Source organism: Pseudomonas sp. FG29, from assembly GCF_057809355.1.
Genome location: NZ_JBMDJU010000031.1, coordinates 1 through 47438 on the forward strand (window position 1 = coordinate 1; position 47438 = coordinate 47438).

Annotated in this window: 39 protein-coding genes and 1 pseudogene; 16 read left to right on the top strand and 24 right to left on the bottom strand. The window is 63.3% G+C overall.

Features of this window, described 5'->3' with window-relative positions:
* Window positions 1-255 precede the first annotated feature (255 nt).
* The 4 genes from ACODS1_RS21655 to ACODS1_RS21670 form a co-directional block, all read right to left on the bottom strand.
* Window positions 256-1020: an amino acid ABC transporter ATP-binding protein gene (locus tag ACODS1_RS21655; protein WP_322982040.1), complete on the bottom strand. Its 765-nt coding sequence runs from the start codon at window positions 1018-1020 to the stop codon at window positions 256-258.
* Between the two features lie 10 nt (window positions 1021-1030).
* Window positions 1031-2131 (bottom strand): amino acid ABC transporter permease, encoded by a 1101-nt coding sequence (locus ACODS1_RS21660; RefSeq protein ID WP_322982039.1) that lies wholly within the window; start codon window positions 2129-2131, stop codon window positions 1031-1033.
* A 10-nt stretch (window positions 2132-2141) separates the two neighbouring features.
* Window positions 2142-3320, bottom strand: a complete 1179-nt coding sequence (locus ACODS1_RS21665; RefSeq protein ID WP_489087276.1) for an amino acid ABC transporter permease — start codon at window positions 3318-3320, stop codon at window positions 2142-2144.
* A 69-nt stretch (window positions 3321-3389) separates the two neighbouring features.
* Entirely contained in the window at window positions 3390-4418 is a 1029-nt protein-coding gene (locus tag ACODS1_RS21670; RefSeq protein WP_322982037.1) for an amino acid ABC transporter substrate-binding protein, read from the bottom strand.
* A gap of 473 nt (window positions 4419-4891) precedes the next feature.
* On the opposite strand from ACODS1_RS21670, the gene ACODS1_RS21675 reads away from it, so the two are divergent.
* The 5 genes from ACODS1_RS21675 (at window position 4892) to rhlB (ending at window position 11380) form a co-directional block, all read left to right on the top strand.
* Window positions 4892-5551 carry an alpha/beta hydrolase gene (locus tag ACODS1_RS21675; protein ID WP_489087277.1) on the top strand — a complete coding sequence of 220 codons (660 nt, stop codon included), beginning with the start codon at window positions 4892-4894 and terminating at the stop codon, window positions 5549-5551.
* 23 nt (window positions 5552-5574) lie between these two features.
* Entirely contained in the window at window positions 5575-7476 is a 1902-nt protein-coding gene (locus tag ACODS1_RS21680; protein WP_489087278.1) for an acyl-CoA synthetase, read from the top strand.
* Window positions 7477-7669: 193 nt separating this feature from the next.
* On the top strand, window positions 7670-8608 hold the full coding sequence (locus tag ACODS1_RS21685; RefSeq protein ID WP_322982034.1) for a GGDEF domain-containing protein: 939 nt from the start codon (window positions 7670-7672) through the stop codon (window positions 8606-8608).
* A 61-nt stretch (window positions 8609-8669) separates the two neighbouring features.
* On the top strand, window positions 8670-9833 hold the full coding sequence (locus tag ACODS1_RS21690; protein WP_489087279.1) for a dipeptidase: 1164 nt from the start codon (window positions 8670-8672) through the stop codon (window positions 9831-9833).
* Window positions 9834-9943: 110 nt separating this feature from the next.
* Window positions 9944-11380 carry an ATP-dependent RNA helicase RhlB gene (rhlB, locus tag ACODS1_RS21695; RefSeq protein ID WP_322982032.1) on the top strand — a complete coding sequence of 479 codons (1437 nt, stop codon included), beginning with the start codon at window positions 9944-9946 and terminating at the stop codon, window positions 11378-11380.
* Between the two features lie 104 nt (window positions 11381-11484).
* Here rhlB and ACODS1_RS21700 read toward each other — a convergent pair whose 3' ends face one another.
* From ACODS1_RS21700 to ACODS1_RS21720, 5 genes are all read right to left on the bottom strand, one after another.
* A complete protein-coding gene (locus ACODS1_RS21700) occupies window positions 11485-12336 on the bottom strand; it encodes an SMP-30/gluconolactonase/LRE family protein (RefSeq protein ID WP_489087280.1) in 852 nt (283 codons plus the stop codon).
* Window positions 12337-12338: 2 nt separating this feature from the next.
* Complete coding sequence (gene mntP / locus ACODS1_RS21705; RefSeq protein WP_489087281.1) at window positions 12339-12908, bottom strand: manganese efflux pump MntP; 570 nt, start codon at window positions 12906-12908, stop codon at window positions 12339-12341.
* A gap of 253 nt (window positions 12909-13161) precedes the next feature.
* Window positions 13162-13458, bottom strand: a complete 297-nt coding sequence (locus ACODS1_RS21710; protein WP_489087282.1) for a hypothetical protein — start codon at window positions 13456-13458, stop codon at window positions 13162-13164.
* A gap of 63 nt (window positions 13459-13521) precedes the next feature.
* Window positions 13522-14511, bottom strand: a complete 990-nt coding sequence (locus tag ACODS1_RS21715; protein WP_489087283.1) for a TerC family protein — start codon at window positions 14509-14511, stop codon at window positions 13522-13524.
* Window positions 14512-14697: 186 nt separating this feature from the next.
* Complete coding sequence (locus ACODS1_RS21720; RefSeq protein WP_489087284.1) at window positions 14698-17061, bottom strand: DNA polymerase II; 2364 nt, start codon at window positions 17059-17061, stop codon at window positions 14698-14700.
* A gap of 214 nt (window positions 17062-17275) precedes the next feature.
* On the opposite strand from ACODS1_RS21720, the gene ACODS1_RS21725 reads away from it, so the two are divergent.
* From ACODS1_RS21725 to ACODS1_RS21735, 3 genes are read left to right on the top strand one after another with little or no spacing between them, the layout of a single operon-like run.
* Window positions 17276-17704 (top strand): group II truncated hemoglobin, encoded by a 429-nt coding sequence (locus ACODS1_RS21725; RefSeq protein WP_489087285.1) that lies wholly within the window; start codon window positions 17276-17278, stop codon window positions 17702-17704.
* A 1-nt stretch (window position 17705) separates the two neighbouring features.
* Window positions 17706-18044, top strand: coding sequence for an FKBP-type peptidyl-prolyl cis-trans isomerase (locus tag ACODS1_RS21730; RefSeq protein ID WP_489087286.1), 339 nt, complete (start codon window positions 17706-17708; stop codon window positions 18042-18044).
* A complete protein-coding gene (locus ACODS1_RS21735) occupies window positions 18037-18963 on the top strand; it encodes a class I SAM-dependent methyltransferase (protein ID WP_489087287.1) in 927 nt (308 codons plus the stop codon). The genes ACODS1_RS21730 and ACODS1_RS21735 overlap by 8 nt, the downstream gene beginning before the upstream one ends.
* Window positions 18964-19090: 127 nt before the next feature.
* Here ACODS1_RS21735 and norR read toward each other — a convergent pair whose 3' ends face one another.
* Window positions 19091-20641, bottom strand: a complete 1551-nt coding sequence (gene norR / locus ACODS1_RS21740; RefSeq protein ID WP_489087288.1) for a nitric oxide reductase transcriptional regulator NorR — start codon at window positions 20639-20641, stop codon at window positions 19091-19093.
* Between the two features lie 192 nt (window positions 20642-20833).
* On the opposite strand from norR, the gene hmpA reads away from it, so the two are divergent.
* Together hmpA and ACODS1_RS21750 are read left to right on the top strand one after the other, a co-directional pair.
* A complete protein-coding gene (hmpA, locus tag ACODS1_RS21745) occupies window positions 20834-22015 on the top strand; it encodes an NO-inducible flavohemoprotein (protein WP_489087289.1) in 1182 nt (393 codons plus the stop codon).
* Between the two features lie 18 nt (window positions 22016-22033).
* Window positions 22034-23209: an NnrS family protein gene (locus ACODS1_RS21750; protein WP_489087290.1), complete on the top strand. Its 1176-nt coding sequence runs from the start codon at window positions 22034-22036 to the stop codon at window positions 23207-23209.
* A 99-nt stretch (window positions 23210-23308) separates the two neighbouring features.
* Here ACODS1_RS21750 and rimI read toward each other — a convergent pair whose 3' ends face one another.
* From rimI to ACODS1_RS21765, 3 genes are all read right to left on the bottom strand, one after another.
* The gene (rimI, locus tag ACODS1_RS21755; RefSeq protein ID WP_489087291.1) at window positions 23309-23761 is read right to left on the bottom strand and encodes a ribosomal protein S18-alanine N-acetyltransferase; all 453 of its coding nucleotides are present in this window, start codon (window positions 23759-23761) and stop codon (window positions 23309-23311) included.
* Between the two features lie 186 nt (window positions 23762-23947).
* Complete coding sequence (locus tag ACODS1_RS21760; RefSeq protein WP_489087292.1) at window positions 23948-24730, bottom strand: energy transducer TonB; 783 nt, start codon at window positions 24728-24730, stop codon at window positions 23948-23950.
* Window positions 24731-24750: 20 nt separating this feature from the next.
* Window positions 24751-25689, bottom strand: coding sequence for a LysR family transcriptional regulator (locus tag ACODS1_RS21765; protein ID WP_322982019.1), 939 nt, complete (start codon window positions 25687-25689; stop codon window positions 24751-24753).
* Between the two features lie 110 nt (window positions 25690-25799).
* Between ACODS1_RS21765 and ACODS1_RS21770 the strand changes: the two genes are divergently transcribed.
* From ACODS1_RS21770 to ACODS1_RS21780, 3 genes are read left to right on the top strand one after another with little or no spacing between them, the layout of a single operon-like run.
* Window positions 25800-27149: an acyclic terpene utilization AtuA family protein gene (locus tag ACODS1_RS21770; RefSeq protein WP_489087293.1), complete on the top strand. Its 1350-nt coding sequence runs from the start codon at window positions 25800-25802 to the stop codon at window positions 27147-27149.
* Window positions 27149-27472, top strand: a complete 324-nt coding sequence (locus ACODS1_RS21775; protein ID WP_082768105.1) for an AtuA-related protein — start codon at window positions 27149-27151, stop codon at window positions 27470-27472. Before ACODS1_RS21770 ends, ACODS1_RS21775 begins: the two co-directional genes overlap by 1 nt.
* A gap of 55 nt (window positions 27473-27527) precedes the next feature.
* On the top strand, window positions 27528-28829 hold the full coding sequence (locus tag ACODS1_RS21780) for a CitMHS family transporter (RefSeq protein ID WP_489087294.1): 1302 nt from the start codon (window positions 27528-27530) through the stop codon (window positions 28827-28829).
* A 64-nt stretch (window positions 28830-28893) separates the two neighbouring features.
* On the opposite strand, the gene ACODS1_RS21785 is transcribed toward ACODS1_RS21780, so the two are convergent.
* The 6 genes from ACODS1_RS21785 to ACODS1_RS21810 form a co-directional block, all read right to left on the bottom strand.
* Window positions 28894-30138 carry a saccharopine dehydrogenase family protein gene (locus tag ACODS1_RS21785; RefSeq protein ID WP_489087295.1) on the bottom strand — a complete coding sequence of 415 codons (1245 nt, stop codon included), beginning with the start codon at window positions 30136-30138 and terminating at the stop codon, window positions 28894-28896.
* A gap of 143 nt (window positions 30139-30281) precedes the next feature.
* Window positions 30282-31379, bottom strand: a complete 1098-nt coding sequence (locus tag ACODS1_RS21790; protein WP_322982042.1) for a carboxynorspermidine decarboxylase — start codon at window positions 31377-31379, stop codon at window positions 30282-30284.
* A 249-nt stretch (window positions 31380-31628) separates the two neighbouring features.
* Window positions 31629-33950 (bottom strand): DUF6160 family protein, encoded by a 2322-nt coding sequence (locus ACODS1_RS21795; protein ID WP_489087296.1) that lies wholly within the window; start codon window positions 33948-33950, stop codon window positions 31629-31631.
* Window positions 33951-33961: 11 nt separating this feature from the next.
* A complete protein-coding gene (locus tag ACODS1_RS21800; protein WP_489087297.1) occupies window positions 33962-34552 on the bottom strand; it encodes a DUF6160 family protein in 591 nt (196 codons plus the stop codon).
* Window positions 34539-35609: a hypothetical protein gene (locus tag ACODS1_RS21805; RefSeq protein WP_489087298.1), complete on the bottom strand. Its 1071-nt coding sequence runs from the start codon at window positions 35607-35609 to the stop codon at window positions 34539-34541. Before ACODS1_RS21805 ends, ACODS1_RS21800 begins: the two co-directional genes overlap by 14 nt.
* Complete coding sequence (locus ACODS1_RS21810) at window positions 35603-36613, bottom strand: DUF6160 family protein (RefSeq protein WP_489087305.1); 1011 nt, start codon at window positions 36611-36613, stop codon at window positions 35603-35605. The genes ACODS1_RS21805 and ACODS1_RS21810 overlap by 7 nt, the downstream gene beginning before the upstream one ends.
* A 275-nt stretch (window positions 36614-36888) precedes the next feature.
* Between ACODS1_RS21810 and mksB the strand changes: the two genes are divergently transcribed.
* The 3 genes from mksB (at window position 36889) to mksF (ending at window position 41770) form a co-directional block, all read left to right on the top strand.
* A complete protein-coding gene (gene mksB, locus ACODS1_RS21815; RefSeq protein WP_489087299.1) occupies window positions 36889-38130 on the top strand; it encodes an Mks condensin complex protein MksB in 1242 nt (413 codons plus the stop codon).
* A gap of 119 nt (window positions 38131-38249) precedes the next feature.
* Complete coding sequence (gene mksE, locus ACODS1_RS21820) at window positions 38250-38942, top strand: Mks condensin complex protein MksE (protein WP_489087300.1); 693 nt, start codon at window positions 38250-38252, stop codon at window positions 38940-38942.
* Window positions 38939-41770 (top strand): Mks condensin complex protein MksF, encoded by a 2832-nt coding sequence (mksF, locus tag ACODS1_RS21825; RefSeq protein ID WP_489087301.1) that lies wholly within the window; start codon window positions 38939-38941, stop codon window positions 41768-41770. The genes mksE and mksF overlap by 4 nt, the downstream gene beginning before the upstream one ends.
* A 126-nt stretch (window positions 41771-41896) precedes the next feature.
* Here the strand turns inward: mksF and ACODS1_RS21830 are convergent, their stop codons facing one another.
* The 5 genes and pseudogenes from ACODS1_RS21830 to ACODS1_RS21850 form a co-directional block, all read right to left on the bottom strand.
* Window positions 41897-44200, bottom strand: a complete 2304-nt coding sequence (locus tag ACODS1_RS21830; protein ID WP_489087302.1) for a PqiB family protein — start codon at window positions 44198-44200, stop codon at window positions 41897-41899.
* On the bottom strand, window positions 44193-44810 hold the full coding sequence (locus tag ACODS1_RS21835) for a paraquat-inducible protein A (protein ID WP_489087303.1): 618 nt from the start codon (window positions 44808-44810) through the stop codon (window positions 44193-44195). The genes ACODS1_RS21830 and ACODS1_RS21835 overlap by 8 nt, the downstream gene beginning before the upstream one ends.
* On the bottom strand, window positions 44797-45456 hold the full coding sequence (locus ACODS1_RS21840; RefSeq protein WP_489087304.1) for a paraquat-inducible protein A: 660 nt from the start codon (window positions 45454-45456) through the stop codon (window positions 44797-44799). Before ACODS1_RS21840 ends, ACODS1_RS21835 begins: the two co-directional genes overlap by 14 nt.
* Window positions 45457-45560: 104 nt before the next feature.
* On the bottom strand, window positions 45561-46403 hold the full coding sequence (locus ACODS1_RS21845) for a methyl-accepting chemotaxis protein (protein WP_416340232.1): 843 nt from the start codon (window positions 46401-46403) through the stop codon (window positions 45561-45563).
* 12 nt (window positions 46404-46415) lie between these two features.
* A pseudogene (locus ACODS1_RS21850) lies at window positions 46416-47237 on the bottom strand (cache domain-containing protein); the annotation flags it as partial.
* Window positions 47238-47438 lie beyond the last annotated feature (201 nt).

Below are 47438 nucleotides of genomic sequence, written 5' to 3' on the forward strand. Positions count from 1 at the left end.
CGAAGCCGGGGCCGGATGATGGGGTGCGCTTTCTTTTGCTTACTTTTCTTTGCGCTGGGCGGCAATCCGAGTTCAAAGAAAAGTGAGTCGCCCGAGGGGGCGAAACCCGGAATATCTGAAAACACCCCAAGCTGCGTCCAGAACACCAGCGCAAGACGACAAAATCAAACAAACTTGCCAGTCCAGTCTCATCAAGCCGTTCCCAGCAAGATGAAAAAAGGAGCCCGCAGGCTCCCCTTTTCACGACAGACAGAATCAATGAATGATCTGACTGAGGAACAGCTTGGTGCGCTCGTTCTGCGGGTTGGTGAAGAAGGTGTCAGGCTCGGCCTGCTCAACGATCTCGCCCTTGTCCATGAAGATCACCCGGTTGGCCACGGTGCGGGCGAAGCCCATCTCGTGGGTCACGCAGAGCATGGTCATGCCGTCTTCGGCCAGGCCGATCATGGTATCGAGCACCTCTTTCACCATCTCCGGGTCGAGCGCCGAGGTCGGTTCGTCGAACAGCATGATCTTCGGTTTCATGCACAGCGCGCGGGCAATCGCCACACGCTGCTGCTGACCACCGGAGAGCTGCCCCGGGTACTTGTGCGCCTGCTCGGGGATGCGCACACGCTCCAGGTAATGCATGGCGATTTCTTCGGCCTGACGCTTGGGCATCTTGCGCACCCACATCGGGGCGAGGATGCAGTTCTGCAGCACGGTCAGGTGCGGGAACAGGTTGAAGTGCTGGAACACCATGCCCACTTCGCGGCGCACGGTTTCGATGTTCTTCAGGTCGCGGGTCAGCTCGGTGCCATCGACCACGATACGCCCTTCCTGGTGCTCTTCCAGGCGGTTGATGCAGCGGATGGTAGTCGACTTGCCCGAGCCCGAAGGCCCGCAGAGCACGATGCGCTCGCCCTGGGTGACGTTCAGGTTGATGTCCTTGAGTACGTGGAACTGACCGTACCACTTGTTCACACCGGTAAGCTGGATGATGCCTTCACCCGCGCCGGAGGCTTTGATTGCTTCTTTCATGTAGGGGTCCTCAACGCTTGTGACCGGTATCCAGCTTGCGCTCCAGGCTCATGGAGTAGCGGGACATGCCGAAACAGAAAATCCAGAAAATCAGGGCAGCGAACACATAGCCCTCGGTTGCCATGCCCAGCCACGCCGGATCTGCAGCCGCCTGCTTGACGCTGTTGAGCAGGTCGAACAGGCCGATGATGATCACCAGGCTGGTGTCTTTGAACAGGGCGATGAAGGTGTTGACGATGCCCGGGATCACCAGCTTAAGCGCCTGCGGCAGGATCACCAGGCCCATCATGCGCCAGTAACCCAGGCCCATCGCGCCGGCCGCTTCGTATTGGCCCTTGGGAATCGCCTGCAGACCACCGCGTACCACCTCTGCAATGTAGGCCGACTGGAACAGAATCACCCCGATCAGCGCGCGCATCAGCTTGTCGAAGCTCATGCCTTCGGGCAGGAACAACGGCAGCATCACCGAGGACATGAACAGCACGGTGATCAGCGGCACACCACGCCAGAATTCGATGAAGGTCACGCAGACCACCTTCACTGCCGGCATGTTGGAGCGCCGGCCCAGTGCCAGCAGGATACCCAGCGGCAGCGCACCGGCGATGCCGACAGCGGCGATCACCAGGGTCAGCATCAGACCGCCCCAACGGCTGGTCGCCACGTTCTGCAGGCCGAGGAAGCCGCCATGCAGCAGCCAGAAGGCCACGACCGGGTAGATCAGCAAGAAGGCGATACCGTAGTGCGCCTTGCGCGGGAAGCGGCTGATGAACAGCGGCGCGGCACCGATGATGGCCAGGAATCCGGCCAGATCGACCCGCCAGCGCAGCTCGCTCGGGTAGAACCCGTACATGAACTGGCTGAAACGGGTCTGGATGAACACCCAGCAGGCGCCTTCTTTCGTGCAGTCGGCGCGAGTCGTACCGACCCAGTTGGCATCGATGAACGCCCACTGCAGAACCGGCGGAATGGTCAGCCAGATCAGGTAGAGCGCGAAGAGCGTCAGCAGGGCGTTCCACCAGTTGGAGAACAGGTTGTCGCGCATCCAGGCGACGGGGCCGACGCTGGTGCTCGGTGGTGGCAGATCCGGTTTGAAAGTATGTGTAGTGCTCATGCGCAGGCCCTCACCGCTCGATCAGCGCAATGCGCTTGTTGTACCAGTTCATCAGCAGGGAAATGCTGATGCTGATGGCCAGATAGACGCTCATGGTAATGGCGATGACCTCGATGGCCTGTCCGGTCTGGTTCAGCACCGTACCGGCGAACAGCGACACCATGTCCGGATAGCCGATACCGGCCGCCAGCGACGAGTTCTTCGCCAGGTTCAGGTACTGGCTGGTCAGCGGCGGAATGATCACGCGCATCGACTGCGGGATGATCACCTTGCGCAACGTGACGCTGGTGCTGAGCCCCAGAGAACGCGCCGCCTCGGTCTGGCCATGGCTGACGGCCTTGATCCCGGAACGCACGTTCTCGGCGATGAAGGCTGCGGTGTAAACCGTCAGGGCGATGGTCAGCGCCAGCAATTCGGGGATCAGTACCCAGCCACCCACATAGTTGAAGCCCCTGAGCTCGGGGAGCGTCCAGTGCACCGGGCTGCCGAACGCCAGCGCGATCAGGCTAGGAATGACCAGGATCATGGCCAGGCCGACCCAGAACTTGTGGAAGGGCACGCCGGTGCTCTCGAAGCGGCGGTTGGCCCAGCGCACCATCAGGACGATGGCCACAAGGGTGAGAACCAGGCCGATCACGAACGGCCAGAACCCCTCGGCAACATTGGCTGCCGGCATGTTCAGGCCACGGTTGCTGAGAAAGAAGGTGTCATTGAGGCTGATACTGCTGCGCGGCCCAGGCAAAGGCAGCAGCACGGCGAAATACCAGAAAAGAATTTGCAGCAGCGGCGGGATATTGCGGAACACCTCGATATAGACGGTGGCCAGCTTGCTCAGCATCCAGTTCGGCGACAGCCGCGCGATGCCGATGAGAAAACCCAGAATGGTCGCCAGAATGATGCCGATGAAGGAGACCAAAAGCGTGTTGAGCAACCCGATGACGAAGACGCGCGCGTAGCTGTCTGCCTCCGTATAACTGATCAGGTGCTGAGCGATGCCGAAGCCGGCACTGCGCTCGAGAAAGTCGAAACCGGACGTGATACCGCGATGCTGCAGGTTGGTCTGCGTGTTGTAGAACAGGAACCAGCCCAGAGACACGACGGCCACGACGGTGATGATCTGGAATAGCCAAGCACGCACACGTGGATCGCTAAGGGAAAACCCCTGCGGTGCGCCAATCTTTTTCTGCATGGGAATAATGCCCCAGGTATATCGGAACGAAATCGCCCGGCAGAGGCTGCCGGGCGACAAGTCGGTCAATCAGCGCACGGGCGGTGCGTAATGCAGACCACCTTTGTTCCACAGCGCATTGAGGCCGCGCTCGATCTTCAGCTCGCTACCGGCACCGACGTTGCGGTCGAAGACCTCACCGTAGTTACCAACCTGCTTGACCACCTGTACCAGCCAGTCTTTCGGCAGCTTGAGGTCTTTGCCGTACTCGCCGTCAGCACCCAGCATACGGGCGATGTCCGGGTTCTTGGTTTCCTTGGCCATGGCCTCGACGTTCTTCGAGGTCACACCCAGTTCTTCGGCGTTGAGCATGCCGAACAGCGTCCACTTGACGATGGTGAACCACTCTTCATCACCACGGCGAACCACCGGGCCCAGAGGCTCCTTGGAGATCACTTCCGGCAGAACGACCCACTGATCCGGCGAGGCCAGCTTGATGCGCTGGGCATACAGCTGCGACTGGTCGGAGGTCAGCACGTCGCAACGACCGGCTTCCAGCGACTTGGCGCTTTCGTCGGAGGTGTCGAAGGTGATGGGGGTGTACTTCAGGCCATTGGCGCGGAAGTAGTCGGAGACGTTCAGCTCGGTGGTGGTGCCTGCCTGGATGCAGATGGTGGCGCCATCGAGTTCCTTGGCACTGGCAACGCCCAGCTTCTTGTTCACCAGGAAGCCGATGCCGTCGTAGTAGGTCACGCCGGTGAACACCAGGCCCATGCCGCCATCGCGGGAGCTGGTCCAGGTGGTGTTACGCGACAGCATGTCGACTTCGCCGGACTGGATCGCCGTGAAGCGCTCCTTGGCCGTCAGCGGGCTGTACTTGACCTTGCTCGCATCGCCGAACACGGCAGCAGCCACTGCGCGGCAGACGTCGACGTCGATGCCTTGATAGTTACCTTTTTCGTCCGGCACCGAGAAACCCGGCAGACCGTCACTCACACCGCACTGCACGAAGCCTTTCTTCTGGACGGCGTCCAGGGTGGCGCCTGCATGGGCAAAACCGCTGACACCGAGTACGACTGCGGTGGTCACGGCGGCCAGGGTGGATTTCACCATCTTCATCAAAACCTCCAGTGCTCTTGTTGTGTTGGCGTCTCCGTCCGGTTTCTCCGCCCTTGTGAGGCATGCGATACGCTGGCGACAGCGTGATCGACGAGAAGCCCGAACCACGGTTGGAGCATAGTCGGTGATGCCCTCTGCTGACCGACTGTCTCCATCCGGCCCATCGGTTAATGGGCCCAAGACGTACTTTTTAACTTCCGTGTGGGGCGCTAGCCCTTCACGTTGCTCAAGGCCCCCAGGTAGCAGGCCCCTGCCTGTTGCACGATAGGTAATGGCACAGTGTTACCGTTACCGCATCGCGTCGTCAGTTCGGTTTAGCTGTAGCAAGCGCCGTACCAGCCACTGGCAAAATGCCGGTTCGGCAGGGTTCAAGAGCAAAACTTTCACCTGTGCGACAACTTATTCACAGATTAGCCAAGCGCAAAAAAGCAGTCGCACCAAAATAAAGCAGCCGCACCACACTGGAGCTACCAATGACCACACCCATGATTGTGCAACCCTCGCAAAGTGCCGATGCCAGCGTGATCTGGCTACACGGCCTGGGCGCCGACCGCTATGACTTCCTGCCGGTCGCCGAAATGCTGCAGGAACGCCTGCCCAGCACCCGCTTCATCCTGCCGCAAGCCCCCACGCGCCCTGTGACCATCAACGGTGGCTGGAGCATGCCGAGCTGGTACGACATTCTCGCCATGAGCCCGGCACGCGCCATCGACCAGGCGCAGCTAGACGAGTCTGCCGACCAGGTGCTGGCACTGATAGCGGCCGAACGTGCAAGCGGGATCGCCGCCGACCGCATCATCCTGGCCGGTTTTTCGCAGGGTGGAGCCGTGGTGCTGCACACCGCCTTCCTGCGCCATGACGAGGCACTGGGTGGCGTGCTGGCGTTGTCCACCTACGCCCCGACCTTCAGTGACGACATGCTGCTGTCGGATACAAAAAGACAACTGCCGGTGCTGTGCTTGCATGGCAGATTCGACGACGTCGTGATCCCCGACATGGGGCGCGCGGCATTCGACCACCTGCACGCTCGATCCGTACAGGCACAGTGGCGCGACTACCCGATGGCTCACGAGGTCATCCCGGAAGAGATTCGCGACATCGCCGACTGGCTGAGCGAGCGGCTGGCCCGCTGAACGCATGGAGATTTCTACGAGAGATGAGCACAGCGCCCCTGATCCGCACCCTGCAGGATATCCAAGCGATCGAGCGTACGCCGCTCGCTGAACGCAACCTGCCAACGAGCACCTATGAGCTGATCCGGCGCACGGCGTACGCCCACCCCGATGCCCAGGCGCTGTCCTTCCTTCTTCAGGGCAATGGTGAAGAGAGTCCGCTGCGCCTGAACTATGCCGAACTGCTCGGCAAGATCACCCAGACCGCCAACGCCTTTCACCGCCTGGGCCTGCGCCCGGGCAAGGCGGTCTCCTTCCTGCTGCCCAACCTGCCGCAAACCCACTACACCATCTGGGGCGGCGAGGCGGCCGGCATCGTCAACGCGATCAATCCGTTGCTTGAGCCCGAGCACATCGCCGAACTGATCCACGCCTCGGACTCCGAGTTGCTGGTGACCCTGGCGCCCTTCCCCGGCACCGATCTGTGGGACAAGGTCAACTCGCTGCGCGATCACCTGCCGGAGCTCAAGGCAATCCTCTGCGTGGACATGGCCAACCTCCTGCCCGAGCCCCAGCGCAGCGCGATCAAGGCCCAGCGCGGCCCATTGCCCGAAGGCGTGCTGGATTTCGACGAGACCATCGCCGCCTGCCCGGCGGATCATCTGGAAAGTGGCCGCGTCATCAGCACCGATGACATCGCCAGCTACTTTCACACCGGCGGCACCACCGGCACCCCGAAACTGGCCCCGCACAGCCACGGCAACGAAGTGGCGATGGCCTACAGCATGAACCTGGTCACCCGCTTCGGCGTCGGCGATGTAACGCTCTGCGGCCTGCCACTGTTTCACGTCAACGGAGTGATCGTCACCGGCCTGGCGGCCTTCATCGGCGGCGCCGAAGTGCTGCTGGCTACCCCGCAGGGCTATCGCAACACCACCCTGATCGGCAACTTCTGGAAGGTGATAGCACGCCACAAGGTCAGTTTCTTCAGTGGCGTACCGACCATCTATGCCGGCCTGCTGCAGGTACCCAGCGAAGGCTACGACCTGTCCTCGCTGAAATATGCCTTATGCGGCGCCGCGCCGATGCCGGTTGAGCTGATCCGCCAATTCGAGGCCAAGACCGGCCTGACCCTGATCGAAGGCTACGGCCTGACCGAAGGCACCTGCGGCAGTTGCGCCAATCCACCAGCCGGCGAGCGTCGTCCGGGCTCCATCGGCCTACCGATGCCCTATTGCGAGGTCAGCATCAAGATCGTCGACGAGCAGGGGCAGTACCTGCGCGATGCGGCGCCTAACGAAATCGGTAACCTGTGCATCCGTGGCGCCACGGTGTTCAAGGGCTACCTGCAGGCCAGCAAGAATGCCGGCATCTGGGTCGATGGCGACTGGTTCAACACCGGCGACCTCGGCCGCGTCGATGCCGACGGCTATATCTGGCTGACCGGGCGCAGCAAGGATCTGATCATCCGCGGCGGCCACAACATCGACCCGCAGATGATCGAGGAAGCACTGCACAAGCACCCGGCCGTGGCCATGGCCGCTGCCGTGGGCAAGCCCGACGAGAAGGCCGGCGAGCTGCCGGTGGTCTACGTGCAACTCAAGCCGGGGATGCAGGCCAACGAGGCCGAGCTGCTGGAGCATGCCGCCGCACACATTCCCGAACGCGCCGCGGTGCCCAAGGATGCCTGGATCATCGACGCCATTCCGCTGACCGCCGTGGGCAAGACCTTCAAGCCGGCACTGCGTTTCGATGCGATCAGCCGCGTCTACCGGGCGGCACTGCATGAGCTCGATAGCGCGATCCAGGTCGAGGTGCAGAGCGACGACAAGGCCGGGCAACTGGCCCATGTGCATCTGCCACGCCGCGATGACGCGCTGAGCGAAGCCATCGCCCAACGCCTCTCGGGGTTTGCCGTCGGCCACCGGATTCACCTGCCTGAGTGAGCCGGCAAGGCGCAGGGACGCGCGCCAGTTAACAGCTTGAAAACAACGTACAACCACTGGTCGGCCCGCCGTCCGGTGAGCATTGTCAGGACTCGAGGCCGGGAATACTGTCGGGGGCGACATGTAAACGAGAACAGGGAGCGTTACCCAGCCGTCGGGCTGCGGCACTCCCGTCAGATCCCAAGACGAGTCGATGAAGCTGGCGCACTGGCAGGCCGACCTGCATCAGATCAAGCAACTGCGGTTGTTCAACCAGGTTGCCCTGGACAACCTGGATCAGTTGCTCAAGGAGTTTCGCGCCTACGACCTGGAGGCCAGCGAGGTATTGCTGTCACCCTTCAACCGCAACCAGCACCTTTATCTAGTGATCCGCGGGCGCCTGCGCGTGTACCTGGGCTCGCTGGACAACCAGGCGGTCAGCACGCTGGAAGTCGGCGACTGTGCCGGCGAAATCAGCTTCATCGACAATGAACATCCCTCGGCCTACGTCGTCGCCGAGCAACCCTCGACGGTGCTGCGCCTGCACCGCGAATCACTGCTCGAGCTGTTCCGCCAATCCCCGCAAATGATGCAGAACCTGCTGGAGCTGCTCTGCGACCGCGTGCGCAAGGGCAACCGGCAGATTCTCGACAGCGAACAGAACGCCAATGTCGACACCCTGACCAACTGCTTCAACCGGCGCTGGCTGGAGCATGTATTCGAACGCGAGAGCACCCGTTGCGCACTGAATGAGCAGCCACTGTCGCTGCTGATGCTGGATGTCGATCACTTCAAAGCCTACAACGACCGGCATGGCCATCTACCCGGCGACTATGCCCTGTGCCTGGTCGCCCATACCCTGCGCAACCAGTTGCGGCCCAAAGACAGCCTGGTGCGTTTCGGCGGCGAGGAGTTCGTCATCCTCCTGCCGGAACTGGCAGCCAGCGATGCTCGCGCCATCGGCGAACGCCTGCGCAAAAGCCTGGAACAGATCACCTCCTTCTATTCGCCGGTCGGTGTCTTGCCGGGCGTGACCATTTCCCTCGGCCTGGCCGAGATGCAGACGGCGGACAGCCTGCAGGGCCTGATCGCCCGCGCCGATGCTGCGCTGTACCAGGCCAAGCAGCAGGGGCGCAACTGCCTCTGCGGCTGAGCGCCAGCGTCACCAGAGACTGCTAGAGTGCCAGGCATGACAACACGCCTGGATGGCTCACATGCGCAAACTGCTGATTGCCGTACTCCTGCTCGCTCCCCTCTCCGCCCTGGCGTTCTTCGGCCTGCCAGAGGTGCTCGACGCGCGGATGAACAGCGTCGCCAGCCCGCCGCCCTATGCCGCCAGCGACAGTGCACGGAAGCTGCACCAGGGCCTGTTCGTCGCCGACCTGCATGACGACGCCCTGCTCTGGGAGCGCGATCTGCTCAAACGCTACGACTATGGCCACTCCGACCTGCCACGCATGCTCGAAGGCCGCCTCGGCCTGCAGGTGTTCTCCACCGTGACCAAGACACCACGCGGCCTGAACATGGAGAGCAACGCTGCCGACAGCGACAACATCACCCTGTTGGCGATGGCCCAGCGCTGGCCACGGGAAACCTGGAGCAGCCTGCTGCAACGCGCGCTGTACCAGGCGCAGAAGCTCAAGGACGCGTCTGCTGGCAGCGACGGCCGCCTGGTGCTGATCCGCACCCGCGCTGACCTGAGCACCTTCATCACCGCCTGGCAGCAGGATCCCAACCGTGTCGCGGCCCTACTCGCCACCGAAGGCCTGCATCCCATCGAAGGCAAGCTGGAGAACATCGATGTGCTGTATGACGCCGGCTTTCGCATCGCCGGCCTGACCCACTTCTTCGACAACGAGGTCGGCGGCTCCGCCCACGGCCTGGAGAAAGGCGGGCTGACCCCGCTGGGGCGCCAGGTGATCGCGCGCCTGGAAGAAAAATCCATGCTGGTCGACCTGGCCCACGCCTCACGCCCGCTGATCGATGACGTACTAGCCATGGCCACGCGCCCTGTGCTGGTCTCGCACACCGGGGTAGAGGGTACCTGCGCCGGCACACGTAACCTCAGCGACCGGAACCTGCAGGCCATCGCCGCCACCGGCGGAGTGGTCGGCATCGGCTACTGGAGCACCGCCGTGTGCGACACCTCGGTCGCCGCCATCGTCAAGGCCATCCGCTACACGGTGGACAAGATCGGCGTTGAACATGTCGCCCTGGGCTCGGACTTCAATGGCACCGTGCACACGCCGTTCGATGTCACCGGCCTGGCGCAGATCACCGAGGGGCTGCAGCAAGCCGGCTTCGACGACAGCGCCATCGCCGCGATCATGGGCGGCAACGTGCAGCGCCTGCTGCTGGCCAGCCTGCCGGAAAAATGAGGCACTGACCGCACACTACGCTTGACAGGCGCCTGCGAAGCACTTCGCCACGCCCGCGTCTTGCATTACACTGGCGGGCGTTCACTCCTTAACCAGTCGATGAGAAGCCCGTGCTCAAAGCACTCAAGAAAATGTTCGGCAAAGCCGAAGACGAGCAGCCACAACCAGCGCCGTCCCCCGTAGCAGCGCCTGCCCAGAGCAGTGGCGCAGGCGAAAAGCCTCCCCGTCAGAACAAACCGGCCCCTACCGCTGGCGACGCTCCCGCCCCCCAGCAGCCCCGTCCGCCGAAGGCCGACAAACCGCGCCGTGAGCGCCCGGCCAAACCCGTCGATACCTGGAAGCTGGAAGACTTCGCGGTCGAGCCAGCCGAAGGCAAGACGCGCTTTCACGACTTCAAGCTCGCGCCCGAGCTGATGCATGCCATCCACGATCTTGGCTTCCCCTACTGCACGCCGATCCAGGCGGGCGTACTGGGCTACACCCTCAAGGGCCAGGACGCAATCGGTCGCGCCCAGACCGGTACCGGCAAGACCGCGGCCTTCCTCATTTCGATCATCACCCAGTTGCTGCAGACCCCGGCGCCGAAAGAGCGCTACATGGGCGAACCGCGTGCGCTGATCATCGCGCCGACCCGCGAACTGGTAGTGCAGATCGCCAAGGATGCCGCCGAGCTGACCAAGTACACCAAGCTCAACGTCATGAGCTTCGTCGGCGGCATGGACTTTGACAAGCAGCTCAAGCAGCTGGAATCGCGCTTCTGCGACATCCTCGTGGCCACGCCTGGCCGCCTGCTGGACTTCAACCAGCGCGGCGAAGTGCACCTGGACATGGTCGAAGTGATGGTGCTCGACGAAGCCGACCGCATGCTCGACATGGGCTTCATCCCGCAGGTACGCCAGATCATCCGCCAGACGCCGATGAAGGGCGACCGCCAGACCCTGCTGTTCTCAGCCACCTTCACCGACGATGTGATGAACCTGGCCAAGCAGTGGACGGTCAACCCTGCCATCGTCGAGATCGAGCCGGAGAACGTCGCCAGCGACACCGTCGAGCAGCACGTCTACGCCGTGGCCTCGGCCGACAAATACAAACTGCTGTACAACCTGATCAGCCAGAACGACTGGACGCGAGTCATGGTCTTCGCCAACCGCAAGGACGAAGTGCGGCGCATCGAAGAGCGCCTGACCCGCGACGGCATCAGCGCCGTGCAGATGTCCGGCGACATTCCCCAGCACAAGCGCATCCGTGCCCTGGAAGGCTTCCGCGAAGGCAAGATCCGCGTCATGGTCGCCACTGACGTGGCCGGTCGCGGCATCCACGTCGATGCCATCAGCCACGTGATCAACTTCACCCTGCCGGAAGATCCGGACGACTATGTGCACCGCATCGGCCGTACCGGCCGCGCCGGCACCAGCGGCACCTCGATCAGCTTCGCCGGTGAGGACGACGCCTTCGCCCTGCCACCGATCGAAGCGCTGATCGGCCGCAAGATCCAGTGCGAGATGCCGCCGGACGAACTGCTCAAGCCCGTGCCACGCAAGCACTAAGGCCAGCGGATAAAAAAGGCGAAGCCAGTGGCTTCGCCTTTTTCATGGCGGCCTGATAAGCGCACACCGGCAACCGCCAGGGATGACCGCCAGCGCCTGATGCGCTAGTCCAGACTCAACTCCAGCACCCGGCCACGCCCACCTTCCGCCACCAGATAACGGCCAGCGCCAAGCGGCAGAATCGACTGCGGCGACTTGAGGTACGACAGCATGGTGTGCCGCTGGCCCTGCGCGTCGATCAGCAGCACGCGGGCGCGGTGGTTGGAGTCCTCACTGATCCACAAACCACGAGCATCGCAGAGCAGGAAGGTGGGGTGATGGAGGCCTTCCAGCACAACCGGGTCACGGTCGTCCTCGGTCAACTCACGGATGACGCCGTTGGCTTTCTCGGTGTAGAGCACGCGCCCGTCACCGCAGCGGGTAATCGACTCGCTCTCGGTCATGTGTTCGCGCACCACGCTCAGTTGCTGATCGGCCCAGCGATAACGCCACAGACGGCCATCGCCCTTGCGATCTTCGATGGCATACAGGGAATCACCGTCCTCCCACAGCCCCTGAACGTTCTCGCCCTGGAACAACACCTCGACCCGGCCGTCACGCAGCAGGCTGACGGTCTTGCCGGCCGCCTCCTGGCTGAACACCAGGCCGTTGGGCAGACTCAACAAGCCGTCAGGCTTGGACAGCCCGGCCACCAGCACCTGGCGCCGACCGTCGGGATAGAGCTGCAGGATATTGCCCTCGCCGTCGGACAGTTCCTGACTGAGCAGAAGGCTGCCATCGGCGCCGTGCGCCATGGCGGCGGGCTTCATCACGCCATCATAGGCCACGCGATACGACCAGCCAGCGGCCGCCTGCACCGGATAGAAATATTGCCAGGCGAAGAACAGTAAGGCGGCCACACAGAGCCCGGTCGTCAGGCCCAGACTGACCTTGAGTGCACGCACATGAGGCGACATGGTCAAAGACTCGCAAAGTGTTCATAGAGAATGCTGCTGCCCACCAGAATCAGCACGACACCGCCCAGCAGCTCGGCGCGCTTGCCAACCAGTTGCCCCAGCACACGGCCCAACAACATACCCAAAGTCACCATCAATGTGGTGGCCAAACCGATACACAGTGCAGCCACCAGGATATTCACCTCGACGAAGGCCAGGCCCACACCGACCGCCAGCGCATCGATGCTGGTGGCTACGGCCGTGACGGCCAGCACCCAGAAGGAATGACGCGAGGGCTTGTCTTCAGGCGCATCGTCATCGGCGCTGAGAGCGGCATGGATCATATGCACGCCGAGCCCGACCAGCAGCACGAAGGCGATCCAGTGATCCCACTCGAGGACGAAACGACTGGCGGCCTGACCGATCAGCCAGCCGATGATCGGCGTGATGGCCTCGATGCTGCCGAAGATCACCCCGGCACGCAGGGCTTCGGCAAAGCGCGGTTTGTGCAGACTCGAGCCCTTGCCGATGGCAGCGGCGAAGGCATCCGTCGACATGGCGAAGGACAGAAGCAGTAGCGAGAGAGGGTTCAAGGGAAACTCCAGCCGGGCCTGAGTCAACGACAAGCCACTGCGCGCCCGACCTGGCACAGGACTGTCGTTGGTCTCACCAATCCCAGCGGATGCGTTGGCCACGGCAGGTTGCCGAGAATGTTGGCCAACGCGCCGACGCTAGCGCGACGGCAGGCTACTCCCCAAAGAGGCGCGCAGGATAAACCCAAGTGCGCCGAGACGAAAGTCACGGCGCGCAGCAACCGCCAGGCGGTAACCCGCGCGCCGACCAGGCTCAGGTTTCGACGCCCGGCTCCATCGGCTTCTCGGGCTCCACCTTGGGCGCTTCGGCGTCCTGCTCCTTGTCGTCCTTGCCCAGCGCACGGTTGGTGGACTCCTGCAGGGAGTCCACCTGGCGGTTGACCTCATCGACCACTTCGCCGACCGAGCCACTGATCAGAGCCTGCGCCTCTTTCTTCGCCTCCTCGGCAAGCTTCTGCGCGGACTGCTCGGCCGCATCGCAGCCTGCCAGCGCGATCAGCGCCACGCTCAGGGCAACGGGGGTCAGGGACTTTTTCCAGTAATGATTCATGTGCATGTCTCCAGTTTCAGGTTGCCCGCATCGGCCTTGATCGCCGAGGTCGGGAACGGGGCATCACGGCTTGTCCGGTTGCGGCTGGCCACGCGTCTTGTACAGCGACAACAGCACGCCGCCGATCAACAGGCCCAGGGTCACGCTCAGCGACACCACGGCCGGGATCTTGCCGATGATTCCGACCAGGAAGATCTTCGCGCCGATGAACACCAGCACCAGGGCCAGCGCGTACTTGAGGTAGGCGAAGCGGTGGATCAGCGCTGCCAGGGCGAAGTACAGGGCGCGTAGGCCGAGGATGGCGAAGATATTCGAGGTGTAGACGATGAACGGATCCTGGGTAATGGCGAAGATCGCCGGCACGCTGTCGATGGCGAACATCAAGTCGGCGCATTCGATCAGGATCAGCGCCAGGAACAGCGGCGTTACCCACAGCACGCTGCGCCCCTTGCCGTCGCCCTGACGCACGAAGAAACGCTCGCCATGCAGGCCATCGGTCACGCGCAGGTGCTTGCGCAGGAACTTCACCAACACGTTGTTCTGCAGATCCGGCGCATCGTCGAGCTTGGAGAACAGCATCTTCACGCCCGTGAAGAACAGGAAGGCACCGAACAGATAGAGAATCCAGCTGAACTCATGAATCAGCGCCGCGCCCAGGCCGATCATGATCGCCCGCAGCACCAGCACGCCCATGATTCCCCAGAACAGCACCTTGTGCTGGTACTGCCTTGGGATGGCGAGGAAGCTGAAGATCATGGCCATGAGAAACACGTTGTCCATCGACAGCGATTTCTCGATCAGAAAGCCGGTGACGTAATCCATGCTGGCGTCGCCGCCTTTCTGGAAGAACACCCAGACACCGAACAGCAGGCCTGCGGTGATGTAGCCGGCGGATAGCAACAGACTCTCGCGCACGCCGATTTCGCGGTTATCGCGATGCAGCACGCCAAGGTCGAAGGCCAGCAGGGAGATGACGACAGCGATGAAGACCAGCCACAACCAGGTGGCCGTGCCGAGGAAGTCGGCGAAGAGGAACGGTTCTAGGGCAGTCATGAGCCCCTCCTACAGTCAGATTGAACAGACTGTGATTCCGACATCGCGGTGTTAACCGCCAGAGGGGCCCGGCATCACGGGCGCAACGATACTCAGGCCGCGAACGCCGCTCAATGGGACGAAGTTTGCAAAGTATTTCGCCTGGCCCGCACCGTTGTGCCCAGCCAGAGCAGCCGCCGGGGCTTTTCAGAACAACCCGAGCTGCCCGTCCACCAGCCGCTCGAAGTCGCCGCCGACGAACGGCAGGATGGCATCAGCCACCGGTTTCAGTTGGCGGCTGATGTAGTGCTCGTAGTCCACTGGTGACAGCAGACGCTCCAGCGGTTGCGGCCCGCCGGTGGTGATCAGGTAGCTGATCCAGCCGCCGCGCTGGTACTGCAAGGGCCGCCCAAGGTGCTGGTTATGCTCGTCGGCCAGGCGCGCGGCGCGCACGTGCGGCGGCACGTTGCGCTGGTAGTCGTCGAGGCGTCGGCGCAAACGCTTGCGATACACCAGCAACTCGTCCAGTTCGCCGGCCAGGGTGCGTTTCACGTAATCGCGCACATAGTTCTCATAGGGCTGGCCGGCGAACACCAGGCGATAGAGCTCCTGCTGAAAGCGCTGGGCCAGCGGCGACCAGTCGGTGCGCACCGTCTCCAGGCCCTTGAACACCATGCGCTCGCTGCCGTCGGCGGCGCACACCAGGCCCGCATAGCGCTTCTTGCTGCCCTCCTCGGTGCCACGAATGGTGGGCATGAGAAAGCGCCGGTAATGGGTCTCGAACTGCAGCTCCAGAGCGCTGACCAGGCCGTACTCACTCTGCAGATGCTCGCGCCACCAGGCGTTCACGCGCGCTACCAGCGCGCGGCCGATACGCGCTGCCTCGTCCTCGTCGTGGGCGCGGCCGAGCCAGACGAAGGTGGAGTCGGTGTCACCGTAGATCACCGCATGGCCTTCGGCTTCGATCAGCTCGCGGGTGCGCTTCATGATCTGGTGCCCGCGCAGGGTGATCGACGAGGCCAGGCGTGGATCGAAGAAGCGACAGCCGCTGGAGCCGAGCACGCCGTAGAAGGCGTTCATGATGATCTTCAGCGCCTGCGACAAGGCCGCGTTGCCCTCGCGCTTGGCCGCCTCGCGCCCCTGCCAGACGCGCTCGACGATGGCCGGCAAGCAATGCCGGGTACGCGAGAAACGCGCGCCGCGAAAACCTTCCACCGAGTGTTCGTCATCCGGCTGATGCAGGCCTTCGACCAGCCCCAGCGGGTCGATCAGAAAGCTGCGGATGATCGACGGATACAGGCTCTTGTAGTCCAGCACCAGCACCGAGTCGTACAGACCGGGGCGCGAATCCATGACGAAGCCGCCGGGGCTGTTCTCGCCACGGATGTCGCCGAGGTTCGGCGCGACATAACCCAGGCGGTGCATCGGCGGCAGGTACAAATGGGTGAAAGCCGCCACCGAGCCGCCGCTGCGATCAGCCGCTAGGCCAGTGACGCTGGAGCGCTCCAGCAGGAAGGCAAGCAGATCGGTGTGGGCGAAGATGCGCGTGACCAGCTCGCAGTCCTTGAGGTTGTAGCGCGCCAGCGCCGGCTTGTCCTCGTCGAACATGCGCTGGATCTCGTCCATCCGCGCATAGGGCGTGTCGATCGCCTTGCCCTCGCCGAGTAACGTCTGCGCCACCGATTCCAGGCTGAACGAGGAAAAACTCCAGGTGGCCGAGCGCAGCGCCTCGATGCCGTCGATAATCAGCCGCCCGGCCGCCTCGGCGAAGTAGTGCTGGCTGCTGTTGTGCTGGCGCCAGCCCATCACGTCGCCGCCACGCCCCAGCAGCAGCGGCTGCTTGAACTGCTCGGCATGATCGCGCAGCACACGCAGGTCGAATTGCACCAGGTTCCAGCCGATGATGGCGTCGGGATCATGCCGCTGCAGCCAGTCATTCAGCCGTTCGAGCAGCAACTGGCGGCTGTCGCAGTACTCCAGGTCGAAGTCGACGATGCTGGCGTCGCCATTGGCCGGGCCGAGCATGTACACCTGGCGCTGGCCGCAGCCTTCCAGGGCGATGGAATACAGCTCGCCACGGGCACTGGTTTCGATATCCAGCGACACCAGGCGTAGCGCCGGGCGGTAATCAGGCGCGGGTTTGAGCGACTTGCACAGCAGGCTGCCGTCTTCCTGCTCGATACCCTCGAACAGCACGCTGGCAGTGATAAAGCGCTCCATCAGGTAGCGATCTGGCGGGCGAATATCGGCCTCGTACACATCAACGCCGACCTGACGCAGCTTCTTCTCCAGCTGCAACAACTGGCGGTACTGGCGGCAATACAGGCCCAGCACCGGGCGGCGCTTGAAGTCGCGCAAGGCCAACTCGCGCAGCTCGATGCCTTTCTCGTTGCGCAACAACGGCTCGGCCCAGGCACGCTGCTCGGCGGGGATAAAAGCCACCACGTCCTGGCACGGCAGGCGCACCTGACGCGGGCCGGCATCGGTCGCCAGCCAGAAGGCCACCTCGGTGCCCTCCGGCGTATCGCGCCAATGGCGGCTAAGCACGAAGCCTTGCTGGGGTTGCGTCATCGGGATTGGGCTACGGATTCAAACTCGGTGCTTAAGGGCTACTTGTGGGAGGGGCTTTCGGCTCTGGCATCCTGCTTCGCTCTAACTCCTGCATCCATGCAGTCGTAGCCGCGACCGTCGCCGCTAAAGCGCCTCCCACAGGAGCATATGCTTCAAACTGGCCGGCCATTCTACGCCAGCGGTTACAATGGCGCCTTTTCCGCGGAACAACGCGATGAGCGACACACCTCCCTACGGCACCGGCGATGCCTCCTACCAGGCCGCTGGCGGCATCGACGGCCTGCGCCGTCTGGTCGACGACTTCTACCGCCTGATGGACGAACGCCCCGAAGCCGCCGCACTGCGTGCCCTGCACCCAGCCGACCTGAGCGCCTCACGCGACAAGCTGGCGTGCTTCCTGAGCGGCTGGCTGGGCGGGCCGCGGCTGTTCGCCGAGAAATACGGCAGCATCAGCATTCCGGCCTTCCATGCCCAATGGCCAATCGATCAGACGCTGGCCGAAAGCTGGCTGAGCTGCATGGCCGGCGCCATCGCTCTACAGAACTATGAGCCGGCGTTCGCCCACTACCTGCTGGTGCAACTGCGCGTACCCGCCGAACGCTCCGTACAGGCCAGCCAAAACCGTCATCGCAAGGAACCCTGACATGACTGACCAACTGATCATCGAAGACCTGCAACCAGGCGACGGCAAGGCCGTGGTCAAGGGTGCCCTGATCACCACCCAATATCGCGGCTGGCTGGCCGATGGCAGCGAGTTCGACTCATCCTACTCGCGCGGCAAACCGTTCCAGTGCGTGATCGGTACTGGTCGCGTGATCAAGGGCTGGGATCAGGGCCTGATGGGCATGCAGGTCGGCGGCAAGCGCAAGCTGCAAGTACCGGCGCACCTGGGGTATGGCGAGCGCAGCGTCGGCTCGATTCCGCCCAACTCCGACCTGACCTTCGAAATCGAGCTGCTGGAAGTGCTGACCCGCGATGACTGATACCGCCCTCGCCACCCTGCGCGAACACCTGCTACAGGCGCTGGACAACCACCCCGGCAATGAGACCCGCCGCCTGTTCCACGGCCGTGGTCGCTGGTGGCCGGGGCTGGAGCAGATCACCGTCGACTGGCTGTCCGGCATCGTCCTGGTGATGCTGTTCCGCGAGCCATCGCCGGCGCTAAGGCCGCTGCTTGTGGAACTGCTGGCAACGCCGCAATGGCAAGCCAGCGGTGCGCGCGGCCTGCTACTGCAGCACCGTTATGTACAGGGCAGCGAGAGCGAATGGCTGGCCGGCGAGCCGCAGGCGCAATGGCCGATCATCGAGGACGGCCTGCATTATCTGCTCGACCTGGGTAGCAAGCAGAACAGCGGCCTGTTCCTCGATATGCGCCTGGGGCGCCAGTGGGTGCGTGAGCAGGCCGGCGGCAAACGCGTGCTCAACCTGTTCGCCTACACCTGCGGCTTCTCCGTCGCGGCCATCGCTGGCGGTGCTGCGCACGTGGTCAACTTGGACATGGCACGCGCCGCACTGTCGCGCGGGCGTGACAACCATCGCCTGAACCAGCACGACCTCTCCCGAGTGGAGTTTCTCGGCCATGAGCTGTTCAAGTCCTGGGGCAAGGTGCGCAAAAGCGGCCCGTATGACCTGATCATCATCGACCCGCCAAGCTTCCAGAAAGGCAGCTTCGCCCTCACCCAGGACTACGCCAAGATTCTCCGGCGCTTGCCTGAGCTGCTGACCGAGCACGGCACCGTGCTGGCCTGCGTCAACGACCCGGATATCGGCCCGGACTTTCTCATCGACGGCATGGCCGCCGAAGCGCCGCAACTGCGCTTCGTCGAGCGTCTGGACAATCCGCCGGAGTTTCCCGATATCTCGCCCGAGAGCGGTTTGAAAGCGCTGGTGTTCCAACTGTAGCCCGGATGAAATCCGGGATTTGCTGGCCCCGGATTGCATCCGGGCTACGGGCAGATGCCGATCATGTGGGAGGGGCTTCAGCCGCGACGATCAACAGATCGCGGCTAAAGCCCCTCCTACAATCCGGCTAGCGAATGCCCAGCCGCCTGGCCAAACGGCTGAGGTTGGCCCGATCCACACCCAGCTCACGCGCGGCATCGGCCCATTTGCCGTGATGCCGCGCCAGGCACTGTTCGATCAACTGACGCTGAAAGGCATCCACCGCCGTGCGCAGTTCCACACCCGCCGGCACAGGCTCGCCGGTCGCCAACACGGCCTCGACAACAGCCACCGTCTCACTACTCGGCAAGTCCATATCCTGCACATCCAGGCTGAGAATGCGCGGTCGCTCGCCATGGCGCGCCAGCGCTTTGATCGCCGCGCGACCGATCAGGTGCTCCAGCTCGCGCACGTTGCCCGGCCAGTCGTGGCCCAGCAGCGCCTTCTGCGCCTCGGCACTCAGGCGCAGGCTGCGCAGCCCGAGCCGGGCGCGGTTTTCTTCGAGAAAGTAGCCGGCCAGCAACAGCACATCGCGGCCGCGTTCACGCAACGGCGGCACTGGTAGCGGGTAGACGCTCAAGCGGTGATAGAGGTCGGCACGAAAGCGTCCGGCACGCACCTCCGCCGCCAGGTCGCGGTTGGTGGCGGCGATCACCCGCACGTCGACGCGATGCTCGCGATCCGATCCGACCCGCTGCAACTGGCCGCTCTGCAACACGCGCAACAGCTTGGCCTGGATCGCCAACGGCAGCTCGCCCACTTCATCGAGGAACAGGCTGCCGCCATCGGCCAGCTCGAACTTGCCGCTACGCTCGCTCATCGCCCCGGAAAAGGCACCGCGCACATGGCCGAACAGTTCGCTTTCCACCAGCGCATCGGGCAGTGCCGCGCAGTTGATGCTGACCAGCGGCCGCTGCGCGCGCGGCGAAGCGGCATGGATTGCCTCGGCCACCAGTTCCTTGCCGACGCCGGTTTCGCCGGTAATCAGCACGGTCAGCGGGCTGTCGCCGACCAGACGAATCTCGTCCTGCAGCTTGCGTAGCGCCGCGCTCTGCCCCACCAGCTCGCGCGGTCGCTGGCGCGCCTGTTTGTACAGCTCGGTGAGCTGGCGCTCGGCCTCCACCCGCTGCGCCAGGCCGCTGATGCGCTGGCTGACCTTGACCGTGGCCGTAGCGAGGCTGGCGAAGGCTGCCAGGCCGTCCAGGTCGACCTGACCAAAGCGGGCCGGGTCGAGCGAATCCAGGGTCAGCAGGCCCCAGAGCTGCTCGTCCAGGTACAGCGGACAACCGAGGCAATCATGCACCTCCAGATGGCCCGGCAGCCCCTCGACCAGGCCGTCGTATGGGTCGGGCAAACCGCAGTCGGCGGCGAAACGTATCGGCCCGGCATGCTCCAACAGCGCGGCCAAGCGCGGCTGCTCACTGACCCGGAAACGCCGCCCCAGTGTGTCCGGGCTCAAACCCTCGACCGCCAGCGGCACCAGCACCTCACCATCGAGCCGTAGCAGCGCCACGGCATCGCAGGGAAAGAGCTGGCGTAGTGCAGCGAGCAGGCGACGATAACGCTCGCCATCGCTCAGCTCGCGAGACAGATCGGCGACCAGAGGTATCAGGGTTTCCAGCAGCGGATTAGCGGTCATTTCGACTACTCAAAGTCTTTATGACTCAAGCGCAAGGCGAGTCATTAACACAACAAAATAAGCAAGCCATTGATATTTAAGGATTATTTATCTGGCACGCTTACTGATAGGTATCTCGCGCTAACGCTAGCACGCCCCACCTGGCCAGACGAGCCACACCGGCGTCTTTATTTGCCTTGCGGAGATACCTTCATGCTCACCCCAGCTCAACGTGACCTGATCAAAGCCACCGTACCCCTGCTGGAAAGCGGCGGCGAAGCGCTGACCACACACTTCTATCGGATGATGCTCAGCGAATACCCCGAGGTACGCCCGCTGTTCAACCAGGCGCACCAAGCCAGCGGTGACCAGCCGCGCGCACTGGCTAACGGCGTGCTGATGTACGCCCGACATATCGACCGCCTCGAAACCCTCGGGCCGCTGGTGGCGCAGATCGTCAACAAGCACGTGTCGCTGCAGATTCTCCCCGAGCACTACCCCATCGTTGGCGGCTGCCTGCTGCGCGCGATCCGCGAGGTACTGGGTGCTGAAATCGCCACCGATGCGGTGATCGATGCCTGGGCCGCGGCCTATCAGCAACTGGCCGACATTCTGATCGGCGCAGAAGAGAGCCAGTACGCGCAAAATGCCGCAGCCCCCGGCGGCTGGCGTGGCGCACGGGCCTTCCGCGTGGCGCGCAAGGTGGCCGAGAGCGCCGAGATCGTTTCCTTCTACCTGCAGCCTGTCGATGGCGGCCCGCTGCTCGACCATCAGCCCGGTCAGTACATCGGCCTGCGTTTGCTGCTGGACGGCGAGGAGGTGCGCCGCAACTACTCGCTGTCGGCCCTGGCCAATGGCCGCGAGTACCGCATCAGCGTCAAGCGCGAGCCTGGTGGCCGCGTGTCCAACCATCTGCACGACGTGGTGCAGGTTGGCGATGTGCTGGAGCTGTTCCCACCGACAGGCGAGTTCACCCTGAGTGAGTCGGACAAACCGCTGGCCCTGATCAGCGCCGGCGTCGGCATCACCCCGGCACTGGCCATGCTCGATGCCGCGCGACACGGCGGCCGGCCAATCCACTTCATCCATTGCGCGCGCAATGCCGAGGTGCATGCCTTCCGCGACTGGGTCGACGCCCATGCTGCCGAGCATCCGCAGATTCGCCATTACGTGTGCTACAGCGAGCCGCGCGCGGGCGATGCAGCAGACGCCGAGGGTTTGCTCAGCCGCGAACTGCTGGAGCAATGGCTGCCGACCGAACGCGACCTGGACGCCTACTTCCTCGGCCCGAAACCCTTCATGGCGCAGGTCAGGCGCCACCTGCAGGCGCTCGGCGTACCGGCCGAGCAGAGCCACTACGAGTTCTTCGGCCCGGCCTCGGCGCTGGATAACTGAACGAGAGGACATGCCCTTATGCAATTGCTCGATCGCCAGCAGGCACTGAGCACCCCACCGCTCTGGCGCCTGGGCTTTCGTCCGTTCTTTCTCGCGGGCGCGTTGTTCGCCCTGCTCGCCGTCGCCCTGTGGGCGGCGGTACTGCATGGCTTGACGTACCCGACGATGCCCGGCGGCGCTCTCGCCTGGCATCGCCACGAGATGCCGTTCGGCTTCGGCCTGGCGATTATCAGCGGTTTTCTGCTGACTGCCGTGCAGAACTGGACGGGGCGCCCCGGCCTCAGCGGATGGCCTTTGCTCACGCTGTTCGGGCTGTGGCTGGCGGCACGCCTGGCCTGGTTCGCCCCCGTACCGCTGGCGGTGCTGATCGTGCTGCAACTGGCCTTCATCGGCCTGTTCATCACACAGATGGCGCGCCAGCTGATCGCTGCCCGGCAACGCAACAACTACCCGATCCTGCTGGTACTGAGCCTGCTCGCGCTGTGCCAGGCACTCACGCTCGCCGGTCTGGCAATGGGCGACGACAGCTTGCAACGCCAAGGAGCGCTGGCCGCACTGTGGCTGATTGCGGTCATGCTGAGCCTGATCAGTGGCCGGGTGATCCCCTTCTTCACCCAGCGCGGCCTGGGCCGGGTCGAGGCCTTCGCCGCTCATCCCTGGCTGGATCGCCTGCTGCTGGTCTGCGGCGTGCTGGTCGCCGCACTGTTCGCCAGCGGGCATAACCTGCAGGCAACGCCCTGGCTGGCTGCGCCCTTTATCCTGTTGAGCGTGCTGCATGGACTGCGCCTGTGGCGCTGGCACCTGAGCGGCATCTGGCGGGTGCCGCTGCTGTGGTCGCTGCACCTGGGCTACGCCTGGCTACTGGTCGCCAGCCTCGGCATGGCCACCTGGCACCTGGGCTGGCTGGCACACCCCAGCCTGGCCAGCCATGCGCTGGCGGTGGGGGCGATGGGCGGGCTGATCCTGGCGATGATGGCGCGGGTCAGCCTCGGTCACACCGGCCGCGCGCTGCAGCCACCGCACAGCATGGCCTGGGCCTTCGGCCTGCTCAATCTGGGCGCGCTGATTCGGGTCTCGGCAGGTAGCGGCTGGCTATGGCTGGCGGCGCTCTGCTGGGGCGCCGCCTTCGCCCTGTTCGCCTGGCATTACGCACCGATACTGTGCCGGGCGCGGGTGGATGGGCATCCGGGGTGAAACGCCTGGTGTGAGCAAACAGCCAGACCGTAGCCGGATGCAATCCGGGGCAACGATTTCCCGGATTGCATCCGGGCTACGTTTTTAAACGCAATGACATCAATCGACCAGCGTGCAGGCCATCACCAGCGCGTCTTCGCGGCCGCCAACAGCCGGGTAGTAATCGCGACGCCGACCGACTTCATTGAAGCCAAAGCGCTCGTACAGGCGGTAGGCGCTCTGGTTGCTGGCACGCACTTCGAGGAAGCACTCGCGCCCGCCCAACGCGTGCGCCTCCTGCATCAGGTGTTCGAGCAGGCGCAGGCCGAGGCCACGCCCCTGGCTTTCCGGCTTGACGGTGATATTGAGCAGGTGCGCTTCGTCGAGGATCAGGTTGATCACGCCATGGCCGACCTGCTGATTGCCTTCGAACATCAGCCAGCAGTTATAGGACTTGAGGCTGTCCATGAAGATGCCGCGCGTCCAGGGGTGGCTGAAGGCGGCATATTCGATCTTCAGCACGGCATCAAGATCCGCCTCAGTCATCGGGCGGAAGGAAATCGCATCGCTCATTGGAACACTCAAAAAATATCTACGATCTTGCGAGCTAGAGCCATGCAATACCGATGGCGGCCCCGCAAAAACAAGTGAGAAACGGTCGGAGTCGCGGGCGACTGTACTTTTGTACATGAGCATTTCGACCGGGCTGGCGCTCCAGATTGTTTTCAACGCAGCAGGTCCGACGCGCAGCTGATCGTTTCACGGAGCCAGCCAGCGCTGGCGCGTGCGCCGCATGGCCTGCCACAGTTCACGCTTGCGCGTCGGCTCTTCCATCAGCAGCTCCAGGCCCGGCACGGCCCAGCAGGCGCCAAGGCCTTCGACCTGCAGTTCGCGGTTGTAACTGTGCTCATCGCCTTCGCCGGCAAAACGAATGGCCGGCAAGCCGACCAGCCACAGGCAGGCGCTGGGCTGCTCTTCAAGGCGGGCGGCAACGAAGCTTTGCACGAATTCCAGCGCTGCCTCCGGGCCCTGATCCATCTGGCCTCGCACCAGCAACGGCCAGCGCACTGGCTCGCCGAGCAGTTGCGGGCTGTCCGGCAGGCCGGCGGCGCGCAGTAGATCCTTGAGCAGGATGTAGGCCGGATCGCGACTCTGGAACGGCTCGCCGGTTGGCAGCTCGACCAACAGAGCACAATCGCCGGCACGCAGCAATTGCAGGGAGAAACGTGGCGGGGGCGCACTGATGCGGGCCGGTTTTTCCTCGACCGCTTCAGGCTCTGGCGCTGGCGTTTCGGCAGCCGGCTGGCGCGCCTGGACGCCCGGGCGCGGGATCTCGATCCTCGGCCGCTCGACCGGCGCCTCGCGTACCACCTCGGCAACGACGGCCAGCGGCTCGCTGATGACTTCCTGCGGCACGTCGACAGGCGGCGGCGCCAGCAACTCGGCACGCGACGCTGCCGCGAAGGGCAGTTCGGTGCGCGGCAACCAGGTGGCTACCTGCATGGCATCGAGGTAGGCGCGGCGGCGCAGCTCGGCGTTCAAAGCAGCAGTATCCCGTGGGGTCATTCGAGTGGGGGGCGATTGTCGCGTGAATCGACGGTCGCGGATAGCCCCTGAGCGCCGCCCATCTGCTGTCGCAGCAGGCCGACGAAGGCTTGTGCCGGTGGGCTCAGATAGCACGGCTTGCGTTGCAGCAGGCCGATGCTGCGCGCTGGCGCTTCGCTCAATACATGCACCGCGAGGCTGCCATCGCTGTTGAAGGTGTCGGCAACGCTGGCCGGCAACAGCGCGAAGCCCAACCCCGCGCGGGCCAATGCGGCGGCGCTGCTCATGTACGCCACCTCCCACGCCGGTTCACGCAGCAACCCCATGCGCTGCAGCGTTTCATCAGCCATGCCGCGCAGGCTGGTGTCGCGCGTCGTGGCGATGTAGTCCTGCTCGCGCAGCGCAGCGAGCAACGCCTTGCCGCGCAGACGCTCATGGCCGCGCACCAGCAACACCAGGCTGTCGTCGTACAGCGGCTGGAAATCCAGTGCGCCGAGATCGTCCACCGCCGAGGTGATGGCGAAATCCACCTCGGCGGCGCTGACCCACTGGCGAATCTCCCCGGCGCGGCCATCGCTGAGGCTAATGTCGATACCGGGATAACGCCGCCGGTACTCCTGCAGCACCCGAGGCAGCGGCTCGATGGCCACCGAGGGCAGCACGGCGATGCGCAGCGAGCCGCTCTCCAGGTGCAATTGTTCGCGTGCATCGTGCACGGCGTTGTCCATGTCGCGCAGCAGCCGCCTTGCCTGTTCGAGAAAGCGCAGCCCGGCCTCGGTCAACTCCACGCTACGCGTATTGCGCGCCAGCAAGGCGAGCCCGAGGGCGTCCTCCAGCTTGCGCAGGCTGTAGCTGAGCGCCGGCTGCGACAGGTGAATACGCTCGGCGGCACGACTGAAACTCCGATGCTCAGCGATCAGCACGAAGGCCTGCAACTGGCGAAAGCTGACGTCCACGGCGCCACCCCTTATAAAAATGTCTTATCAATTGATACCACATTTCGAATTCACAACTTAATACAGCCCGCTCAGGATGGTGCCCTACCGAATTGCCAACGGGCTCGACAATGACAACAACCGTGCATATCGGCTGTGGCGCTGGCTTTGCCAACGACCGCCCCGATGCCGCTCTGGCGCTCGCCAACGACCTGGCAGGTCGCGACGGACGGCGCTTCCTGTTCTTCGAACTGCTCGCCGAGCGCACCCTGGCCGAGGCGCAACTGCGCCGCCTGAACGATGCCGACAGCGGCTACGCCGCACGTCTGTTCGAGTTTCTCGAACCGGTGCTGGAAACCTGCCTGAACGCCGGCATTCCGATCATCAGCAACGGCGGTGCGGCCAACCCGGCAGCGGCCGCCCGACGCCTGCGCCAGCATCTGCTGGGCACATGCCACACGACGGCGCGCATCGCCTGCGTATTGGGTGACGACCTGCTGGCCAGCGACATCGACCTGCAACAGTGGCTACCCGAATCCCTGGATGGCGAGGTGGTGTCGGTCAACGTCTACAGCGGCGCCGAAGGCATCACCCAGGCGCTGAACGAAGGCGCCGATATCGTACTCTGTGGCCGCGTCGCCGACCCCAGCCTGGCCGTCGGCCCGCTGTGCCACGCCTTCGGCTGGCAGGCCGATGACTGGGATCGCCTGGCGCTGGCCACCACCGTTGGTCATCTGCTCGAATGCTGCACCCAGGTCACGGGCGGCTACTTCGCCCATCCGGGCCTCAAGGACGTACCGGATCCGGCCAACCCTGGCTGCCCCATCGCCACGGTGACCGCCGATGGGCAAATCATCATCGGCAAGGCCACCGGCACCGGCGGCTGCGTCACCGAGCAGACGGTCAAGGAGCAACTGCTCTATGAAGTCCACGACCCGGCGGCCTACCTGACCCCGGATGTGACCCTCGACCTGAGCCAGGTGCGCGTGCGCCAGGTGGCCGCCGACCAGGTCGCGGTCGAGGGGGTACGCGGTCATCCCCGCCCGGCGCGCCTCAAGGGCCTGGTCGGCCTGCGCGGCAAATGGTTCGCCGAGGCGGAAATCTCCTACGCCGGCCCCGGCGCCCTGGCCCGCGCCGCCCTGGCCCGCGACATCCTGCTGCAACGCAGCGCGCGCCTGGCGCCACAACTGACGCCCTGGATCGACCTGATCGGCGTCGCCAGCCTGTTCAATGACCGCGCCGGCCAGTGGCTGGACGCACGCCTGGCGGATACGCGGGAGGCGCAGGACGTGCGCCTGCGCATCAGCTTCATCGACCGCGACAAGGCACAGCTCGAACGCCTGCTGCTCGACGCCGAGTCGCTCTACACCAACGGCCCGGCCGGCGGTGGCGGCGTGCGCCGTTACTTGAGCGAGTCGCTGTCCACCGCGAGCTTTCTCATCGAGCGCGACCAGGTTCAACAATACGTGGAGTGGTTCTGATGAGCGCCGAAGTGCTGCTGTGCGATTACGCCCACGCCCGCGCGGGCGACAAGGGCAACACCCTGAGCGTCGCGGTATTCGCCTATGACGCCGCGCATTACCCCTGGCTGGCAGCCGAGCTGACCGCCGAGCGCGTCGCCGCTTGCCTGGCGCATCGGCGCATCGGCCAGGTGCGGCGTTACGAGCTGCCCAACCTGGGCGGCCTCAACTTTGTCGTCGAGGACGCCCTGGAAGGCGGCGTCAACGCCAGCCCCGGCATCGACCGACACGGCAAGAGCCTGAGCTATCTGCTGCTCGACCTGAGGCTGCCGCCGCCAGGCTGATTCGCCCTTCCCCGCTCACCTCGACTCCAACAACAATAAAACCGGAGACACCGGCATGATCACTGCCCTCGGCTTTACCCTGATGTTCGTCATCGTCGCCCTGATCCTGATGCGACGTATCACCCCGCTGGTCGCCTTCACCCTGCTGCCGGTCATTGCTTGTGCGCTGGCCGGGTTCACCCCGGCCGAAATCGGCAAGTTCATCACCGAGGGGCTGAAGTCCGTGGCCCCGACGGCAACGCTGTTCATTTTCGCCATCCTCTACTTCGGCATCATGCGCGAGCGCGGCCTGTTCGCCCCGCTGGTCAACTTCCTGTTGCGCAGCACCGGCGGCAAGCCGCTGGCTGTAGCGGTGGTCACGGTTGCGGTAACGGCGGTCACCCACCTGGACGGCATCGGCGCCGCCACCTTCCTGCTGGTGATTCCTGCCCTGCTGCCGCTGTACCTGCGCCTGGGCATGAAACGGGAAATGCTGCTGTGCCTGGTGGTACTCAGTGCCGGGGTAATGAACATGGTGCCCTGGGGCGGAACCACCGCCCGCGCCTCGGCGGTGACCAGCATCGACGCCTCGCACCTGTGGATATCGCTGATCCCGATTCAACTGATCGGCCTGGCATTGGTGATGAGTCTGGCGATATTCCTCGGCCGCCGCGCACAGCGCAGCCTGGTCGGCATTGGCGACATCAACGAACACGCGGCCACGCCCTCGGCCAGCGACGATGCGGCGCTGCTCAGCCCACGCACCTGGCGTTACTGGGGCAACCTGGCCCTCACCCTGGCCATTCTCGCCTGCCTGTTCACCGGCGCCTTCCCGCTGTTCGCCTGTTTCATGGTTGGCCTGGGCCTGGCCCTGGTGCTCAACTATCCCAGCCTGAACGAACAGAATGCAGCGGTGATGCGCCACGCCAGCGACGCCCTGCAGATGGCCCTGGTGATGCTCGCTGCCGGCATCCTCCTCGGCGTGCTGTCCGGTACGGGGATGTCCGAGGGCATGGCGCACTGGATGATCAACGTACTGCCGGAAGGCTCGGCAACTTGGCTGCACGTGATCATCGGCGCCTTCGGCGTGCCGCTGGGCATGCTGTTCTCGCCGGATGCCTACTACTTCGCCCTGCTGCCGGTGATCCGCGATGTCGCGGTGGCGGCAGGTGTCGACCCGGCCGCAGTAGCCAAGGCCATGCTGATCGGCGAGAACACCGGTTTCGGCGTCAGCCCGGTGGTGCCCAGCGTGTACCTGGCCATCGGTCTGGCGGGTGTCGAGCTGTACAAGCACATCCGCTATACCGCGCTGTGGGCTTGGGGCATCAGCCTGGTGATGCTGGCAGCCGCCGTGCTCTTCGGCGTGGTCACGGTCTGAAACCAGGCCACTGAAAAGAAAAAAGGATCGCCGAGGCGATCCTTTTTTCATGCTGCGCAGCGAATCAGGCAGGCTGATTCCACGGACGGTCGCCGTGCTCATCCTTGATGCGCGTGGGCAGGCCCATCACATCCAGCAGGCCCAGGAACGGCTCGGCCGGCAACTCTTCGACATTGACCATGCGCTTGGCATCCCACTCGCCACGCGCCACCAGCAGCGCGGCGGCAACCGGAGGGACGCCAGCGGTGTAGGAAATGCCCTGGCTGTCGGTCTCGGCGAAGGCGTCTTCGTGGTCGGCCACGTTGTAGATGAACAGCTCGCGCGGCTGGCCATCCTTGGTGCCCTTGACCAGGTCGCCGATGCAGGTCTTGCCGCTGTAGCCCGGCGCCAGCGAGGCGGGATCGGGCAGCACGGCCTTGACCACCTTGAGCGGCACCACTTCGAGGCCTTCGGCGGTCTTGACCGGTTGCTCGGAGAGCAGGCCGAGGTTCTTCAGCACGGTGAAGACGTTGATGTAGTGATCACCGAAGCTCATCCAGAAACGGACATTCGGTACGTCGAGGTGCTTGGACAGCGAGTGCACCTCGTCATGGCCGGTCAGGTACAGGTTCTGTTCACCCACCACCGGCAGATCGTCGGTGCGTTTGACTTCGAACATGCGGTTGCTTACCCACTGGCTGTTCTGCCAGCTGTAGACCGTGCCGGTGAATTCGCGGAAATTGATTTCCGGGTCGAAATTGGTGGCGAAGTACTTACCGTGCGAACCGGCGTTGACGTCGAGGATGTCGATCGACTCGATCTTGTCGAAGTACTGTTGTTGCGCCAAAGCGGCGTAGGAGTTGACCACGCCCGGGTCGAAGCCGACACCGAGGATGGCGGTCACGCCTTTTTCCTGGCATTCGGCCAGGTGCTTCCATTCGTAGTTGCCGTACCACGGCGGGGTTTCACAGATCTTGCTCGGGTCTTCGTGGATCGCGGTGTCCAGATACGCCACGCCGGTATCGATGCAGGCGCGCAGCACGGACATGTTGAGGAAGGCAGAGCCCACGTTGATGACGATCTGCGACTCGGTTTCACGAATCAGCGCCTTGGTCGCTTCCACGTCCAGGGCGTTCAGTGCATAGGCCTTGATCTCGCCGGGCTGCTTGAGTCCGCCTTTGGCCTCTACGCTGTCGATGATGGCCTGGCATTTGGAGATGTTGCGCGACGCAATCGCAATACGACCGAGTTCGTCGTTGTGTTGCGCGCACTTATGGGCCACCACCTTGGCAACACCTCCTGCACCAATGATCAGGACATTCTTCTTCAATTGTTTCACCTCCAGGGAACTGCGTTGTTGAAAGCGTTTGATGTGTGTCACGAAGGTGGGCTGAAGCCCACCCTACCAGCCATGCAAGGCATAAGCCGTAGGATGGGCCGGGCGGCGTTCCGCTTCAGCCCACCGCAGCGATGTCAGGACAGGCTGGACAGGTAGTCGTCGAACTCGAACTGGCGCACCACCTCGACGCTACCGTCGAGTTGTTTCACCACGATGGACGGCATCTTCAGGCCGTTGAACCAGTTTTTCTTGACCATGGTGTAACCGGCCGCGTCGATGAACGACAGGCGATCACCGATCTGCAGCGGCTTGTCGAACTGGTATTCGCCGAATATATCGCCGGCCAGACAGCTTTTGCCGCAGACCATGTAGGTGTGTTCGCCATCGTTCGGCGCCATCTTGGCGTTGAGGCGATAAATCAGCAGGTCGAGCATGTGCGCTTCGATGGAGCTGTCGACCACGGCCAGGTGTTTGCCGTTGTACAGGGTGTCGAGCACGGTCACTTCCAGCGAGGCGCTGAGGGTGATCGCCGCTTCGCCCGGCTCCAGATAGACCTGCACGCCGTACTTTTCCGAGAAGGCTTTCAGCCGTGCGCAGAAGGCATCGATCGGGTAGCCCTCGCCTGTGAAGTGAATGCCGCCACCGAGGCTGACCCACTCGACCTGAGCGATCAGGTGGCCGAAACGCTCCTCGATGGTGGTCAGCATCTTGTCGAACAGCTCGAAGCTGCCGTTCTCGCAGTTGTTGTGGAACATGAAGCCGGAAATCTGCCCCATGACCTTTTCGATCTTCGCCGGATCCCACTCGCCCAGGCGGCTGAACGGGCGCGCCGGGTCGGCCAGCAGGTAATCCGAGCTGCTCACTTGCGGGTTGACGCGCAGGCCACGGATGGTGCCTTCCGTCCGCTCGGCGAAGCGTTCGAGCTGGCCGATGGAGTTGAAGATGATCTTGTCGCAGTTGGCGACCATCTCTTCGATCTCGTCGTCGGCCCAGGCCACGCTGTAGGCGTGGGTTTCGCCGGCGAACTTCTGCCGGCCCAGCTTCAGCTCATACAGCGACGACGACGTGGTGCCATCCATATACTGCTGCATCAGGTCGAACACCGACCAGGTGGCGAAGCATTTCAGCGCCAGCAGCGCCTTGGCACCGGAGTTCTCGCGCACGTAGGCGATCTTCTCCAGGTTGACCAGAAGCTTCTGTTTGTCGATGAGGTAGTACGGCGTCTGGATCATCTCGTCGCCCCAGCAAGGTCGGCCAAAGGAGGACATTCAGCCCCCCGGAAAAAAGTGGACGCGAATTGTGCCGATAACCGGCGCATATCGAAAGGGCATTGGAGATTTTTTGTACAACCGGTAATGACCGGAGCCTGGCCCGCCAGGACGAAGACCTTAAGACAGAGCGGTTACAGCGGTATGACGGCTGGATGCGGAAGCACCTGTGGGAGGGAGCTTTAGCCGCGACAGCCGCAACCCACAGACCCGTCAGTTGATCGGCGTGGCGGTCAGGTTGGCGCGGATATCGGCGTTCTGCAGCTTGAGACCGTACATGGAGGTAACCGCCCCGCCCGTGGGATGCACGTTCTGAATGCGGTCGACGTTGATTTCCTTGAACTGCACCTGACCGTTGACGGCAAAGCCCAGCGGGTCGGGCGACACCTGCGGGCAGCCGCTGGCGCTCTTGTCGCAGACCTTGGTCGGCGCCACATCGAGGTTGAGGCCGACGCGTACGCCGTAAGTGTTGGCATTGGCATCGCTCGGGTTGGCGTCGGAGGTGTAGAAGTTGTCCACCACCAGTTGCGCGCCAGTGCCGTTGACGCCGCCCACCCGATCCGTCTCGACGATCAGCTGGTTACGCTTCTCACTGGTCGATACGCTGTTTGCCGGGTTGCCCGAGGTATCACGGACGAAGACGTTCTTCAGCCCCGCCGTCAGCCCTTCGTTGCCGCGATCCTCCCAGCGCCCGCCGCTGGCCGTGCAGGCCGTGGCGTTGCTACCGCTGCCGCCGACGCACAGCGCTCCGGCACCTCCAGAGCTGAGGCTGAGCGTCGAGCCCTGCTCGTAGCGGCGCAGCACGATGCGTCCCAGGCTGTCGCCGCTGCTGCGGTCGCCCCAACGGACATCGTGCACATCGAGGGTCGACCAGTAGGTGCCACGGTTGAGCTGGATGCCGTTCTGCGTCACGTCCAGCGAGCCCTCGCGAAAGTGCATGTCGTAGCGCGTACCAGCCAGCCACAACCCCTTGCCCGTCTGGTCAACGGTGATGGCGGCATTGCCGTTGGTGACGACGAAATCGGCGTTGTAGCGCAGGCCATCGCCACTGGCGCCACCGGGGCGCAGGGTGAGCTGGCCGTTGAGGTTGAAGTCGTAGGCGGGGAACACTTCCAGCAGCACCAGCAGTTCGGTGCCACCTTGCAGCGGTGCATCGGCACGCCCGACACGCAGCCCGTCGAAGCTGTAGCTGCCGCTGACGTTCTGCAGGCTCAGGCGCAGCCCGTCGAAGTGGCCGTCATAGCCGCCACTGTCGACCTGGGTATTGAGGCTACCGGCGTAGCAGCCGGACGCAGCGCCGGCGAGGCAACTGCGCGTCAGGTCGATGCCGAACTGGCCACTGCCATGGGTGCGCAGGCCGCTGAACCACATGCTATTGCCGTTATCGGTGAGCGACACCGAGCTGCTGACCATGTTCCACGACACATCCCCGCCAATCCCCTGCTGGCCGGCATTGGCTGCCGCGCCTGGGCGCAGCTTGAGCTGGTTGCGCCAGGCGCCCTCGTCACGGAAGTTGAGTTCCATGGCCAGGCTGCCGATCTTCTGGTTGCTCGGGTTGCCGATGATCAGGCCGCCCAGGCTGGCGCTGAACTTGAGATCCTGAAACGCCACCTGCACGTAACGGCCGCTGCCGTCCTCGCCAAGGTCGAGGGTGATGCCATTCTGGCTGCTGAGCACCCCGCTGAAGTTCTCCGCACGCAGCACGCCGTCGTCCTTGTACTGGAACAGGCTGTTGGCGATGGTGATATTGGGCGTCAGGCGCAAGCCTTCGCCGCTGGCGCCACCGGCGGCGATGCGGATGCTGCCGCCCAGGCGCAAGTCCATGTCCAGTTGGCCGAAGCTACGGGCCTGGTCGGCGTAGCGGGTATCCGCCACGCCAGGGGTGATGCTCACGCCAGCAGGGTCGCCCTGCGCCAGATCCAGACCGATGCCGCCGATATGGGCGAGGAAGCGGCTGTCGCCCAGGTCGAGACGCACGGCCGAGCCATCACCGCCACTGACGATGTCCAGATAGGCGTTGTGCAGGTAGGCATCGAACGAGGCGTCGCGCACGATCAGGTCGAAACCGTTATCGCGGTAATAGAAGGTCACCGCATCCAGGGACAGACGGCTTTCATCGAGGCGAAAGCCACTCACCCCGCTGGCCCCGCCACCGCTGAGGCGCAGACTGGCACCAAGGGTGTAGAAGGCGCGGAAGGCGCCGAAGCTGCGCTCACTGCCAACGAAGCCGACACGCTCGACGCTCAGTTGCTCGGCACGCCCCTGATGTTCGACACGCAACTGATCGTCGACCACGTCGATCTGCGTGCTGGAGCTGCTACCAGCCTGCTGCGGGCGGTTGCTGACACCTTCTAGGCGCAGGGTCTGGCCATCCTGGGTGTAATCCAGGCTGCCGGCCGACCAGCCGCCGCCGGAGGTTTCCAAGCTGATGCCGCCGCGCCCGCTGACATCCGCCAGCCCCTCGTCATCCAGCGCCTGCATGGCCTGCAGCAGCGGGCTGAAGAGTACGGCGCACAGCAACCAGTGACGTGTCATGGATGGGCTCCTCAGGGCGTCGGGAAGACCAGCACGCTGCCCTGCATGCGCACGCTGCCGTCGATCTTGGCCGAGAAGAGCGTGGTCTGCTGATAGCTCGGATCACCGCCCGCGGCCGTGCTCAGCGCCTTGTTCTTCCAACCGCCCTGGCTGGCCACGGCAAAGGTGAGGTTGCCGTCCTTGAAGCGCACCTGGCTGGGCAGGCCAATGGCCAGCACCTCACGCTCGCCATTGGCAGCGGTCAGCGAGCGGGTGTCCAGGGTCAGGCCCTCGAAGCTGAAGATGCCCTTGATATTGTCCAGCACGTACCAGCCGGACGTGGCCCCGGTGCGCACGGCCACACGCATGCCGCAGCTCTCGGGCGTAGCGGCGCCGGCCAGGGCGCAACTGCGCTGATTGGCCGTCCACTGCGCCGGATTGTTCGTGGTCGGCGTATCCCAGAGCACGCCACCGTTCTTGTTGATGCTGAACTCACCGGACAGGTACACGCCACCCTGCCCGCTCATCTGGCTGAGGTCGCCATCATCCATCGGCTGCAGCTCGGCCAGCGCCAGCGCCGGCAACAGCGCCAGCAGGACGGCTGCCGCGTTAGCGCAAGTCATAGCTGCTCACCTTGAGGTAGTTGAAGCTCAGCCCGGAAATCTCGTTGCGCCCGAAGTTGTAGCCCCCGGTCGGCAAGGCGGTGGCGCTGCTGCGCACACCGCCGACGTTGAGGTTCTCGAAGACCAGATTGGTGCGTGGCGCATTGGCGTAAAAATCACTGGCCAGTGCCTGCCGTTGCACGGTGGTAGTACCGCTGGCGGTGGGGTTCTGCAGTTCCAGGACGAACTGGCCATCGGCGCTGGAGCGCAGGCGCAAGGGTTGCGACTTGCCGTAGCCCAGAGCGATGTTGGCGTAGCCATTGGTGACATACAGGGTGCGAGCGCCGCGCTGGGCAGCGGTCTCGCCGGTGATATCGCAACTGGCCTGGGCGCAGGACATGATTTCCAGCGTCTTGGCGAAGATATTGATGCGCGCCTCACCGACCAGCTCACCATTGCCGTTCTGCCCGGGATCGCCCCACAGGCGCAGGTAGGAGCCATCCATCACCAGTTGGTGGAAATCCAGCGCCAGCATCTCGGTGCGCCCCGCCGCGACCTGGAAATCGAAGCGCACGCCCAGGTCGGCGCGGCCACTGGGGGCGGTCGAACAGTTCGAGCCGGCCGCCGCATAGCCATCGATACAGGGGTTGCCACCGGCGACCAGGCGCTCGGGGAACTTGAACGACAGCACGGTTATGTTGTTCGGCGTGGTCTGCACCCACTGCCCGTCATCGCGCAGGGTGCGCAATTCCTCGCCCTTGGCCAGTTCCAGCTCGAACGGATGATCGAGACTGCCGATGGTCACCGGATTGAGGTTGCTGCCCTTGTTACTGCCGGCGGCGCCGAGGTAGAGGTTCTTCACCGAGATCGGCACGTTGCGCCCCTGGCCGTCGGTGATGTCGTTGATCACGATCTGCGCGCCGGAACCGTCGAGCAACACCTGGTCGAGCACGAAGCCCAGGCCTTCGCCCTGCACGGCGGACATTTCCTGGTCGCTCAACGGCTCCATGGCCTGGGCAGAGACGCCAAGCCCTGCGAATATCATCAGTGAAAGACTACGACTGATCATGCTCAGCATCCCGAGATGGCGCTACCCAAACAGGTATCCTGACGCGGAATGCCGTTGAGCGCCTGATCGAAATCGAACTTGATACCCGCCACCAGGTTGCCATTGGCATCGCGGTACTTGGGGATATTGAGAAAAGCACCCGCGACGGTATTGATCAGTTCAGAGGTATCCATATCGCGCCACTGCAAGTCTTTGAGTTGCAGCGAGATGAAAACGCCCTTGGCGGCCTGCTCCATACCGGGGGCGCTTACGTTACCGATATTCAGCGATTGGAACTGACTGAGGTTGAAGCAGGTTGCAATGCCGATGATTTGACAACCCTGCGAGGGGAAAGCAGTGAGCAGTCCGCCGAGCAGGTTGCAGTTGGCCACACACTGTACGACCGAGCCGTTTTTCAGCCCGGCCTGACTGGCGCGCACTGAATCAGGCGTCCCATTGCTGACCAGCTCTGCTTCGGAGCGGATGGTGGAGTTCTCGTTCACCGTCGCACCAAGCAGCAGACGCTGAAAGAAATTCGCTTCGTCGAGCAGCGGCTTGGCCTTACCTTCTAAGTCCACTGCGATCTTGCCAGTCAGATGGGAGATGTCACCAGACAACACGCCCTTGGCTTGGCCGAAGCCGATGCGCACGCCTACGACCTGATTGCCCTCATAAGCCAGTTCCAGATAAGGGTCGACAATCTGAAACGGGTTGATGCTGTCGTTGGCACCGACCGTACCCAAGGCGAAGTTGTTAATCAGAATGTCCGAGGGGCGAGTCTCACCGGCCCGTGCATAGCTACCCAGCTCCAACTTCTTGATATTGAGCTGGGTGTCGACCTTGAGTCCAAAGTTGACCCGAGTGTAATTGATCTGTCCGGCCGTGTCGGTGGTCAGGTTGATGAAAGCCTGCCCGGTGATATCCGACAGTTCTCCGTCCTCCAGTTCGACCATCTTGGCCAGAGCCGGGCCGCTCAAAAGCGTGGCGCAGACCAGTGCCAGAGCGTGTTTGGCGAAACGAAAGGACTGGCGCATGGCAAAACCCCTTTTCTTGTAATGGCTGTCGAGCATTCCGACTCGAGTCCTTGTGGCCACTATAGGGACATCAGCGTGCAAGCGGCCCGACCCATAGTCGAGAAAATACCGGCCAACGCATCTTGCGCCAGCCACTCGAGACGCCAGGTGTTACCGCTGGCCCCATCGACGTAACAACTCACCCGGCACCTGCCTCTGATCGATTCGGACTCAAACCCGGCCCACTGCTTGCAGTACAATCTCTCCTTTTCACTTGCCTGGAACCCGGCGCCTCGATGATCGATCCCAAGCGCGTTTTGCGCGCCCTCGCCGAACACTGGACGTTGCTCGAACCGCTCTGCGAGCGTTTCGACGCCGGCACCCTGAGTCTGGTCGAGCTGCGCGGCCAGCTCGCCACGCAGTTGCCAGACGCCACGCCCAGCGACACCACTGCCCTGCTCGACACCTGGATTCGTCTGGACATCCTCGTGCCGGTGGCCAAGAGCCCCAACCGTTTCGAGCTCAATGCGCAGATCCACGACTTTCTCGCCTACCTGCGCCGCGAGCACCGCCTCGGCCTGTGTCTGGAGATCGAAGCCTACCTGCGCCACCTGGAACGCCTGGCTGGCTATATCCAGGACGCCTTCGAGGTGCGCGACGCCAACGACCTGGCGCGCCAACTGCGCCTGCTCGATATGCGCGTGCGCGATGTACTGAAGAAGTTGGCCAACGACGAACAGGCGCTGGTCAGCGTGGCCGACCGGGCCAAGACCAGCGACCGGCAGATTCCCCTGCGCCAACGTTACGCCGAGGTGCTGGCCACCTGGGACGAATACGTCGAGCCGATGATTCAACTGGTCGCCGCCGACGGCGCTTTCGAGCAGGGCGTGCGCCGCGTCGAACAGGTGCTGCTGCGCCTGCTCGGCGATCAACAGCGCCTCGGCCAGTTGGTCGACGACGACCTGCTGCTGCGTACTCACGCGCGCATCCTGGAAATGCAGACCACCGCCCAGCTGACCCTGCGCAAGGCCCGCGAGCTGCTGCTGCCGCTGCGCGAAGAGGCGCGGCGGCACAACGCAGTGACCCGCGGCGCCGCCCTGGCACTGTCGGTGATCCGCAAGAAGGGCATCGACGCCGTGCCGCAGGCAGCCATGCCGCTGTTCACCCGGCCGCAGAGCAACTTCCTCGGTTCGGCCAGCCAGGTCGAGGCCTACGTCTACGCCCTGGCGCGCTTCGAAGCCAAGCCGGCGCATTTCCCCAAGGCCAGTGGCAGCCGCAAGGGCGGCGCGCCCAAGGCACCGAAGACCGCGCGGGAAATGATCGAGCGCTGCGAACAGGCCCTGCCGCTGCCGGATCTGATGACCTGGCTGCTGGAGCAGGAACCGGAAGGCGCCACCGACGAGCTGCTCTACTGGTTCTCGCGCCTGTCGCGTGAAGGCCGCTTCCAGCGCGACCGTCTGGAGCGTCAGACCTACCTGACCCGCGAGCATGAAATCAGCATCAGCTCTTACGCGTTGGTGGGTCGCCCCAGTGCCTGATTTTTACGTAGGGTGGATCGGGGCGCGCAGCCAGCGCCTGCTTTTGTCCACCTTGTTGATTGCCATGCGGTGGACGGATAAAGCGCCGTCCACCCTACGCTTGCCCGTGAGCACGACGTATGAACATTGATTTGAAAGAAATGACCCAGCTCGCGGCGGCCTTCCGCGACCTGTTCAAGGGCTACCACATCTCGCGCAGCGAGCCGGAGTGCTACGCCCAGCTGTCGAGCATGCAGGATCAGTATCGGGCGCTGTTCCGCGCCCTCGGTTTCGAGCTGGTCTGTGATCCGCGCGGCTTCTACTACTTCGTCCCCGAGCAGGTGGCGCCGCAGGTGAACAAAACCGCCCAGCGTCTGGCGCTGTTCACCTTCATTCTGGTCGAGCACCTGGCCGACCAGGGCCGCGATCCGCTTTCCGTGCTCGACGGCGGCAGCATCGGCCGTGACGAGCTGCCGGCGCTGCTGGAGAAGTACCGCGATCTGTTCCTGCAGGCCGAAGTCACCACCGTCGAGGAGCTGGAAGACAAGATCATCCGCCGCCTCATCCAGCTCGGCTTCGCCGAGGACAGCAACGGTGTGTACCGTTTCCTGCCGCCGATGCACCGTTTCCTCGACGTCTGCCTGTCGGTGCAGCATGACCGTGACCTGGCCGCCAGCCTGCACAGCAGTGACCTGCCGCTGCCGGCGCCGGTGCTGCTGGACGATGACGGCGACGCCGATCCGCTCGCAGCCATGGACGTCGAAGAATCCGAGGAAGACGCCCTGGCCCGCGCCATGGCTGAAGAACGCGCCGCACAGGAGATGGACGCATGAGCCAGGAACGCTTCGGCATCCGCCGCTTCGCCCTGCTGAACACCGCCGGCTACAGCCTCGGCCTGTTCCCGCTGGAAAACCCGCTGTCGGTCTACGGCGCCAACAACCTGGGTAAATCCGCCTCGATCAACGCCCTGCAGTTCCCCATCCTGGCGCGCATGTCAGACATGAGCTTCGGCAAGTACAGCCTGGAAGCCTCGCGCAAGTTCTACTTCGCCAGCGACACCAGCTACATCCTCGTCGAAGTCGCCCTGCCCCATGGCCCGCACGTGATCGGCGTGGCCGGTCGCGGCCCGGGGGGCGGCTTCGGCCACCAGTTCTTCGCCTACGCCGGCGAGCTGGATCTGGAGCACTATCAGCAGAACGGCACCTGCCTGCGTCAGCGCGAGCTGTTCAAGAACCTCGGCCAGGCCGGCATCACCGCCTACGAGCTCAAGCCCGACGAACTGCGTCGCCTGCTGGTCGGCGGCCACACCAGCATCCCGCTGGATCTGACCCTGATCCCGCTGCGCTCGACCAGCGAGCAGAGCCTGAAGACCTTCCGCGCGCTGTTCATCAACCTGCTGCACATGCGCGAGATTACCGCCGCCAAGCTCAAGCAGCTGTTCCTCGATGCCTTCGAGCACAGCCTGCGCTCAGGCAGCGTCGACTACATCGCCGCCACCGAGGAAGCCTTCCGCGATGTGCGCCGTATGGAGCAGGACTACCAGGCGCTGGTGACTGCCGGCCCACAGATCGAGGCACTGGCGGCCGGCGTGACTCAACGCGAAGTGCTGCGCGGCAAGCTGCACCGCCTCTCGCCGCTGCTCGACAACCTGCTTGGCACCTGGCACGACTACGCCGATGCGCGCAAGGAAGAACTGGTGATCCAGGCCGAGCATTACCGCAACGAGCAGGATGGCCTGCAGAACGAGCAGCGCGGCGGCACCAGTGAGCTGATGCGCCTGGAGCGTGAGATCAGCGAGATCCAGCGCTGGCTCGGCGAGCTTTCCGTGCTGAAGAACCGCTTCGCCCTGGTCAACGATGCCAAGGTGCTGGAAGAGCAACTGCTCGCCGCCAAGGACGCCCACGACGAACTGGCCGGCGCCCTGGCGCAGTCCCGTCAGTTCTCCAGCGAAGACCTGGACGAGCGTCTGCGCGATCTGGAAAAACGCCTCAAGTCGGTCAAGCAGCAACTCGATCATGCCGACAACAACAGCTACTCGCGCCTGCGCGAGGAATTCAGCCAGGCCGATGTCGATCGCCTGATGCGCTTGTTCAACGGCCAGCTGTTCAGCCTGCCGCTCGGCGAGAAAGGCATCCAGGCCGACGGCGACGATTGGGTCAAGGCGGTCGAAGCGGTGCTGGATCGCTTCAAGGGCGACAACTTCGCCGTGCCGGGCCTGTCCATCGACCTCAGTCATATCGAGCCACCGGCGCTGCAGGCATTGGCCGACCGCGCCGCCCTGCGCGACCAGAAAGATCGCCTGGAGCGCGAGCTCAAGCAGCTCAAGACCCAGCAGTCGGTCGCCGCCGACCGCGCCGCCAGCAAGGCCCAGGCCGAGACGCTGTACCAGGCCGTGCTGGATGCGCAGAAGGCCCTGGAAGACTTCCGCAAGAGCCAGACCCTGGCCGCCGAGGAGCCGCAGAAGCTGGAGCGCCTGGCCGAACTGGAAGGCGCGCAGGACGAACTCAAGCGCGCCAGCGATGCCTTCGCCGAGCGCGTGCAGCAACTGTCCGCCAAGCTGCAACTGGTTGGCCGTCAACTGGCCGATCTGGAAGCCAAGGAACGCACCCTGGAAGACGCCCTGCGTCGCCGCCAGTTGCTGCCGGCCGACCTGCCCTTCGGCACGCCGTTCATGGAGCCTGTGGACGACTCGCTGGACAACCTGCTGCCGCTGCTCAACGACTACCAGGACACCTGGCAGGCACTGCAGCGCATCGACGGCCAGATCGAAGCGCTCTACGCCCAGGTACGCCTCAAGGGCGTGGCCAAGTTCGACAGCGAGGACGACGTCGAACGCCGCCTGCAACTCTTGGTCAACGCCTACGCCCACCGCCAGGACGAGGCACTGACGCTGGCCAAGGCGCGCCGTGCAGCGGTCACCGATATTGCCCGTACCCTGCGCAATATCCGCAGCGACTACGACAACCTGGAACATCAACTGGCGCTGTTCAACCGCGAGATCAACAAGCGCCAGGTCTCCAACCTGCAAAGCTTCCGTATCGTCCTGGCGCCGAATAAGGAAGCCCTGCGCCACATCGATCAGATCATCCACAGCGCCGGCCAGTATGAGGAAGGCGAAACCCTGTCGGTGTTCGACCTGTCGCAATCGGCCGATCAGGATGCCAAGAACGAAGAAGCCAAGGACTACCTGTCGCGCCTGGTCGCCGCTAACGGCAACCAGCTGGGTCTGAAGGATCTGTTCGAACTGGCCTTCGAGATCACCAAGGTGCATGGCCAGCCGATCATCCACACCGACATCGATGGCGCAGCAAGCAACGGCACCACCATGACCATCAAGGCGCTGACCAACATGTACCTGTTGCTGCACCTGATGGATCGCGAACAGGCCGGTCGCGTGCGCCTGCCCTACTACCTCGACGAGGCAGCGGACATCGACGAGCGTAACCAGCAGGCACTGATCGAAACCAGCCTGCAGCTCGGCTTCGTGCCGATCCTGGCCTCGGTGAAGCCGCAGGTCTCGGCCCACGTGGCCATCGACCTGGAAGGCGGCAGCGGCCCCAACGGCATCTACATCGACGAGGCGGATTGGAAGTTCATCAAGCCACGCGAGAATGCCAAGGCTCAAGCGCCTCAGCAGGAAGAAGCCACCGAGCCGGCCTGAACGCATCGTAGCTGAAGCCGCTCCTACGGATACCATGACCGTGGGAGGGGCTTTAGCCGCGAGCTTTTATAGCCGCCAAAATGAAAGGGGCCGCTCACTGCGGCCCCTTTCATTTCTATGACTGTCTTACTGCTCCAGCACGATCTTAGGCGCCCATTGCATCCAGGCTTCCTGCGGCTCGTCGAACAGTGCAAACGTCTGCCCCGGCTGAGCCGGCCCGCCCATCTCCGGGTTGTTCGGCGTGGCGAAGGCGATGCCTCCTTCGAGCAACGCCTCCAGCGACTCGGTACGCACCTTGACGCCCTTGAACAGCCCAGCGTCGACACCGATACCGCTGGCATTCCAGAAGCGGCTGCCCGAGCGTACCAATGGCGCATAGCGCGGCTCGATCAGTACGTGGATCAATACACGATCCGAGGTCGGCCCCAGTTCGAAATCCACCACCTTGCCCACCGGCACTTCGCGGTAGCTGACGATCACACCCGGCTTGATCGACCCCCGACGTGGCGTGCTCAGCACCAGGTGCAAACCCTCCTCGCGCACCGCCTGGTTCGGCGGACTGGCCAGCGCGGTGAATTCGGTACGGCGGGCGCCTTTCTGCGCCGGCAACTGCACTTCCAGGTATTGGCCACTGACCAGCGTGCCGAGGTTCGCGGCCCGCGTCAGGCTCAGCTCCGGCTTCACTACCCAGAACTGCGTCCCCTCACGGGTGATCTGATCGGCTGCCTGGGTGATCCGTACATTCAGGATCACCGTCTGCAGGTCATCGCTCAGGCTCAGATTCTCGACCTTGCCGACCTCCAGCCCCTTGTAGCGCAGCAGTGTGCCGGGTTGCAGGCCATCGCCATCGGCCACGCGGATGGTGATCTGCTTGCCCAGTTGCAAGGCGCTGTCGCGATCCGCATGCAACGCGAAGCGCTGCACCTGACGGTCGGATCTGGCGGCTTGCAGATCCGGCGTCTCAAAGGCAATGCCGCCTGCCAAAAGCGTCTGCAGGGATTCACTTTTGACCTCGACGCCCGACAACCCGCCCTTGAGCGTGATGCCGCTGGCGTTCCAGAACCGCGTGGAAGTGTTCACCAGGTGCACGTAGTCCGGCTCGATGTGCACGCCCAGCACCACCTGGCGGTTATCGCGTCCCAGCTGATAGCTCTGCACCGAGCCCACCTTGATCTGCTTGTAGAGCACTGGACTGCCGACCTCGATGGAGCCCAGTTGATCGGTGAACAGCACCAGGTGAAGGCCTGGCGCCCCCAGATCCAGAGGCGGAGCCTTGCTGCGGGCGACGAAATTGCGTGCCGGCGGATTGCCCTTCTCACCGGGACGTACGGCAATGTAGTTACCCTTGACCAACGCCTCGAGACCGGTGATGCCGGCCAGAGAAATGGAGGGTTTGACCACCCAGAAATCCGTTCCCTCTACCAGGTATTCCTCGGCCTGCGGGTTGATGGTCAGCTCGGCCGTGGCATTTTTCAGATCGCGGTCGACCTTCATGGTTTTCAGCGAGCCTACCTGGATGCCTTTGTACATCACCGGCGTACGGCCTTCCTGCAAGCCTTCGAAGTCGCTGAGCGTAACGACGATCTTGATACCCGCCTGGGCCTCGTCGTAGTTCTCGTAAAGACGAAACGGTAACGCAGGGTCGGTGGGCGGGCTGTCCTTACGGTGCTCGGGCGTGGCGAATGCGATACCCCCGGCGACGATACTGGCTAGCGACTCGCTGCGCAGCTTGAAGCCGGACAGGTCTGCATCGACGCTGATGCCGCTGGCGTTCCAGAAGCGCGTGTGCTTGCGCACCAGATGCGCGTAAGCAGGCTCGATGAACACCTTCACCTCTACTGTGTTCTGGTCATCGCCCAAGGTGTAACTCTTGACCCGCCCGACCTGAATCTGTCGATAGAACACCGGGCTGTCACGATCGAGCGAGCCCAGTCGGTCGGCCTTTAACGTGATGTGCAGCCCCGGAACGTCGTCGCCCATCGGCGGCTCCTGATCCAAGGCGATAAAGCTGCGCGCCGACTCGCCTTCGCCGGGGCTGAAGGTAATGTAGTTGCCGGAAACCAGCGTCTCCAGACCACTGATACCGGCCAGACTGACATTGGGTTTGACCAGCCAGAAACGAGTCTCCTTGCGCAGGAACTGCTCGATTTCCTTGTTCACCTCGACCTGCGCCAACACACCGCGCTTGTCATCCGATGGGTCCAGACTGATGGCCGTTACCTTGCCGACCGCCATGCCCTTGTACATCAGCTCGGTCTTGCCAGCCTGAATGCCTTCCCCGCTGGCAAACACCAACTCCACCTGAATACCGGCTTCGCTGTAGGCACGCCAGGCCAGCCAGCCGCCGATCATCAAGGCGATCAGGGGCAACACCCAAATGGCCGACCAGTTCGAAGCGGGACGCGTCTTGGCCAGAGGAAGGTCAGTCATGATCGGTTTCCGTGTTATCCCAGATAAGGCGAGGGTCGAAAGTCAGTGCAGCCAACATGGTCAGGATCACCACACTGGCGAAGGCGGCAGCACCCGCTCCAGCTTCGATGCTGGCCAGGCTGCCAAAATTAACCACGGCCACCAGAATGGCGATGACGAAGATGTCGAGCATCGACCAGCGGCCGATCCATTCGATGAAGCGGTACATGATGATGCGCTGGCGCGCCGACATCGGCTGATGACGCTGCACCGAATACAGCAGCAGGACGATGCCCACCAACTTGAAGGTGGGCACCAGAATACTGGCAATGAACACCACGGCGGCGATCGGTAGCATACCGTGATGAAGCAACTCGACCACCCCCCCCATGATGGTGGCGGGCGAGCCCTTGCCCAGACTGTTCACCGTCATGATCGGCAACAGGTTGGCCGGGATATAGAGCAGCGCCGAAGTCAGCAGCAAGGCCCAGGTGCGCACCAGGCTGTTCGGTCGGCGCGCATGAACCTGCCCGCCACAACGGCTGCAATACTGGTGCTCGGCCTCAGGCTCCTCGGGATTGAGCTGATGGCACTCGTGGCAAATCAGCAAGCCGGCATCAATCGCACGCATGCACGTCCTCCCCGGAAAGGGCTGCCCAGATCTGGTGTGGTGACATCGTCACCTCCAACCAGACCTGCACCAGCAACAGTGCGACGAAGCAGAACAGACCAACGCCCAGACTAAGGTCAGCGAGATCCATCAGTTTGACCATTGCTACCAGAATGCCCATCAGATAGACCTCGAGCATTCCCCACTCGCGTAGGTGATGGTAGATCCGGTACAGCAACAAGCCGTAACTACGCCCCAAATCCAGACGGATACTCAGCAATACCAGCAACTGGCACAACAGCTTGAGCAACGGCACGGCCATACTGCAGAGGAACACCACCACGGCAATGCCTTGCATGCCGCTCTCATACAGACCGAGTACACCACTCCAGACGGTGTCCTGCGAGCGTTGACCCAGCAGGTTCAGTTGCATGATTGGCAAAAAGTTGGCGGGCACGTAGAGCAGTAAAGCCGTCAGCACCAACGCCAGGCTACGCCTGACCACATGGTGACGGTGACTGAAGAGCTCATAACCACAACGTGGGCATTGCGCGCTTTCTCCATCCTTCAGGTGAGGCTTGCGCATCACCAAATCGCACTCGTGGCAGGCGACGAGCGCGCTTATCGGCAGCGAGGACAATGAGATGTCATGGGGCGATTCGGCCATGGAGCCTCCACACGGGGAGGCCCATTCTAACCGAGCGCAGGACTCTCAGAGAGGCCTGGCGTATATATCGGAGCGTTGCCCTGAACATCAGGGCCAGCGACGGCTCAGACCTTGAAGCGACGGATCAACTGATCCAGTTCACGCGTCAGGCGATCCAGATCGCGACTCATGTCATTGTTCTGCGCGGTCATGCTCTGCGTCTCGCTGATATGACGCGAGATCTGCGCAACGCTCTGGTTCACCTCAGCCCCGATGCTCGACTGCTCTTCGGCTGCCGTCGCGATCTGATTGTTCATACCGGTAATATCCGAGACCGCCTGGCTCACGCCAGCCAGGATCTGCCCCGTGCCGTTGGCCTTGGCCACCGCTGCCTCGCTACCCTTGAGGCTACCCTGCATGGTCGCCACAGCAGCACGCGCACCTTGTTGCAACTGACTGATCTTGGCTTGGATTTCTTGCGTGCTCTGCTGAGTACGAGAAGCCAGCGAACGCACTTCGTCAGCGACGACAGCAAAGCCTCGTCCCTGCTCACCCGCACGAGCGGCTTCGATCGCTGCGTTCAATGCCAACAGATTGGTCTGCTCTGCGATGGCGCGGATCACATCGAGAATGGAGCCGATGGACTCCACATCGTTGCCAAGCGTCTGGATATCCTCGGCTGCCTTCTCGATATCACCGGCCAGGCCACTGATCGCCTCGATGGTCTCGTCGACGTTGAGCTGCATGGCACGGGCCTGATCATCGGTATCACGCGTGAGCTGAGCGGCACTTTGCGCCGATTCGGCGACGTTGTGGGTCGCGAGGGCCATCTGATCCATCGCATGGGTGACATGCTCGGCATCGGCGGTTTGCCGCACCAGAGCATCGGCGGCTTGCTGGGTACTGAGACGCAGTTGCTCGTTACGCTCCTGAAGAGCATGCACACAACGTGTCAGCTCCAGAATCATGTCACGGATCTTGCCGACAAAAAGGTTGAAGGCACCGGCCATCGAAGCCGTTTCTTCGTTGCCATCGACAGGCAGAAGATGAGCCAGGTCACCCTCCTCCGAAGCCAGCAGTTGCAAACTGCTCGTAAGCTGACGTATCGGCCTCACGATCGACGCGGCCACCCATACAGCCACACCCGCCAGGACGGACAAGAGAACAGCCAGGGTCAACCACTGCTTCAGGCGCAACTCATCCAGCGCTTTTTGCTGCTGCTTCAACTGATCATTGATCAGCGTGTCGACGCCATCGATATAAAAGCCTGCGCCTACCGTCCAACCCCACTTCTCCAGATAACGGGAGTAGGACAGCTTCGGATAGGAGGTCGTGTCGCTACCGGGTCTCGGAAAGTAGTACGTAACGAAATCACCACCGCGCTTGGCCGCAGCTATGAGCTCGCGAATCAGGTAAGTGCCCTGGGTATCCTGCAGATCCCAGAAGTTCTTGCCCTCGTCTTTTCCGGCAAGAAAGATACGGTCGCCCTTGTCGTTGTACCCGAAGAAATAGCCTTCAGCACCGTAGCGCAACTCACGCAAGCGATCCGCCGCTTGCTTTATGACTTCGGGTGTTTGCGCATCGGGGCTGTCGTAGAGCGGCTTGATCGCGGCAAAGGCGATATCCAGGTAGCTCAGCAGCTCGTCCTTGCGCGTTTTCAGCAAGGTCTGCCGCGTCTCCTCGAGCGTGCGTTCGCTCAGTGATTGCTGTTCGGAGAACGCCAATAACTGCACGACGAGCGCAGTAAGAAAGGCAGGGATAAGGGATAACAGCAGGACTTTATTGCGAATATTCCATTTCATATCACACCCCTGACTATTGGATTTATGGCGCCAATATATCTTCTGCGCCAGGATAAATCCTTAACAAGAGAAGGGGATAATGTAGAAATAATCATCCGATATGCAGTCCTGACCCAACCTGCTTTCCGCATTCATTTTCCGCCGCGCAAAGAAGAAACCCCAGACCGCTAGGCGATCTGGGGTTTCGTATAGGAGCTTGAC

Bases quoted from the DNA above. Each gene is read 5' to 3' on its own strand.
- ACODS1_RS21720 (WP_489087284.1), bottom strand. From the start codon at position 17,061: ATGACGCAACCCCAGCAAGGCTTCGTGCTTAGCCGCCATTGGCGCGAT.
- ACODS1_RS21775 (WP_082768105.1), top strand. From the start codon at position 27,149: ATGAGCGCCGAAGTGCTGCTGTGCGATTACGCCCACGCCCGCGCGGGC.
- mksF (WP_489087301.1), top strand. From the start codon at position 38,939: ATGAGCCAGGAACGCTTCGGCATCCGCCGCTTCGCCCTGCTGAACACC.
- ACODS1_RS21730 (WP_489087286.1), top strand. From the start codon at position 17,706: ATGACTGACCAACTGATCATCGAAGACCTGCAACCAGGCGACGGCAAG.
- mksE (WP_489087300.1), top strand. From the start codon at position 38,250: ATGAACATTGATTTGAAAGAAATGACCCAGCTCGCGGCGGCCTTCCGC.
- ACODS1_RS21750 (WP_489087290.1), top strand. From the start codon at position 22,034: ATGCAATTGCTCGATCGCCAGCAGGCACTGAGCACCCCACCGCTCTGG.
- ACODS1_RS21810 (WP_489087305.1), bottom strand. From the start codon at position 36,613: ATGCGCCAGTCCTTTCGTTTCGCCAAACACGCTCTGGCACTGGTCTGC.
- ACODS1_RS21795 (WP_489087296.1), bottom strand. From the start codon at position 33,950: ATGACACGTCACTGGTTGCTGTGCGCCGTACTCTTCAGCCCGCTGCTG.
- ACODS1_RS21845 (WP_416340232.1), bottom strand. From the start codon at position 46,403: ATGATTCTGGAGCTGACACGTTGTGTGCATGCTCTTCAGGAGCGTAAC.
- ACODS1_RS21685 (WP_322982034.1), top strand. From the start codon at position 7,670: ATGAAGCTGGCGCACTGGCAGGCCGACCTGCATCAGATCAAGCAACTG.
- ACODS1_RS21655 (WP_322982040.1), bottom strand. From the start codon at position 1,020: ATGAAAGAAGCAATCAAAGCCTCCGGCGCGGGTGAAGGCATCATCCAG.
- ACODS1_RS21700 (WP_489087280.1), bottom strand. From the start codon at position 12,336: ATGTCGCCTCATGTGCGTGCACTCAAGGTCAGTCTGGGCCTGACGACC.
- ACODS1_RS21840 (WP_489087304.1), bottom strand. From the start codon at position 45,456: ATGGCCGAATCGCCCCATGACATCTCATTGTCCTCGCTGCCGATAAGC.
- ACODS1_RS21670 (WP_322982037.1), bottom strand. From the start codon at position 4,418: ATGAAGATGGTGAAATCCACCCTGGCCGCCGTGACCACCGCAGTCGTA.
- ACODS1_RS21690 (WP_489087279.1), top strand. From the start codon at position 8,670: ATGCGCAAACTGCTGATTGCCGTACTCCTGCTCGCTCCCCTCTCCGCC.
- ACODS1_RS21675 (WP_489087277.1), top strand. From the start codon at position 4,892: ATGACCACACCCATGATTGTGCAACCCTCGCAAAGTGCCGATGCCAGC.
- ACODS1_RS21835 (WP_489087303.1), bottom strand. From the start codon at position 44,810: ATGCGTGCGATTGATGCCGGCTTGCTGATTTGCCACGAGTGCCATCAG.
- ACODS1_RS21710 (WP_489087282.1), bottom strand. From the start codon at position 13,458: ATGAATCATTACTGGAAAAAGTCCCTGACCCCCGTTGCCCTGAGCGTG.
- ACODS1_RS21770 (WP_489087293.1), top strand. From the start codon at position 25,800: ATGACAACAACCGTGCATATCGGCTGTGGCGCTGGCTTTGCCAACGAC.
- hmpA (WP_489087289.1), top strand. From the start codon at position 20,834: ATGCTCACCCCAGCTCAACGTGACCTGATCAAAGCCACCGTACCCCTG.
- ACODS1_RS21680 (WP_489087278.1), top strand. From the start codon at position 5,575: ATGAGCACAGCGCCCCTGATCCGCACCCTGCAGGATATCCAAGCGATC.
- rimI (WP_489087291.1), bottom strand. From the start codon at position 23,761: ATGAGCGATGCGATTTCCTTCCGCCCGATGACTGAGGCGGATCTTGAT.
- ACODS1_RS21830 (WP_489087302.1), bottom strand. From the start codon at position 44,200: ATGACTGACCTTCCTCTGGCCAAGACGCGTCCCGCTTCGAACTGGTCG.
- ACODS1_RS21800 (WP_489087297.1), bottom strand. From the start codon at position 34,552: ATGACTTGCGCTAACGCGGCAGCCGTCCTGCTGGCGCTGTTGCCGGCG.
- ACODS1_RS21725 (WP_489087285.1), top strand. From the start codon at position 17,276: ATGAGCGACACACCTCCCTACGGCACCGGCGATGCCTCCTACCAGGCC.
- ACODS1_RS21660 (WP_322982039.1), bottom strand. From the start codon at position 2,131: ATGAGCACTACACATACTTTCAAACCGGATCTGCCACCACCGAGCACC.
- mksB (WP_489087299.1), top strand. From the start codon at position 36,889: ATGATCGATCCCAAGCGCGTTTTGCGCGCCCTCGCCGAACACTGGACG.
- ACODS1_RS21805 (WP_489087298.1), bottom strand. From the start codon at position 35,609: ATGCTGAGCATGATCAGTCGTAGTCTTTCACTGATGATATTCGCAGGG.
- ACODS1_RS21780 (WP_489087294.1), top strand. From the start codon at position 27,528: ATGATCACTGCCCTCGGCTTTACCCTGATGTTCGTCATCGTCGCCCTG.
- ACODS1_RS21665 (WP_489087276.1), bottom strand. From the start codon at position 3,320: ATGCAGAAAAAGATTGGCGCACCGCAGGGGTTTTCCCTTAGCGATCCA.
- ACODS1_RS21715 (WP_489087283.1), bottom strand. From the start codon at position 14,511: ATGACTGCCCTAGAACCGTTCCTCTTCGCCGACTTCCTCGGCACGGCC.
- norR (WP_489087288.1), bottom strand. From the start codon at position 20,641: ATGACCGCTAATCCGCTGCTGGAAACCCTGATACCTCTGGTCGCCGAT.
- ACODS1_RS21790 (WP_322982042.1), bottom strand. From the start codon at position 31,379: ATGATCCAGACGCCGTACTACCTCATCGACAAACAGAAGCTTCTGGTC.
- ACODS1_RS21735 (WP_489087287.1), top strand. From the start codon at position 18,037: ATGACTGATACCGCCCTCGCCACCCTGCGCGAACACCTGCTACAGGCG.